Raw genomic sequence first — 56510 nt, 5'->3', positions numbered from 1 at the left:
ATGCTCACCTTCCTGCACCGCAATGAGCCCTACAAGCAGGAGATCGTGCGCGAGATTCCCGAGGGCGAGACCATTCGTCTCTACCATCACGAGGAATACACGGACATGTGCCGCGGGCCGCACGTGCCCAACACCCGGCACCTGAAGGCGTTCAAGCTGACCAAGCTGGCCGGCGCCTATTGGCGCGGCGATGCCACCAAGCCGATGCTGACCCGTATCTACGGCACCGCCTGGGGCGACAAGAAGGATCTCAAGGCCCACCTGCAGCGTCTCGAGGAAGCCGAGAAGCGCGACCATCGCAAGCTGGCCAAGCGCATGGACCTCTTCCATCTGCAGGAAGAGGCCCCGGGCATGGTGTTCTGGCACCCCAACGGCTGGACCCTGTACCAGGCGTTGGAGCAGTACATGCGCCGGATCCAGATCGAGCATGGCTATCAGGAAATCCGCACGCCCCAGGTAGTGGATCTCTCGCTGTGGAAGAAGTCCGGCCACTGGGGGCACTACAGCGATTTGATGTTCACCACCGAGTCGGAGAAGCGCGAGTACGCGGTCAAGCCGATGAACTGCCCTTGCCACGTGCAGGTGTTCAATCAGGGGCTCAAGAGCTATCGCGACCTGCCGCTGCGCCTGGCCGAGTTCGGCAGCTGCCACCGCAACGAGCCTTCCGGTTCGCTGCACGGCCTGATGCGGGTGCGTGGTTTCACTCAGGACGATGCTCACATCTTCTGTACCGAGAAGCAGATCCAGAGCGAAGCCGAGGCCTTCATCGCCCTGACGCTCAAGGTCTACAAGGAGCTGGGCTTCGACGACGTCGAGCTCAAGCTGTCGACCCGTCCCGACGACTTCATGGGCGAGGCGGCGCTGTGGGATCGCGCCGAGGCCGGTCTCGAGGCGGCGCTGAACGCCACTGGTCTGAAGTGGGAGCTGCAGCCGGGCGAGGGCGCCTTCTACGGGCCCAAGATCGAGTTCGCTCTGCGCGACTGCCTCAATCGCGTGTGGCAGTGTGGTACTCTGCAGCTCGATTTCAACTTGCCGGGCCGCCTGGGCGCCCAGTACGTCGACGAGGACGGCGAGCGCAAGACGCCGGTGATGTTGCATCGCGCCATCCTCGGCTCCTTCGAGCGCTTCATCGGCATCCTCATCGAGCACTACGCCGGGGCCATGCCGCTGTGGCTGGCGCCGGAGCAGGCGGTGGTCATGACCATCACCGACGCGCAGCGCGATTATGCGCTGGAACTCGAGCGGCGCCTGCAAAAAATTGGCCTTCGCGTCAAGGCGGACTTGAGGAACGAGAAGATCGGCTTTAAAATCCGCGAACATACGTTGCAGAAGGTTCCCTATCTCCTGGTAGTGGGGGATAAGGAAGTCGAAGCCGACTCGGTTGCCGTGCGTACGCGCACCGGTGAAAACCTGGGCACCATGACCGTCGATGCCTTCATCGAGCAAGTGCAGGCGGAAGGCCTGTAAGCCCGGGTGGGGAAAGACAGGTCGGCAGCGACATCGTCAATTACCGGAACGGAGACGGAACGATCAAGCGAAGCAGCCAGCGCGGACGTCCTCAGGACAAGCGCCCCCCAATGAACGAGCGGATAACCGAGGATCAGGTGCGCCTGATCGACAGCGACGGCGAGCAGCTGGGCGTTGTACCTACCAGCGAAGCGCTTGAGCGAGCTGAAGCGGCCGGTCTTGACCTCGTCCAGATTTCCAATGCCGATCCGATCGTCTGCAAGATCATGGATTACGGCAAGTTCGTCTTCGAGCAGAAGAAGCAGAAGGCAGCTCAGAAGAAGAAGACGAAGCAGATTCAGGTCAAGGAAGTCAAATTCCGGCCTGGCACCGACGAGGGGGATTACCAGATCAAGTTGCGTAACTTGATCCGCTTCCTCGAAGGTGGCGACAAGGGCAAGGTCACGCTGCGGTTTCGCGGCCGTGAAATGGCGCATCAGGACATCGGCCGCAGGCTGATGGAGCGGATCGCTGCGGATCTCGAGGAGATCGGGACCGTGGAGTCCTTCCCCAAGATGGAAGGGCGCCAGATGATCATGATCATTGCCCCCAAGAAGAAGTGATCCGAAGGCCAGTCAGACGGACGGTCGGCAACAGCCGGCCGTCGGCCCCGGGTTTTCTGAAAAATCTCGAGCGGAGTTAGTCTCATGCCGAAAATCAAGAGCAACAGCGGCGCTGCCAAGCGCTTCAAGAAGACGGCCAACGGCTTCAAGCACAAGCAGTCGTTTCGTAGCCACATCCTGACCAAGAAGTCGACCAAGCGGAAGCGTCAACTGCGCGGTATGAAGCAGGTTCACGACGCCGACAAGGCACTGATTCAGCGCATGCTGCCGAATCTCTGAGCCTCTGGTTGCCCTACTTTAACGTCAGGAGAAAGTCATGACTCGTGTCAAGCGTGGTGTCGTCGCACGTCGTCGTCACAAGAAGGTTCTCAAGCTGGCCAAGGGTTACTACGGTGCCCGTTCGCGCGTTTTCCGCGTGGCCAAGCAGGCTGTCATCAAGGCCGGTCAGTACGCCTACCGTGACCGTCGCCAGCGCAAGCGTCAGTTCCGCGCGCTGTGGATCCAGCGTATCAACGCCGGTGCCCGTCAGCACGGCCTGTCCTACAGCCGCTTCATCGGCGGTCTGAAGAAGGCCGGTATCGAGATCGACCGCAAGGTGCTGGCCGATCTGGCCGTTCACGAGAAGGCTGCCTTTGCTGCCATCGTCGAGAAGGCCAAGGCTGCCCAGTAAGTGACATTGTCTCGGGTGTCGGGCCGGTTGCGGCCGGCCCGGCCGATGCCAGACCGTCGCAGGGGAAGAGCAGCCGCTCTTCCCCTGTTTTTTTACGACGCACACTGACGCGTCAACAGCACGATAACGACTTCGGAGCTCAACGGATGGACCATCTACCAACACTGGTCACCGAGGCCCGTCAAGCCATTCAGGCCGCCGACAGCATCGCGGCGCTCGAGGAGCTGCGGGTACGCTACCTTGGCAAGAAAGGCGAGATCACCGCTCAGCTCAAGGGGCTCGGCAAGCTGCCGGCGGATGAGCGTCCGGCAGCGGGGGAGCGCATCAATCAGGCCAAGCTGGCCTTGACCGAGGAGCTCGATGCCCGCCGCGAGGCGCTGGCCAAGGCGGCGCTGGAAGCCCAACTGGCCGCCGAGCGCGTCGACGTGACGCTGCCGGGGCGCGGCCAGACCAACGGCGGCCTGCATCCGGTCACCCTGACCCTGGAGCGCATCGAAGGGCTGTTCAGCCGCATCGGCTATGACGTCGCCGTGGGGCCTGAGGTCGAGGACGACTATCACAACTTCGAGGCGCTCAACATCCCGGCCCACCACCCGGCCCGAGGCATGGCGGACACCTTCTATTTCGACGCCACGCGTCTGCTGCGCACGCATACCTCTCCGGTTCAGGTGCGCACGATGAAGAATCAGGCCCCGCCGATCCGTATCGTCTGCCCGGGGCGGGTCTACCGCAGCGACTCCGACCTGACCCATACGCCGATGTTCCATCAGGTCGAGGGGCTGCTGGTCGACGAGGACGTGAGCTTTGCCGATCTGAAGGGCACCATCGAGGATTTCCTGCACGCTTTCTTCGAGCGCGACGACCTGTCGGTGCGCTTTCGTCCCTCCTACTTCCCCTTCACCGAGCCCTCCGCCGAGGTCGATATCCAGTGCGTGATGTGCTCCGGTGACGGCTGCCGTGTCTGCTCCCACAGCGGCTGGCTCGAAGTGATGGGCTGCGGCATGGTGCATCCGGAAGTGTTCCGCCATTCGGGCATCGACTCGGAGCGCTACAAGGGCTTCGCCTTCGGCATGGGCGCCGAGCGACTCGCCATGCTGCGTTACGGCGTCAACGATCTGCGCATGTTCTTCGACAACGACCTGCGCTTCCTGCGCCAGTTCGCCTGATTGGGCGTCGAGCCCAGGCGGACATGAACTTCGGCCGAATACAGGATTGACCATGAAATTTTCCGAACAGTGGCTGCGTGAGTGGGTGTCGCCGCAGCTGGGCGTACAAGGGCTGGCCGACCAGATCACCATGGCCGGTCTGGAAGTGGATGCCGTCGAGCCCGTTGCCGCCGCCTTCAGTGGTGTGGTGGTGGCCGAGGTAGTGGACAAGCGGCAGCATCCGGATGCCGACAAGCTCAACGTGTGCCAGGTGCTCGATGGCAGCGGCGAGCCGGTGCAGGTGGTGTGCGGTGCCGCCAACGTGGCGGTCGGTCAGAAGGTGCCGTTTGCCCGTGTCGGGGCAGTGTTGCCGGGCGACTTCAAGATCAAACAGGCCAAGCTGCGCGGTGTGGAATCCCGCGGCATGATCTGTTCCGCCTCTGAGCTGGGTCTTGCCGAGGAGACCTCGGCGGGCATTCTCGAGCTGCCTGCCGATGCCCCTGCCGGCGAGGATTTTCGCGCCTGGATGGGGCTCGACGACCATACCGTCGAGGTGGATCTGACCCCGAACCGCGGCGACTGTCTGAGCCTGAAAGGGCTGGCGCGCGAAGTCGGCGTGCTCAACCGGCTGGCGGTCACCGAGCCCGACGTCGAGCCGGTCGCTGCCAGCCACGATGAGACCTTTCCGGTGCGGGTCGAGGATGCCGAGCGCTGTCCGCGTTACATCGGCCGCTTGATCAAGGGAGTGAACGTCACCGCCGCCACCCCGCTGTGGATGGTCGAGCGTCTGCGCCGCAGCGGCGTGCGCTCCATCGATCCGGTAGTCGACGTGACCAACTATGTCATGCTCGAACTGGGACAGCCGCTGCACGCCTTCGACCGTGAGAATCTGCACGGCGCGGTGGTCGTGCGTCTGGCGCGGGAAGGGGAGCAGCTGGTACTGCTCGACGGCCAGGAGATCACGCTCGGTGCCTCGACCCTGGTCATCGCCGACGAGCGCGGGCCGCTGGCCATCGCCGGCGTGATGGGCGGGGAGCACTCCGGGGTCGGCCCGACGACCCGCGACATCTTCCTCGAATCCGCCTTCTTCTCGCCGCTGGCGATTGCCGGACAGGCGCGCTCCTACGGGCTGCACACCGATGCCTCGCATCGCTTCGAGCGTGGGGTCGATCCGCGCCTTACTCGTGACGCGGTAGAGCGTGCCACGGCGCTGCTGCTCGAGATCACCGGCGGCGAGCCGGGGCCGCTGGTGGAAGACATCAGCGATGCCCACATGCCGGCCGAGCGTGAGGTCACGCTGCGTGCCGCGCGGCTCGAGCAGGCGCTGTGCAAGGCACTGCCCTCGGCCGAGGTGAAGGAGATCCTCGAGCGGCTGGGTATGGCAGTTACCGTGACCGAGGCGGGATGGCAGGCGAAGGTGCCGAGCTGGCGCTTCGATATCGCCATCGAGGAGGACCTGATCGAGGAGGTGGCGCGAATTCACGGCTACAACCTGCTGCCGGTGCGCCGTCCTGCGGCCCGTCTGGCGCTGCGTCCCGACAACGAGGCGCGCACGCCCCTCGCCAGGCTGCGGCGTCAACTGGTGGCGCGGGGCTATCAGGAGGCGGTCACCTACAGCTTCGTGGCTCCCGAGCTGCAGCAGGCGCTGCTGCCGGATGCGGTCTCTCCGCGGCTGGCCAACCCCATCTCCAGCGATCTGGCCGTGATGCGGGCGAGCCTGTTCCCGGGGCTGATCCGTGCGCTGGAGTACAATCTCAACCGTCAGCAGACCCGTGTGCGCCTGTTCGAAACGGGGCTCGTGTTCCGCGGCGATCTGGACGAGTTGGACCAGACGCCCATGGTCGGCGCGCTGGTCTGCGGCGAGCGCCTTCCCGAAGGGTGGGCCGGCAGCCGGGACAAGGTCGACTTCTTCGATCTGAAAGGCGACCTGGAGAGCCTCATCGCCCTGGGCGGCGAGGAGCATGCCTGGCGCTTCGAGCCGGGCGAGCACTCGGCGCTGCATCCCGGCCAGTGTGCGCGGGTGGTGTTCCGTGGCGAACCGGTGGGCTGGATCGGCGCGCTGCATCCTGCCGTCAAGGCCGAGCTTGGCCTGAAGGCCGAGGTGTATCTGTTCGAAGTACGTCAGGATGCGCTCACCCATGGCAGCCTGCCTGCCTTCGAGCCGCTGTCGCGCTATCCGGAAGTGCGCCGTGACCTGGCCTTCCTGCTTGACGAGGGGCGACCCGTGCAGGCGCTGCTCGATTGCGTACGCCAGCGCGCAGGACAATGGTTACAGGAGTTGCGTCTGTTCGACGTCTATCAGGGCAAAGGGGTGCCCGAAGGGAGCAAGAGTGTTGCCTTGGGCTTGACCTGGCAGCATCCTTCGCGCACGCTGAATGACGAGGAAATCAATCAGTTGGTCGATGCCATCGTCGCCGAATCGCATCAGCATCTGGGAGCCGAGCTGCGCGGGTGAGTGCTCGAACGAACCGGAGGCCATGACGGCGGCGGGCTGGACCGCCACTCTGAGGAGATGACATGGGAGCGTTGACCAAGGCGGAACTGGCCGAACATCTCAATGCCGAGCTGGGGCTGACCAAACGTGAAGCCAAGGCCATGGTAGAGGCTTTCTTCGAAGAGATCCGGGCCTGCCTGCGCGAGAACGAGCAGGTCAAGCTGTCGGGATTCGGTAACTTCGATTTGCGCGACAAACGCGAGCGCCCGGGGCGCAATCCGAAAACGGGAGAGGAGATCCCCATCTCGGCGCGTCGTGTCGTAACCTTCCGGCCCGGCCAGAAGCTCAAGAGTCAGGTCGAGCGCTACGAAGGTCCGGCCCCCAGTTGATGAAACGCCATCGCCAAGATGCCACCCCGAGGGGTGGCATCTTGGTATTGGATACTTAGGGTATTGGATGCTTGGGGTATTGGATGCTTTCCGGTCAGCTCAAACCCCGCCGCCGCTCTCCATCAGCCAGGTGATGACCACCTTGAAGATGTAACCCATCATGCCTGCGCCGAGTACCACGAACAGCATGAGGGTGCCGAAGCGGCCGGCCTGGGACTGCTTGGCCAGGTCCCAGATGATGAAGCCCATGAACAGGATCAGGCCGCCGATCAACAGCGGGGTGACCCAGGCTTCGAACGTATGCGCTTCCAGCATGTCGCCTCCTCGAATCAGAGACCGAACATTATACGTGGCCAGCTTTCGAGCCGCCTGCGACAACCTGTCGCTTGGTGACGGTGGGCGGTGGCGTTCGGCGCCAACTCGCCGACACGTGGTAAACTCGTGTCGAACGTATCGGTTGAATGAATCAGGTCTATTTCCGACATGCCAATGCTGAAGATTTTCGTAGGAACCATGTATGGCGGCGCCCTCGATGTCGCCGAACAAGTCGCTCCGCTGTTCAAGGATGCCGGCTACGAAACCGCGGTTCTCGAGCAGCCCACGCTCGAGGACTTGATCGAAGAGCGGCCCGACCTGGTGCTGTTCTGCGTTTCCACCACCGGCAGCGGCGATTTCCCGGGCAATTTCGTACCCTTTGCCCGCGCCCTGGATGAGCGAAGCCCGTCGCTGGTGGGGGTGCGCTACGGCTTGATCGCCATGGGCGACAGCTCCTACGGCGACACCTTCTGCGGGGCAGGACGCCGGCTGGACGAAATGCTCGAAGGGCTTGGGGCCACCCGGCTGGGGGAACGGCTGGAGATCGATGCCATGGAGACCTTCATGGCCGACGATGCCGCGCTGCCCTGGGTCGAGGAGTGGATCGAAGACCAGCAGTTGCAGGTGGCTTGAGATGAATGCCGAGCCGACTGCCGAACGACTGAGCTTGATGGCGGGCTTGCTGATATTGATGCTCGCCACCGTGCCGCGATTCATCGCCGGCGATTACGGTAATCGCCTGTCGCTGATCTCGATCGCGCTGGCCGTGGTGGCCGTGGTGGCCTTTATGAACTGGCGCATGCTGGATGCCGACGAACGCCGCCGACTGCCGCAGTTGGGCAAGCGTCTGCTGTTGGCGCTGCTGGCAGGGCTGGCATTGATGGGCCTGTGGCATGCGCTGTTCACGGCCTGGATCAGCTGGCAGCTGCTGATCGCGCACGGCGCCACGCTTGGGCTGCTGTTGCATGCGGTGTTGCTGTGGTGGCGCCCTGCGCAGTAGCCGCCTCGAACCTGCATCCGTAACGGCGCCCTGGCGGGCGCCGTTGTTCTTTCTCTAGTGCTCTACTTCTGCTTCCACTTCTTGCCGGCCAAGTGTCATACCAGGCGATAGCAGGGCACGTACTCCTGGCCCGGCAGCTTCATGCGGCCCTGGGCGACGAAGGAGCCGAGCAGCTCGTCCAGACGGCGCATCAGTTCCGGCTCGGCATGCAGCTGGAAGGGGCCGTGGGCCTCGATGGCGCGCAGGCCGTGCTCCTTGACGTTGCCGGCCACGATACCCGAGAAGGCCCGGCGCAGGTTGGCGGCCAGATCGTGCACCGGCTGGCTGCGGTGCAGTGCCAGGCCGGCCATCGCCTCGTGGGTGGGCACGAAGGTTTCCTGAAATTCCCGGGCGATGGTGAGCCGCCAGTTGTAGTGAAAAGCGTCCTGGTGGGCGCGGCGGAACTCGGTGACGCTGTCGATGCCCTTGCGCATGGCGCGGGCGACCTCGACGGGGTCGTCGACGATGATGCGGTATTTGCTGCGCGCCGCCTCGCCCAGGGTGTAGACGAGAAACTCGTCGATACGCTGGAAATAGTCAGCGGAGTTGGCCGGGCCGGTGAAGATGAGCGGGAGGGCCATGTCGCTGTTGTCAGGGTGAAGCAGAATGCCCAGCAGGTAGAGGATCTCTTCCGCCGTGCCCACGCCGCCGGGAAACACCACGATACCGTGCCCCAGACGCACGAAGGCCTCCAGACGCTTCTCGATATCGGGCATCACCACCAGCTCGTTGACCAGCGGGTTGGGTGCCTCCGCGGCAATGATGCCGGGTTCGGAGATGCCCAGATAGCGACCGTCGGGTATGCGTTGCTTGGCGTGGGCCAGGTTGGCACCCTTCATCGGTCCCTTCATGGCGCCGGGGCCGCAGCCGGTGCAGATGTCGAGTTCGCGCAGGCCCAGGTGGTAGCCCACGTCCTTGGTGTACTCGTACTCCTCGCGAGTGATCGAGTGGCCGCCCCAGCACACCACGATGCCGGGGTCGCGTCCTGGCTTGAGCGTGCCGGCCTTGCGCAGGATATGGAACACCGCGTTGGTGGTCCCTTCGCCGGTGGTGAGGTCGAAGCGACGATGCTGTTGGATCTCGTTGTAGACATAGACGATGTCGCGCAGCACCGACGAGAGATGCTCGCGTATGCCGCGAATCATCTTGCCGTCGACGAAGGCCTGGGCGGGGGCGTTGGTCAGCTTGAGGCGTATGCCGCGGTCCTGCTGGATCACTTCGATGTCGAAGTCGTGATAGGTCTCCATCAGCACCAGGCTGTCGTCGGTCATGCTGCCGGAGCTGAGCACGGCGAGTGAGCAGCGCCGCAGCAGGTCGTGCAAACCGGCCTTGGAGGTGTCGCGCAGGCGATTGACCTCATGCTGCGAGAGCACTTCCAGACTGCGCAGCGGTGAAACGATGGTGGAGATGGTGTCTGGCATGAAACGATCCTTGTGGTGTCGGCTTGCTGCCTGTCATCGAGTCGTCATTCGATGCTATCACGCTGCCCGCAGTGGCGCAGCGCTGCGTGGCTGGGCCAGGGGTGGTAGGATGAGGGTTTCCGGCCTTGGTCCCTGCAAGCGATCGCCATGTTCAATGCACAGTACTTTCGCACCTTCATCACCCTGGTCGAAACGGGCAGCTTCACGCGTACTGCGCGCCATCTCGAGATGACCCAGCCCGGGGTCAGCCAGCACGTGCGCAAGTTGGAGCAGTATCTCGACAAGCCCTTGCTGGAGCGGCAGGGCCGGCGCTTCACGCTGACCGAGGCCGGGCGCAGGGCCTACGACTACGGCCTGCGGCTGTTCGCCGAACACGAGCAGTTTCGCCACTCCCTGGACGACGATGCGCTGGACACCGGCGAGTGCCGCATCGCCTCGCCGGGCAGCGTAGGGCTGATGTTCTACCCCTACATTCTCGGCCAGCAGCAGATGTCGCCGGGGCTGACTGTCAGCTACAGCTTCGCCTTCAGCCACGAGATCGTCTCGGACGTGCTGGCCGGGCGTCACGACCTGGGCATCGTCACCGAGCCGATTCGCCACCCGGAGCTGAACTGCAGCCTGTGGCACCAGGAGCCGCTGTGCCTGGTGGTACCGGCGGACTTTGCCGGTACCTCGCTCACCGAGCTGATGGGCATCGGCTTCATCAACTACTCCGACGGGGTCAATCACGCCGGCGCGCTGCTGCGCAGCAACTTTCCCGACGAGTTTCGCTCCATGAGCCAGTTTCGCCGCCAGGGCTTCACCAACGAGGTGGGCATGGTGCTCGACGCCGTGGCGCGAGGTCTTGGCTTCACCGTGGTTTCGCGGCTGGTGCTGGAAACCTCGCCCTGGCAGCGCCAGGTCAAGGAACTCGATCTGCCGGTGATCGAGCACGAAACCCTGCATCTGGTCAGCCGCACCGGAACCAAGATTCCCCGCCGCTACGCGCGCCTGCTCGAAGGGTTCCGCGAGCAGCGCATGCGCGAGCGCTTCGGTCACGGGGATATCGCCTCGCTGCCTTGACCCGGCGCGGAAGCAGGCAACGAAACGGCCCGCCATTGGCGGGCCGTTTGCGTGGTGCTTTACGACAATGTATCAGTCGCGGTATTCATCGATGCTGGGGCAGGAGCAGATCAGCTGCCGGTCGCCGAAGACGTTGTCGACGCGGTTGACCGCGGGCCAGTACTTGGCTGCCTTGACCGCTTCCGAGGGGAAGGCGGCGACCTCGCGGGAGTAGGCGCGCTCCCAGGCCGGATCCATCAGGTCGGCCATGGTGTGCGGTGCATTCACCAGCGGGTTGTCGTCGGCCGGCCACTCGCCGCGCTCGACCCGGGCGATCTCCTCGCGAATGGCGATCATGGCATCGCAGAAGCGGTCGATCTCGTAGCGCGACTCCGACTCGGTGGGCTCCACCATCAGCGTGCCGGGCACCGGGAAGGACATGGTCGGGGCATGGAAGCCGTAGTCCATCAGGCGCTTGGCGATGTCTTCCTCGCTGATGCCCGAGGCGCTCTTGAGCGGGCGAATGTCGATGATGCACTCGTGGGCCACGGTGCCGTTGACGCCGCGATAGAGCACCGGGTAGTGCGCCTCGAGGCGTCTGGCGATGTAGTTGGCGTTGAGGATGGCCAGCTCGGTGGCCTGGCGCAGGCCGCGCGCGCCCATCATCTTGATGTAGGCCCAGGAGATCGGCAGGATCGAGGCGCTGCCGAAGGCCGCCGCGGAGACCGCGCCGCAGTTCTCGTTGACGCCGGCGATGGGCGTCACCACGTGGTTGGAGACGTAGGGCGCCAGGTGCGCCTTGACCCCGATCGGGCCCATGCCGGGGCCACCGCCGCCGTGGGGGATGCAGAAGGTCTTGTGCAGGTTGAGGTGGCTGACGTCGCCGCCGAAGTCGCCGGGACGGGAGAGGCCGACCTGGGCGTTCATGTTGGCGCCGTCGATGTAGACCTGGCCGCCATGACGGTGAACGATGGCGCACGCTTCGCGAATCCCTTCCTCGAACACGCCGTGCGTGGAGGGGTAGGTGAGCATGATCGCCGACAGCGCCTCGCTGTGCTTCTCGGCCTTGGCACGCAGGTCGTCGAGGTCGATGTTGCCGTTGCTGTCGCACTCCACCACCACCACTTTCATCTGCGCCATGGCGGCGGAGGCGGGGTTGGTGCCGTGGGCGGAGCTGGGGATCAGGCAAACGTCGCGGTGCCCTTCGCCCTGGGCCGCCTGGTAGCGGCGAATGGCGACCAGGCCGGCGTACTCGCCCTGGGCGCCGGAGTTGGGCTGCATCGAGATGTGGTCGTAGCCGGTGATCTCGACCAGGAAGGCCGCCAGCTCGTCGATCATCTGCTTGTAGCCGACGGCCTGTTCCTGGGGCACGAAGGGGTGCAGCTGGCCGAACTCGGGCCAGGTGATCGGGATCATCTCGCTGGTGGCGTTGAGCTTCATGGTGCATGAGCCCAGCGGGATCATGGCGTGAGTGAGCGAGAGGTCCTTGTTCTCCAGGCGCTTGAGGTAGCGCAGCATCTCGGTCTCGCTGCGGAAGCGCTTGAAGTTGGGGTGGGTCAGGAAAGCCGACTCGCGGCGGCTGGCAGCGGGTATGCCGCTGATGCCCTCGGCGGCGATGCGCTCGTCCAGCGCCGCGATCGACAGCCCGTGCTCCTCGCCCAGCAGCACGTCGAACAGCACGTCGAGATCGTGAGCGGTGGTGGTCTCGTCGAGGCTGACGCCGATGTCGCCGCCTTCGAAATAGCGCAGATTGATCTCGTGGGTCAGCGCGCGACCGTGGATCTTGCCCGCATCGACACCGGTCAACCGCAGGGTGTCGAACCAGCTGTCATGCGCCAGGCGTACGCCTTTCTCCTTCAGTCCAACGGCCAGGACGGTGGTCAGACGATGGATGCGGGTGGCGATGGTGGTGAGACCCTCGGCGCCATGATAGACGGCGTAGAACCCGGCGATGTTGGCCAGCAGGGCCTGGGCGGTACAGATGTTGGAGGTGGCCTTCTCGCGGCGGATGTGCTGCTCGCGGGTCTGCATCGCCATGCGCAGGGCGGTGTTGCCGCGGGCATCGCGGGAGACGCCGATGATGCGTCCGGGAATGGAGCGCTTGAGCGAGTCGGTGGTGGCGAAGTAGGCGGCATGCGGGCCGCCGTAGCCCATGGGAACGCCGAAACGCTGGGTGTTGCCGACCACGATGTCGGCGCCCAGCGCTCCCGGCTCCTTGAGCAGCACCAGGCTCATGATGTCGGCTGCCACGCAGGTCATCACGTTGCGCTCGCGGGCGGTGGCCAGCAGCGGGGCGAGATCGTGAACGCGGCCGCTTTCGCCGGGGTACTGCAGCAGGGCGCCGAACACGTCGTGCTCGGCTAGACTCTCGGCCGGGCCGACGATCAGTTCGAAGCCGAAGTAGTAGGCGCGGGTGCGCACCACGTCGAGGGTTTGCGGCAGCACGTCGTCGGCGACGAAGAAGGCGTTGCTCTTCGACTTCTTGTTGGCCCGCTGGCACAGCGCCATGGCTTCGGCAGCAGCGGTGGCCTCATCGAGCAGTGAGGCGTTGGCCAGCTCCATGCCGGTGAGATCCATGACCATCTGCTGGAAGTTGAGCAGGCCCTCCAGGCGGCCCTGGGCGATCTCGGGCTGATAGGGGGTATAGGCGGTGTACCAGCCGGGGTTCTCCAGTACGTTGCGCTGAATCACGGCCGGCACGTGGGTGTTGTAGTAGCCTTGGCCGATGTAGGTCTTGAACACCTTGTTCTGACGCGCCAGGCGCTTGAGGTAGTCCAGCGCCTCGGCTTCGCTGCGCGGCGGGTCGAGGTCGAGTTCGCGGCCCAGGCGAATGTCTGCCGGTACCGTGCGCTCGATCAGCGTTTCGAGGCTCTCCATGTCGAGCGCCGCCAGCATGGCGGCAACATCTTCGGTTCCGGGGCCGTTGTGGCGACGGATGAAGGCGTCATGATCGGCCAGTTCGGCCAGGCGGCGGTTATCGTAAGCCATGGAAAAACCCGTACGTTGAATGGAAGTGCAGGCGCTGGGAAAAACCCGGCCGCAGGGCCGGGAAGCATCGGTGCGTTGCTATCAGGCTTCGCTGTCGACCACGGCCTGGTAGCCTTCGGCGTCGAGCAGGGCCTCTACGGCTGCTGCGTCCTCGACGCGGACCTTCATGATCCAGCCACCTTCATAGGGAGCTTCATTGACGGTCTCGGGAGCATCCTCGAGCGCTTCGTTGACGGCGACGATCTCGCCGGCGAGCGGCGCATAGAGATCGGAAGCGGCCTTGACCGACTCGATCACGCCGAACTCTTCACCCTTTTCCAGCGTGCGTCCAACCTCGGGCAGTTCCACGAACACCACGTCGCCGAGGGCTTCCTGAGCGTGATCGGTGATGCCGATGGTGACGGTGCCGTCGCCATTGTCCAGCACCCATTCGTGACTGTCGTTGTAGCGCAGATTGGCAGGAATCGAGCTCATGATGATTTCCTATAAGAAAAAGGTTTTCTGGCTGGGTGAATGCTAACGCCATTGTTGGCATTTTGCGAGTCTGAAAATGCCGCTCGACGCCGCTGTCAGGGCAGCGTGCATGGATAGCGTGGCGCCTGCAGCCGCGAACGTCCAGTCCCACCGAGGCGTACGGATGGGCAGCCAGGCAGTGACGCCGTTCGACAGCGGCGGTGTGGCTCACTACGCTATAGCAGGCGTTTGCCGAGCAGCGGCGAGGGCAGGAGGTCACCGAGGTGACGGATCGTGCCCGGTCGTTGTTTCCGATACGAAACAAGCGTTAATCTAGTATCCAACAAGCGTTGACGGCCAGAATGCAGCCGCCATTCCGGTGAGCTGGTGCATTCCTGGCGATTTCCGCTATGGTACGCCGTCTCACTGCAGGATCCTTCGGGGAAACGCCTTGAAGATGGTGAGATGCCTTATAACACTCCATACAACAGAGGGAAGCGTTCGTGGAAACATTGACAACCATATTCGAGGCCATCAACGGCGTGGTCTGGGGACCGTTGATGCTGATACTGCTGCTGGGGGTGGGCCTCTACCTGCAGCTCGGATTGAAACTGATGCCCATCCGCAAGTTGGGTACCGGCTTCAAGCTGATGTGGCAGGGGCGAGATGCCAAGCCGGCAGCGGGCGAGGTAAAGAAGGCGGAAGCCGAAGGGGAGATCTCGCCCTTCAACGCTCTGATGACGGCACTCTCCGCCACCATCGGCACCGGTAACATCGCCGGTGTGGCGACGGCCATTGCCTTGGGTGGCCCCGGCGCGGTGTTCTGGATGTGGATCACCGCCCTGGTGGGCATGGCGACGAAGTTTGCCGAAGCCGTGCTGGCGGTGCGCTATCGTGAGACCGACAGCACCGGCTACCATGTCGGCGGGCCGATGTTCTACATCAAGAACGGCCTGGGCAAGAAGTGGCTGTGGCTGGGTGGCGCCTTCGCCTTCTTCGGCGCGGTGGCGGCCTTCGGGATCGGCAATACCGTGCAGTCCAATTCCGTTGCCGATGCGCTCGACTCGACCTTCGGGATTCCGCACTGGCTGACCGGCGTTGCCATCATGGTGCTGGCGGGGGCCGTGATTCTAGGCGGCATCAAGCGTATCGCCAAGGTGGCCGGCAAGCTGGTGCCGTTCATGGGCATCGCCTATGTCGCGGCCGGCCTGGTGGTGCTGGTGGTCAACGCCGGTCAGTTGGGCGAGGCCTTCAGCATGATCTTCTACTACGCCTTCAATCCGCATGCGGCGGTGGGTGGCTTCGCCGGGGCTGCCGTGATGGCCGCCATTCGCTTCGGGGTGGCACGCGGTATCTTCTCCAACGAGGCGGGCCTGGGCAGCGCGCCGATCGCCCACGCGGCGGCCAAGACCCGCAACCCGGTACGCCAGGGCATGATCGCCATGCTCGGAACCTTCATCGACACCATCATCGTCTGTACCATCACCGCGCTGGTGATCCTGACCTCCACGGTGTGGATCGAGGGTGAAGCGGGGGCTTCGCTGACGGCGCTCTCCTTCGATGCGGCACTGCCTGGCTGGGGCAATCAGATCGTCTCGCTGGCCCTGGCGGTGTTCGCCTTCACCACGATCCTGGGCTGGTCGTTCTACGGTGAGAAGTGCTTCCAGTTCCTGTTCGGCACCCGCTCGATCATGCTCTATCGCGTGCTGTTCGTGCTAGCCATCCCGCTGGGGGCCATGGCGCAGCTCGGTTTCATCTGGCTCATGGCGGACACCTTCAACGCCCTGATGGCCATTCCCAACCTGATCGCTCTGGCCCTGTTGTCACCGGTGGTGTTCAAGGTCACGCGCGATTACTTCGACGGCAAGGAGGTGTTGCCGGGCGAGGATCTCGATCACGACAAGGCGTGATGGTCCTGCGGTCGACGAGGCGCTGCTGGCGCCTCGTTTCGCCTGGCCAAGCCTGTCTCCCAATGTCACGAGGAAACCCCATGAGCGATCTCAAGCGCACACCGTTGTATGACCTGCATCTCGAACTGGGCGGCAAGATGGTGCCCTTTGCCGGCTATGAGATGCCGGTGCAGTTTCCGCTCGGTGTGAAGAAGGAGCATGAGCACACGCGCAATGCCTGCGGATTGTTCGATGTCTCCCATATGGGACAGCTTCTTCTGCATGGCCCCAATCCCGCCGAGGCACTGGAAACGCTGGTTTGTGCCGATATCGTCGGGCTGCCCCAGGGCATGCAGCGCTATGCGCTTTTCACCGCTCAGGAAGGTGGGATCCTGGATGACCTGATGGTGGCCAACCCGGGGGATCACCTCTATCTGGTGGTCAATGCCGCGTGCAAGGATCAGGACATTGCCCTGCTCGACATGGGGCTCGACGACGAGCACCGGGTCGAGGTGCTCGACCGCGCGCTGCTGGCGCTGCAGGGGCCCAAAGCGGCGGACGTCATGCGGCGTCACTGCCCGCAGGCCTGCGAGCTGGTGTTCATGCAGCATGGCCGTTTCGAGCTGGCGGGCGTGCCCGTGTGGGTCAGCCGCAGTGGCTATACCGGTGAGGACGGCTTCGAGATTTCGGTGCCGGCCGAGGAGGCGGAAGCGCTGGCGCGCAGGCTGCTGGCGGAGGAGGAGGTCGAGGCGATTGGCCTGGGGGCGCGTGATTCGCTGCGTCTCGAGGCCGGTCTGTGCCTCTACGGCCACGACATCGACACCGAGACCACGCCGGTGGAAGCGGGATTGGTCTGGGCGATTGGCAAGGCGCGTCGTCATGGCGGTGAAAGGCCCGCCGGATTCCCGGGGGCGGATGTGATCCTGCATCAGGTCGATGCCAAGGATCACCGCCGCAAGCGTGTCGGTCTGCTGGGCGAAGGCCGCGCTCCGGTGCGTGAAGGCGCCGATCTATACGACGAGAATGGCCACCACATCGGCAGGGTGACCTCGGGCGGCTTCGGTCCAAGCGTGGGCATGCCGGTGGCCATGGGGTACGTCGATGTCGAGCATGCCGAGATCGGCACCACCGTTCATGCTGAGGTGCGTGGCAAGCGCCTGCCGATGGTAGTGAGCAAGATGCCCTTCGTGGCACCGGGCTACTACCGCGGCTGACGCCTTCGTATTTATACCGTTATCTTGCCAAGGGCCACCGCAGTCGATGCGGTGGCCCTTGTCGTTCCGAGCCCCCAAGGTCTCGTAGATTTCGAAGATCGCGTCGAGGCCTTGGGGGAGGCAGTCAATCCGGGCTCGTGGCGAGCTCAGCGCATCAGTTCGGCGTGTTCCTCCCAGTAGCGTCCCATGCTGCGCTCCCCGGTCAGGTCGAACAGCGATTGACGCCGTGCCAGCTGGGCGCCGCCATCCCGCGTGAGTGGTCGCCAGGCGATCTGGGCCCGCTGACGGGTGGAGCGTACGAAGAAGGCATCCAACGGCAGCGAGAGATAGACCCCCTTGTCGAAGCTGCCTTCGCCGAAGTCGCTGCCGGCATCGGTGAAGGTGGCCCAGCCGCCCAGGCGAATACCGGAGTCGAACTCCCGGGAGACGTCGAAGGTGACGCCGAGATCGCCCGCCAGGTAGCGCCCGACGCTGACCTTGGCCAGCACGTCTTCGAAATCCGTCTGCCAGTACCCCGTGAGGTGGCCGGTCCAGGTGCTGTAGTCGCGCATGCCGAAACGCTGGTCGAACTCCCGCTGCTTGACCCAGTTCACGTCGAGGCCCAGCGCCACGTCACTGTTGAAGGGGCGGTAGAGCAACTCACCCCCGGCGCCGGCGAACATGGTCTCGAGCAGACCGCCATAGCCCATGGCGTACCAGTCGTTGCCGAGCTGGGCAGTATGGGTGTACTGCAGGTTGGTGATGCCGATGTCGGTCTCGGCCAGATAGTCGCCGATATGGGTCCTGACCCGCGGCAGGTCCGAGGGGCCGATGTAGTGGTACTTGTCTAGATTGTCGTCCACCGTGTAGGTCAGCGTGGCCGACAGCCAGTCGTTGCGCCCCAGCCGATACTCGCTGTCGAAGCTGGCCGAGAGGCGGTAGAGGTAGCCGTCGGGGCCGCCGAAGTTCTGCTCCAGCTGTGGCTCGATGCTGTAGGAGAAGCCCTGCGGGGTGGTGTCGTGCATCAGCTCACCCTGGACCGGTTCATGACCGGCATGCGCATAGAGGCCGTGCCGGTAGCCAACGGTTTCGGCGCTGGAAACGGCGGCGGCAGCGAGGGCGTGACGGTCGTGAACGCTTTCGCGCAGGAGCATTCCGCGCTCGTGCCAGCGGAAGCGCAGGGTGTCGATGTCGTCGCCGAGATGGTTGTGCAACAGGCGCCCGGCGCGGTACTCGCTTTCCGCGAGCGAGGGGTAGCGGGTGGGCTCGCCCTCGATGACGACACTGTTGTCGGCCTGGTAGATGCGGTAGACGCCGATACCGGCGTTGGTGTCCAGCTCGCTGCTGAGTCCGCTCCAATCGCTGCTGTTGGCGGCAGGCGGTTCGCCGATTTCCGCCGGGAGCGGGTCGCGCTTGAGCTGGGAAACGCCGGCAAGATTGGTGCTCACGCTGATACCGAGCATGGCGGTGTTGCCGCGTTGCCAGCCGGCTTTGAGTTCGACGTTGTCGCTGAGCTGCAGGCGAGCGCCCAGATTGACCCGTGAATCCTGCTCCTGATGGTTGCGCTGGGGTTCGCGCTGGTAGTCGTTGCCTTCGACCTCGAGCTGCAGCACCAATGGGCGCCACGGCGTTTGATACTCGATGCCGCCGAACAGAGCGCTGCGGCCGCTGAACAGGCTACCCAGGTTCACGCTGCCGCCGTCGCCGCCCGAAGTGAACCCGGAGCGTCGCTCGAAACGGTCGTCGATTCGGCTCAGGGGGTTGGTGAAATCCTCCTGATTGCCGAGGTAGCCCCAGCCGATGCCCAGCGTGAAGTCGAAGTCGTGCCAGCGCTTGCTGGCGACGAGGTACTCGCCAGCAAACAGGCCGGTGCCGCCGATGTCGCGAGCGCCGACCGCAATCTGCGGCCAGTATCGATCCTCTTCGCGCAGACGCAGCTTGACGTCGACGCCCTTGTCCAGGTTGTTGCGGTCGCCGCGGGCGGCCAGGTAGCGGCGATTCTCCACCTCGACGTAGCGAAATCCCGCTTCGAGCCACTCGGTAGGCTGGAAGAACAGGCTGTAACGGCGGTAAGGCGCGGTGCGCGACATCGAGAAGGCAAAGCCACCCAAGGGCGCCATGCGGGCCGTCGGTGTCTGCATGATCCCCACGCCGCCGAAATCGCCTTGGCCCGTGCCCAGGCGTGGCTGGGTCGAGTCGGCGACGGCAGCGGCGGGCAGCGTTGTCGCCATGATGGCCAGAGCAAGTGAGGTGAGACGCAGCGGATGCGCAGTGGGGCGCTTCATTTGGCGGCGTCTCCCGCTGTGGCTTGCTGAGCCGTGGTTCGCTCAGTCGAGGTGTGCCCGGCAGACGGCAGCGTGAGGGGGCGGCAGGCATCGCTGGGCAGCCGTGTGGCCAGGTAGTTGGGCAGGGTGCGATTGACCCAGGCGGCTTCCTGAACGGGGTCGGGAAATAGCAGCACCACTCGGCTACCGGCCGCCAAGGGCAGGTTGCCGGCGTTCCACGCCGCCACGCCAACCCGGCGAGGGGCTCCTTGAGGCGGGATCACCCACGTCTCGTCGGCTGCGGACCAGTGGCGCCGGGGGCGCTCGTGCAACAGGTCGCGCAGGTCCATGCCGGGCTGCCAGCGTTGACGAGTGATGCCGTCGAAATGCCAGAACTCGACCCAGTCGGGCAGGGCGCAGGTGCCCGCGGCGGCAAGCGAGTCCAGCGCGGGGTCGTGACGCGGCGAAGCCAGCAAGGCGGCCAGATCGGCTCGAGCCGGTGTGCGACTGGGATGTGCCTGCAGCGCTTCGATGCGGGCCCGCCATTCGCGCAGCCCTCGCGCGACTTCCGCATGGCCTGCCAGGGCATGCCAGTCGGCCAATGTGGTCAGCTCTTCCCCAAGCCGTAGGCCCTGATGCCGCTGTGCTTCACGGTCGACGCGAAGCAGGTAGTAGGCAAGGGCAGACGCCTCGGGCTGCGTCGGTTGCTCGAGCCACAGGTGTGAAAGTGTCGGCGTGTCGGCCTTGGCGGCCAGGGACAAGGTCAGTACCAGCAGTGTGCCCAGGCTGGTGATGCGCCAGTGGCTGGCGCGGGTGTGGTGACGTCGGGTCATGCGCGTTCTCTTCGTCACGGCGATGCATCGTCGTCGAGCAGGGTCACCTGCTCGGCTTCGCTCGCAGTGTTCTCGGCATCGCTCCACCAGGGCCGTGCTACCTGCCACTGTAGCCGTTGTCCCTTGGGCCAGAGCGTCATGTCACCCCCCCAGATCCACCGGGTTCCCGGCTGGCGCCAGAACACCCCGCGGCTATTCGTGTTGCTGCCCTGCCAGTCGAGTCGCTCCGTGCAGCGCTCGAGTGTGAGTCGAATCAACGGCATCTCGACAAGCTCGGGCGGCTCACAGTCGAGCGTTGCCTGTGCCATGTCCTGCCACTCCCGGCCGTCGCGGTCTTGCCAGTGAGCGTGCACCCGGTAACGCTGTGGGTCATCGCCGGCGGAATGCCAGCGCCCCAGCAGCACCTCCTCGAAGCCAGCCGTGCTGACGGGCAAGCCGTCACGCAAATGCAGCGTGGCGCGGTCGCCCGCCTGCCAGTAGGTGTCCCGTCCGTGCTCGCCGGTGCGGTGCGCCATGATCAACAGCGCCCGATTGCCTTGCTGTTTCGCTATCAGCGACGCATAGGGCAGGGTTTCCGCGCGCGCCTCCAGGTCCCGGGCCGGCTGGTTGCCCAGCAGCGTCTCTCCCAGCGGTGAGAGCTGGCCTTGAGCGCAGGCCGTCAGGCTCATCAGCATACCTACCCACAGCGAGTATCGAAGCAGGACCGCCTGGCGGCGGTCCTGGTTCGGCACACGAGAGTCTCGGTACCGTCTGTGTCGGCCCATCAGCGCGTCCCGGTAGCCGTTCCGGTTCCGGTACCTGTGCCGGCGGCAATCACCACGCCGATGCCGGCGGCACCGCGATTCACGGCGCCGGCAAGCGCCTGGCCGGAATTGCCCGGGGCAGCCCCGGCCGCACCGCGACCTGTCGCGAGTCCGCCGCTGGCAACGGCGCCCGGTGCCGGCGTGTTGGCCGAGTTGCCAGGAGCCCCCTGGGTGCCTTGCGGCAATGTGGCCTGCTGCGCCAGCGCCAAGGGCGCAAGGGCGAGCAAGGCCACGCCCGCCAGGGCGGCGGCATGATGCCTGGCCATCTTCAGTGAGTGCATAGGGTTCTTTCTCCTTTGTTGCGCCGGACTCTTCCGGCGGGACGAATGGCCGGAGAGTGCACCCGTGAATAAATCGGGATGGACTGCCCGGCCTGCCTGCGAGGGCAGGCAATGCAAAAGACTTAATGATAATTAGCCGGCGAGTCCTGGCTATGCTGGACGTTAAGGATATAGTGAGAAACAAATAACGCAATACCTTGGGTGTTTGAAGAAACCAAGGTTTGTCATCCGTTTCTGAACATGTGGCATTTGTAAAAAAATGTATAAAATGGCTTGAGGGTGATGACAAGTCAAAAAAAAGCGGTATTCTAGCCTCACTCGAGTGGCGTCTTACATGGATGAGAAGACCCCACCCCTCATCCTGACTTCTTGAGTTGCCATTGCGTTGCGGTTCTGTGCCGTAGGCGTTCTTTTGCTTGAAAATCAATGAACTGAAATGGCTTCGGAGATTGTCATTCAACTTCGTGGCGGTAGCGTGCCTGTAGATGCATGGAAGGGTTTGGTTCTTCAGTTAGGCAAAATATAGTTTGTCGAAGGCAAATAAGATGCCGGCTTGTAGGGTATTGGCGACAAAGTTGGGAGGCTGTTGTCGCCAAAATTAGACATGCGGCGTCGTTATGGGTTGTCACATTTAGGCGATGTGGCCGAATGTTTGTAACCGATGTGTCATTCGCCGTGTCACTAAATGGAGACGTAGTGTGAATAAAATAAGAGACATGCAGAGGCGCATTAAAGAGACAACTTCGAGTCCGCTGAGAATAAATTTGGCAGGGGCGAATTAATTGGCCATGCGAGTGAACAGTCAATGAAGCATTATTCCTTGCGTACGCGAATGAGCCGTGTGCTCTTGTCATGTAGCGTGTTGCTCATGGGTGGGTGCGCCTTTGCCCCCGGTGGCCACATCGACTACCGCACGGACGCAGCGCCCATCGATGACCTGGTCGATATCGAGCCGATCACCTTTGGCCTGGTGCGTGCCCTGCGGCAGGAGCGTCAGCAAGTCGAAGACTTCACCAGGGTCAGCGAGACGCTGCAGCAGGACATCGATGGTTACGACTACTACATCGGCAAGGGCGATGTGCTCACCGTCATCGTCTATGGCCATCCGGAGCTGACCATTCCTGCCGGTGGGGAGCGCAGCGCTGCCGAGTCGGGCAACACCGTGCACAGCGACGGCACCATCTTCTACCCCTTCATCGGCCGGATCCCCGTGGAGGGACGCACAGTGCGGGAGGTGCGTGACGTCATCGCCCGCGGCCTCGAGCCCTATGTGGCCATGCCGCAGGTCGAGGTGCAGGTCGCCCAGTACAACTCGCAGCGGGTCAACGTGACCGGTGCGGTCGCCGACCCCGGCCCGCTGCCGATCCGCAACGTGCCGCTGACCGTGCTCGATGCCATCAGTCAGTCCGGCGGTCTGGCGGACCACGCCAACTGGCATGACGTGCTGCTGACCCGGGATGGTGAGGAGATCCGCCTTTCGCTGCATGACATGCTCAACCGTGGCCGGCTCGACCGCAACCTGCTGCTGCGGGCCGGTGACGTGCTCCACGTTCCCGACAACAGCGATCAAAAGGTCTATGTCATGGGCGAGGTGCGCGAGCCGCGAAGCCTGGCCATGGGGGCGAACCGCTTGACGCTGACCGATGCGTTGTCCGAAGCCGGCGGCATCAACGAGGGCAATGCCAACGCCTCGGGGATCTTCGTCATCCGCCGGGCGCCGGAGGAGAGCGACAAGCTGGCCACGGTGTATCAGCTCGACGCCCGTAATGCCACGGCCCTGATGCTGGGCGCCGAGTTCGCCCTCGAGCCCACCGACGTGATCTACGTGACGACGACACCGCTGGGCCGCTGGAACCGCGTGGTGCGCCAGATCCTGCCCACCGTCAGCAGTATCTACCAGACCACCCGCACCGGGCGTGAGCTGGAACGGATCGGCGAGTAGGAGCAAGCAATGTTTCAGGACCTTCTGGTGGTGTGTACCGGCAATATTTGCCGCAGTCCGGTGGGGGCGGCGCTGCTCGATCAGGCATTGCCCGGGCACCGGGTCGCTTCCGCTGGCCTGGGGGCGCTGGTTGGTCACCCGGCGGATGCCACTGCTGCACGGCTGGCCGAGGCCGATGGGCTCGATCTCTCCGCGCACCGCGCACGTCAGATCGATGCCGAGATGGCCAGGCAGGCCGACTTGATTCTGGTGATGAGCGAGGGCCAGCGCATGGCTGTCGCAGAGCGCTTTCCCTTTGCCACCGGCAAGACCATGCGCTTCGGGCGCTGGCTGCCCGGCGTGGCGGGTGACGGGGATGACATCCCCGACCCTTATCGCAGGAACGAAGAGGTCTTCGTGCGCGTACATCGTCAGCTGACCGAGGCGGCGCGTCTGTGGCAGGCCCGTCTGGCTAGTCCGGCTGGCTAGTCCGTCTGGTCTGGCTAGTCGGTCTGGTCTGGCTAGTCGGTCTGGTCTGGCTAGCCTCGCGAGGCTGACGCGAACGACCACCTTCACACCAGGGATTCCATGATGGTGAAAGAGAGCAAGACGGGCTCGCGCCCGGGCTATGACGATATCGATCTGGGCAGGCTGCTTGGTGTCCTGCTCGACAACAAGTGGCTGATCATGCTGGTGACGGCGCTGTTCGCCGTGGCCGCCGTGATCCACGTACAGCTGGCTACGCCGATCTATCGTGCCGATGCCCTCGTTCAGGTGGAGGGCAAGACCGGGCTCAGCAACCCGCTGGCCGAGGTGCGCTCGTTCCTCGGCGACGAGCCGAAAACCGATGCCGAACTCGAGATCCTGCGTTCTCGTATGGTGCTGGGGCAGGCCGTCGATCAGGAGCGACTCGACATTTCCGTGACACCCAGTCGTTTCCCGTTCGTCGGCGACTTTCTGGTACGCCGCGGCATGGAGCGGCCCGGATTCTCCCGGAGCAGCGTGTGGGCCGGCGAGTATCTCAATGTCGGTGAGTTGCGAGTCGATGACGAGTGGCTGGGTCGGGCGCTGCGCCTGGTGGCGGGCGAAAGCGGCAGCTATCGCCTGTACCACGGCGACACGCAGCTTGGCGAGGGCCGGGTCGGCACGACGGAGCACTTCGCAGACGGCGGTATCGAGCTGCGAGTGGCGGAGCTGGAGGCCGCCGAAGGGGCCGAGTTCACCGTGGTGCGGCGTACCCGTCTGGCTGCCATCAATCAACTGCGCGGACGCTTCAGCGTCACCCAACGCGGTCGCGACAGCGGCGTGTTCAACATGACGCTGCTCGACGAGAACCCTCGCCGCGCCGAGCGTACCCTGAGCGTGATCGGCCAGATCTATCTGACCCAGAACGTCGAGCGGCAGAGTGCCGAGGCGGAGCAGAGCCTGATCTTCCTCGAAGAGCAGGTGCCGGAGGTGCGTACCGAGCTGGCGCGGGCCGAGGATGCCCTCAACGCCTTCCGCATGGAGCACGAGAGCGTCGATCTCAACATCGAGACGCGCTCGGTGCTGGACCGGGTGGTGGACCTCGATTCGCGACTCAGCGAGCTGGAGATGGAGCAGGCAGAGCTGAGTCGGCGCTACAACTCCTCGCACCCGCTGTATGCGGCGATGATGGAAAAGCGCAACAACCTGGAGCGCGACCGCGAGCGCCTCAACGAGCGCATTCATGCGCTGCCGGAAACCCAGCAGCAGATCCTGCGCATGTCGCGGGACGTGGAGGTCACCCAGCAGGTCTACGTGCAGCTGCTCAACAAGATCCAGGAGATGAGCATCACCAAGGCCAGTACGGTGGGCAACGTGCGTATTCTCGACGACGCCGTGGCTCAGCCTGGGCCGGTGGAGCCGCGCAAGCCGGTGACGGTGGTGATGATCACCCTGGTGGGCGGCTTCCTGGCGGTGGCTTTCGTGATCGTGCGCAGCATCCTCAATCGCGGCGTGGAGAGCGCCGATCAGCTCGAGGATCTGGGCCTGCCGGTGTACGCCACCGTACCGCTGTCCGACGATCAGCAGAAGCTGGTGCGTAGGGTCAAGCGTAACAACCGGCGGCGGGGGCGCAGCGTGGCCTGTGGGGTGCTGGCGCAGAACGCTCCCGACGACACTGCCGTCGAGGCCCTGCGTGGCCTGCGTACCTCGCTGCATTTCGCCATGCTCGAGGCTACCGACAACCGGCTCATGATCACCGGGCCTAGCCCCAACATCGGCAAGAGCTTCATCAGCATCAACCTGGGCGCAGTCGTTGCCCAGGGAGGTCAGCGTGTCGTCGTGCTCGACGCCGACATGCGCAAGGGCCATGTACATACCGCCTTCGACGCCGACAGCAAGGGCGGGCTCTCCGAGGTGCTGGCCGCCAAGGCCGAGCTCGACGAGGTGATACGCCAGTCGCCGATCAACGGCCTGAGCTACGTGGCTCGCGGCAAGGCACCGCCCAACCCCGCCGAGCTGTTGATGAGCGAGCGTTTCGGCCAACTGCTGGATGCTCTGAGCGAGCGCTTCGACCTGGTGATCGTGGACACGCCGCCCATTCTCGCCGTGACCGATGCCGCCATTATCGGCCATCGCTGTGGCACCAGCCTGATGGTGGCGCGCTTCGGCCTCAACCCACCGCGTGAAGTCGATGTCGCCATTCGGCGTCTCGAGAGCAGCGGCGTCACGGTCAAGGGCGGCATTCTCAACGCCATCGAACGCAAGGCTGCCACCAGCTACGGCTATGGCTATTACCACTACGCCTACAAGACCACCCAGACCTGAGCGCCGGCTGCGTGCGGGTCTCTGTCCGGGCCCGCGGCGGCGGGCCGTTCCCTGGCGTAAGGCCGAGGTGCCGCGACGTTCGCGCGGCCGGCACGAGCGCCGATCACTACCACTCGAAAATCATGGAAGCGTCATGACCACTATCAAAGATCGTCTGATTGGCCGGCTCGAGAGCAAGGATGCCGTGATCGGGATCGTCGGGCTCGGCTATGTGGGGCTCCCCCTGATGTTGCGCTACAACGAGATCGGCTACCGGGTGCTGGGCATCGACATCGATGCGAGCAAGGTCGAGAAGCTCAACGCCGGGCGCAGCTACATCGAACACATTGCCAGCGAGCGGATCGCCCAGGCCCGGGATACCGGCTTCGAAGCTACGGCGGACTTCTCCCGCGTGGCTGAGGCCGACGCCGTGATTCTGTGCGTGCCGACACCGCTCAACAAGTACCGCGAGCCCGACATCAGCTTCGTGATCAACACCGTCGATGCGCTCAAGGCGCACCTGCGTGAAGGCCAGGTGATCTCGCTGGAGAGCACCACCTATCCCGGCACCACCGAAGAGGAGCTGCTGCCCCGCGTCGAAGAGGGCGAGCTCAAGGTCGGCGAGTCGCTGTTTCTCGTCTACTCACCGGAGCGCGAGGACCCGGGCAACCCCGACTTCGAGACCCGCACCATCCCCAAGGTGGTGGGCGGGCATACCCCGGCCTGTCGTGAGGTGGGGGTGGCACTCTACCGTGCTGCCATCGACCAGGTGGTGCCGCTGAGCTCCACCCGGGCCGCCGAGATGACCAAGCTGCTCGAGAACATCCATCGCGCGGTGAACATCGGCCTGGTCAACGAGATGAAGATCGTCGCCGACCGCATGGGCATCGACATCTTCGAAGTGGTGGATGCCGCCGCCACCAAGCCGTTCGGTTTCACGCCCTATTATCCCGGGCCGGGGCTGGGTGGGCACTGCATTCCCATCGATCCTTTCTATCTGACCTGGAAGGCGCGTGAGTACGGCCTGCACACGCGTTTCATCGAACTGTCGGGCGAGATCAACCAGGCCATGCCCGAATACGTGGTGAACAAGCTGATCGAGGGGCTCAATCAGCGTGGCAAGGCGCTGAAGGGCAGCCGCGTGCTGGTACTCGGCATCGCCTACAAGAAGAACGTCGACGACATGCGCGAGTCGCCGTCGGTTTTCATCATGGAGCGCATCCGCGACCGTGGCGCCGAGGTGGCCTACAGCGACCCTCACGTGCCCTCCTTCCCGCCCATGCGCGAGCACCACTTCGATCTCGAGAGCGTACCGCTGTCGCCGGCCGCCCTGGCCGAGTACGACGCCGTGATCCTCGCCACCGACCATGATCGCTTCGACTACGACATGATCCGTGCCCATGCCCCTCTGATCATCGACACCCGCGGCATCTATCGCGGCGAGAACGATGAGCGGGTGATCAAGGCCTGATCCATGTCCAACTCACAGGTAAACGCCATGAAATACTTCGCTCTGATCGGTGCTGCCGGCTACATCGCCCCGCGCCACATGAAGGCCATCAAGGAGACCGGCAACCATCTGGCCATGGCCTACGACGTCAACGACTCCGTAGGCATCATCGATTCGATCTCGCCGGAGAGTGAGTTCTTCACCGAGTTCGAACGCTTCCTCGAGAGTGCCTGGCAGCGCAAGCGCGATCCCTACACGGCGCTCGACTACGTGTCGGTGTGCTCGCCCAACCACCTGCACCATGCTCACATCGCCGCCGGCCTGCGGCTGGGGTGCAACGTGATCTGCGAGAAGCCGCTGGTACCCACGCCGGCGCTGCTCGACGAGCTGGAGAAGGTGGAGAAGGAGACCGGACGGCGCGTGTTCAACATTCTGCAGCTGCGCCACCATCCGGCCATTCTCGAACTCAGGGAGCGTGTGGCTGCCATGCCCCGTGACGACAAGTACGACGTCGAGCTCACCTACATCACCTCACGTGGCAAGTGGTACCACGAAAGCTGGAAGGGCGATCCGCGCAAGTCCTTCGGCGTGGCGACCAACATCGGCGTGCACTTCTTCGACATGCTGCATTACGTGTTCGGCGATCTCGAGCGCAACGTGGTGCACTACCTGGACGAGCAGCGTGCCGCCGGCTTCCTGGAATACCGCAAGGCACGGGTGCGCTGGTTCCTCTCGATCGACAGCAACGACCTGCCGAGCAGCGTTCAGGGCGAGCAGCGCACCTACCGTTCGATCCTGTGCGAAGGGCGTGAGATCGAGTTCTCGGGCGGCTTCACCGATCTCCATACCGTTTCTTACCAGGAGATCCTGGCCGGTCGCGGCTTCGGCCTCGACAGCGCCCGTCACTGCATCGAAACCGTCGATACCATTCGCAACGCGGCGCCGGAAATGCCAGTGCGCGGCGAAGCGCACCCCTGCCTCAAGCGCCATCTGATGTGAGGTGTGCCATGCAGACTCAAGCGCAAGAGAACCGCTACCCAGGCGTGCAGATTCACCCCAGCGCCATCGTCGACGCAGGTGCCGAAATCGGTGAGTCGACCTATGTCTGGCACTTCGTCCACGTATGCGGTGGGGCCCGCATCGGCCGCGGCGTATCGCTGGGGCAGAACGTCTTCGTCGGCAATCGCGTGGTCATCGGCGACGGCTGCCGGGTGCAGAACAACGTTTCGGTGTACGACAACGTCACGCTCGAGGCGGGCGTCTTCTGCGGCCCCAGCATGGTCTTCACCAACGTCTACAACCCGCGCTCCACGGTCGACCGCAAGAACGAGTATCGCGACACCCTGGTGCGTGAAGGAGCGACCCTGGGCGCCAACTGCACCATCGTGTGCGGTGTCACCATCGGCCGTTATGCCTTCGTCGGAGCGGGGGCGGTGGTCAACCGCGACGTGCCCGACTTCGCTCTGATGCTGGGTGTGCCGGCCCGTCAGCAGGGCTGGATGAGCCGCCATGGCGAACGCCTGGAGCTGCCGCTGGAAGGCGAGGGTGAAGCGGTGTGCCCGCACACCGGCGACCGCTACCGGCTGAAAGGCGGCACGCTCACCTGTCACCCGGCGCAGCAGGATGCTCCACCTACCGTTAAGGACAACGGACGCGTGAAGGACAACGGACGCATGGAATTCATCGACCTCAAGGCCCAGCAGGTGCGTATTCGCGAGCGCATCAACGCCGGCATCCGCAACGTGCTCGAGCATGGCAAGTACATTCTCGGCCCGGAGGTGGACGAGCTGGAAGCGCGGCTGGCCGATTACGTCGGCGTGCGCCACTGCATCACCTGCGCCAACGGCACCGACGCGCTGCAGATCGCGCAGATGGCGCTGGGCATCGCGCCCGGCGACGAGGTGATCACCCCCGGGTTCACCTACATTGCCACCGCCGAAACGGTCGCGCTGCTGGGCGCACGCCCGGTCTACGTCGATGTCGACCCGCGCACCTACCTGCTCGATCCGGACAAGCTGGAGGCGGCGATCACGCCTCGCACCCGCGCGATCGTACCGGTCTCGCTCTATGGCCAGTGCGCCGACATGGACGCCATCAACGAGATCGCCGCGCGCCATGGCATCCCGGTGATCGAGGACGGTGCCCAGAGCTTCGGTGCCACCTATCGCGGGCGGCGTTCCTGCAGCCTGTCGAGCATTGCCACCACCTCGTTCTTCCCCAGCAAGCCGCTGGGCTGCTACGGCGACGGTGGCGCGCTCTTCACCGACGACGACGAGCTGGTCAAGGTGCTGCGCCAGATCGCACGACACGGCCAGGGGCGGCGCTATTACCACGTCAGGATCGGCATCAACAGCCGGCTGGATACGCTGCAGGCCGCCATTCTGCTGCCCAAGCTCGACATCCTCGACGAGGAGCTGCTGCTCAGGGAGCAGGTGGCCGAGCGCTATGGCCGTCTGCTGCAGCGCCATGGTTTCACGGTGCCGCATGTGGCGCCCTACAACACCAGTGCCTACGCCCAGTACACGGTGGAAGTCGACGATCGCGAAGTGGTGATCGCACGCCTGGCCGAGGCCGGCATACCTACCGCCGTGCACTATCCGATTCCGCTCAACAAGCAGCCGGCGGTGGCCGACCCGGGCGTCGACCTGCCGATCGGCAATCGGGCCTCGCGCCGGGTGATCAGCCTGCCGATGCATCCGTACCTCACGGCCGAGGATCAGCAGCGCATCGTCGCGGCGTTGGCAGAGGCGGTGGCATGAGCCGTCGGTCAGGGAGAGCGAACACGTGCTGAATCGGCTCGTCGTACCGGCAAGGAAGCTGCTGCCGACCCATGCCTTCGCCCGTGGCGTCAGCGTGCTGGTAGGGGGCACGGCAGGGGCGCAGCTGTTGACGCTGCTGGCCGCGCCGCTGTTGACCCGCCTCTACGCGCCGGAGGATTTCGGCCTGTTGGCGGTATACGGCGGGCTGCTGGCGCTCTTTACCGTCGTTGCCAGCGGTCGCTACCAACTGGCGATTCCACTGCCCGAAACCGAGCGCGAGGCATCGGCGGTGCTGGCGCTCAGCCTGCTGGTCGTCTCTTTCACCACCCTGGCGGCGCTACTGCTGGTGGCGTTGGGTGGCAGGGGGCTGGCCGAACTGTTGGGCGTGCCTGCGCTGGCGCCGTGGCTGTGGCTGCTGCCGCTCGGTGTGGCCTTTGCCGGCGGCTATCAGGCCGTCAGCCACTGGGCGGTGCGGACCCGCGCCTTCTCAGCCATTGCCGCGACCCGCATCAAGCAGTCCCTGGCGCTGCTGACCATTCAGCTCCTTGCCAGCCCCCTGGGCGGGGCCGGGCTGCTGCTCGGTCATGCCGCCGGCCAGGGGGCCGGCACGCTGACGTTGGCGCGTCCGGCGCTGCGTGCGGTCGGCCAGCACGGTGTCACGCCGGCCGAGGTGTGGGCGGTGGCGCGGCGCTACTGCAAGTTTCCGCTGTTCTCCACCTGGTCGGGCCTGTTCAACACCTTGGGCAAGCAGTTGCCGCCGTTGCTGTTCGCGGCCCTGTTCAGTCCGGTGGCGGCAGGGCTCTACGCCCTGGCTCACCGTGTGCTGGCCATGCCCATGACGTTGATCGGTGAGGCCGTGGGCAAGGTGTTCTTTGCCAGTGCCGCCGAGGCGCATCGCCGCGGCGAACTGGGTGCGCTGGTCGCCAGGGTGCACGGCGTGCTGGCCCAGCTTGCCATGCCGCCGGCCATCGTGCTGGTGCTGAGCGGGCCGGAGCTGTTCGCGCTGGTATTCGGCGAGCGCTGGCGTGAGGCCGGCGAGTTCGCCCGCTGGATGGCGCCCTGGCTCTATCTGGTGTTCGTCACCTCGCCATTGAGCCATTTGTTCACGGTGCTCGAGCGACAGGGACAGGGGTTGATCTTCCAGACCGTGCTGCTCGTCGTGCGCTTGGCGGCCATTGCGATTGGCGCGGCGGCAGACGACCTGATGCTGACGGTGGCGCTGTTCTCGCTGGGCAGTGCCCTGTGCTGGATCGGCTTCCTCGCCTGGATTGCCCGACTGACCGGCAACCGGCCGGGCAGCCTGGCGCTGTCCACGCTGACGGCGCTGGCGATGAGCCTGGCCCTGCTGATGCCGTTGATCGTCGTCGCGACGCTGGCGCCGACATGGCTGCCCTGGGGCGCCGCGCTGCTGCTAAGCGCCGCTCTGGTGGGCATCCGTTATCTCCTTCTGTTCCGTAAGGCGTATCAATGAGTTCGATACAGTGTCACTTCACTTCCCCTCGCTGGCAGGAGTGCGAGATCTCGGGCGGCCGCGGTTTCGTGCGGGGGGCCGTCTGGCTGAACGGGCACTGCCTGTCACCGGCGGGTGCGGTCAAGCAGCTCGATCAGATAGATGGTGTGACGGCCTGGCGCAAGCGCATGAGCGACATGAGCGGCTTCTACGCCATGGTGCGCCAGGTCGGCAATCACCTGGTGGCGGCCGTGGATCGGGTGCGCTCGATTCCGCTGTTCTATGGCGTCGACGCCGGTAACGTCTTCCTCAGCGACGATGCCGATTGGGTCCGCCAACAGGTTGGGGAAGAGCGCATCGATGCGGACGCCAGGGCCGATTTCGAGCTGGCCGGCTTCGTCACCGGCGGTGACACGCTGTATCGCCGGGTCAAGCAGCTGCGTGCCGGCGAGGCGCTGATCGTCAACGACTCCGACCTCGGCCTGACGCTCTCGCTGGAGCGCTATTTCCGCTTTCAGTACTACGGCATGTCGGACCGCGACGACAACCGGCGTTTGATCCGGCTCGAGGAGGTGGTGGAAGAGGCCTGCGAGCAAATGGTCAGGATGGCAGCCGGGCGCACCATCGTGGTACCGCTCAGCGGCGGCTACGACTCACGGCTCATCGCCACGTTGCTGGCACGCTGCGAGTACCCCAAGGTGCTCACCTATGCCTACGGCCATCGCGACAATCGCGAAGCCAAGGTGAGCCGCGAGGTGGCACGCAGCCTGGGCCTGCCCTGGACCTTCGTCGAGTACAGCCAGTCGGCCTGGAGCGGTGTGGCCGACAGCGAGGAGTACTGGCGCTATCAGCAGTGGGCTTCGGGCTGGAACGGTATCGCCAACATGCAGGACTGGCTGGCCGTGAAGCTGCTGACCGAGCAGGGCAAGGTCGAGCCGGGATCGCTGTTCGTGCCCGGCCACTGCTGCGTGACGGGCTTCCTGCTGTCGAGCGTGTTCGAGGCCAAGCGCGCAGGACGGCTGATGGAAGCAGGCGAGCTGAGCGAAGCGATTCGCCAGCGGCACTTCCTGCTCAACGCGAGCGAGGAGGGCAAGGCGCTCTTCGAGGAGCGAGTACGGCCCCGCCTGGCGCAGGACTACACCCTGGACGAGGCGCTGGACCCCGACGAGTTCATTCGTCAGTTCATCCTGTTCGGCTGGCAGGAACGTCAGGCCAAATTCATCATCAACTCGGTGCGCTGCTTCGAGTTCTACGGTCACGACTGGTGGATGCCACTCTACGAGCGGGACTTCATGGCCTTCTGGCAGGCGGTGCCGCGGCACTGGCTGGAGCGCCGCTCCGGCTATGTCACCTTCGTCGAGAACCTCTTCGCCGAGGTCAGTGGACAAAAGGCGCCGCTGGGCAACGCGGCGCAGCAGTCGCGCCAGAGCATGCGCGCCCGGCTGAGCCGGCTGGATGCCTTCCGTCGCGGCCCCGGAAGGCACATGAAGCGTCTGCTCAAGCGGATGATTCCCGGCCTGTCCCAGGGCAACACGCTGGCCTCCACCGGGCGCTTTCCGCCCGAGACCTTGGAGCGTCTGCGCTCGGAGGGCTACTCCCACAACGGGGTGGCGGCCCAGATGTTCCTCGAGAGGTTCGGCTGAGCCATGGCATTCAACGCATTGACTCGATCCCTGCGTGTCGGTCTGGCCGCCGCTGGCTTGCTCGGGCGCAATCTCATCCAGGTTCGCGGTTACCGCGCCGTTCCTCTGCGCTGCCACGGCGCCTACCGGCTCTGCGGCATGAAGCGGATGTATCTGGACGAAGCGCTGGCGCTGTATGCCGAGCTGCATGACGGCAAGCCTCTCGATCTACCGCGGCGCTGGCTCTATCGGCTGGCGGGCGACCGTCTCGGCGTGGTGGCTCTGGACATCGAAGGGCATGTGGTCGGGGCGGCCTTCTATGGCTTCTCGCCACGTGACCTGGCCGAGGGCAGGGTGCACTCGAGCTTCAGCGGGGTGCATCCGGCCCACCGTGGCCGCGGGCTGGCCACCGAGCTGCGACGCAGCGCCATCCTGCATTTCCGCGATCACGGCGTGCGCGGTTACTCCTCGCGTATCAGTGCCGACAACATCGCGTCACTCAAACCAAGCCTGCGTCTCGGTTTTCGTATCGTCGAGCGCTATCACGATACGGCAACGGGCGAGCAGCGCTTCTACCTGGTCTGCGACTTCGACGACGACTATCGCGAAGCCGCGGCACCTGCCGCATCGCTCGAGACAGGGCCTTAGGCTGAGTACGAAAAGGAAAGCCGTACATGCGCAACGATCCTTTGTTTCATCCCGGATGGATCCGCTTCAACGAACAGCGCTGGGAGCTGAGCGCCGAGCCCTTGGTGCTCACGCCCGAGAAGGGCGACGCCTGGCGCCTCGAGACGGTGCTCTATCGCAATCGCCAGGGGCGTCTGGTGACGCCGCCGCGCAACCCGCATCTGCCGATCGATTTTCACTGCGCCAGCGAGCGGCCTGCCTCGCGCAACCGACGCAAGCGGCTGGCGCTGACCCGCCTGGCGGACCATCTGCAGCAGTGCGAGTTCGGCGGCAGCCTGTCGCTCTCCTCGGTGGCGGACGACGTGCGTCCGTTCGAGTGGGCCAACATGGCGGCGCGACCCCGCTACACCTATCACCTCGACATCGCCAGCCGGGATGAAGCCATCGACCCCAGCGCGCGCAAGAAGGCGCGCAAGTGCCGCCGGCTCGGCTATCGCTGCGAGACCACCGAGGATTACGCCGCCGTGGCCGCATGCCTGGCCGGGCCGGAATCCCGCAAGGGCTTCGATTACCGCCTCGATGCCGAGGAGCTGGCACGTCTGGCCGAATTGATGGGACCCGAGCATTTCGTCTGCTTCCTGGCGCGCAACGCCGAGGGCGAGGCGATGGGTACTCGGGTCTGTCTGTTCCAGCCGGGCGGCCACGCCCTGGCCTGGTCGGCAGGCATGAAGACCGAGGCCATGAAGGATGGGGTCAACAACCTGGTGGCCGAGGAGGCGCTGGAGTTCTTCGACCGCCAGGGCTGCAGCGTCTTCGATTTCATCGGTGCCAACATCGCGCCGGTGGCGGAGATGAAGGAAGCCTGGGGCGGGCGACTGGTGTGCCACTACTCGATCAGTCGGCGAGGGATCCGTCAGTTGGCCCGTGAGGCGTACGTCACGGCCCGCACAATGATGAAGAGGGAATCCAAGTGAACGAGATGACCGCACTCTACGACCGGAATTCCCGGGCCCGGCAGGAGGCGACGCTGGAAGCCGCGCGCCTGCCGGAAGATTCGTCTGCTGCATCCACCGCCGGCGAGCCGGTGCTGGCCTGGCTGGAGCAGGTACTGCACGAGCGCTTCGGCGTACCGCTGCGGCTCGAGCGCGACGGCCCCGAGCGGCTCTATCTGCGTCACGCAGGCGAGGCAGGCCACGTGCTGTTCGACCGCCTGCAGCCGGGCTTCTATCTGAGCGGCATCGAGCTGCCCCATACCCAGTGGGATGCGACGAGCGAAGGCTTCAGTGCGCCGCTGGACATGCCGCTGCCGGCACCGGGTGCGGCTAGCCTGCCGCGGCCTCTGGTCGAGCCGGTGACGGGCGGCCTGGCGGTGCACTACGACATTCTCGGCCTGACCTTCTGGATGCTGTCACGCCAGGAGGAAGTCGATGCTCAGGTGCTCGACCGTCACTGCCGTTTTCCCGCCAGCGCCTCCCATGCCGGCCGCCACGGCTACATCGATCGGCCCGTGGTCGACGAATGGCTGGCCGTGCTGGGCCAGGTGATTCGCTGTCAGTGGCCCCGGGCGGTGCTGCGCCAGCACCGCTTCACTCAACGCCCGACCCACGACGTCGACCGTCCCAGTCGCTACGGCTTCGCCCATGACGTGCGTCTGGCACGCGTCATCGCCGGCGACGTATTGCGCAACCGCCGGCCCCAGGCGCTGCTGGTGGCGCCGTGGGTACGCCTGCGAACCCGGCGTCGGCTGCACCCGCTGGACCCGCTCAATACCTTCGACTGGCTGATGAATGTCTCCGAGCGTCACGGCCTGACCAGTGCCTTCTATTTCATCTGCGGGCGTACCGATCCGCGCAAGGATGCCGACTACGAGCCGGAGCATCCGGCCATGCGTCACTTGATGCGGCAGATACACGAGCGCGGTCACGAGGTCGGCCTGCATCCCAGCTATCACACCTTCCGCAACCCCAAGGAGCTGGCCAACGAAGCCGAGCGCCTGCGCCGGGTGTGTGCCGAGGAGGGCATCGAGCAGGAGCAGTGGGGCGGCCGCATGCACTATCTGCGTTGGCAGATGCCGCTGACGCTGCAGGGCTACGTTCAGGCGGGGCTGGATTACGACACCACGCTGGGCTATGCCGAAGCGCCCGGATTCCGCTGCGGTACCTGCTTCGAGTATCCCGCTTTCGATCCGGTCAAGGGCGAGCCGCTGCCGCTGCGTATCCGCCCGCTCATCGCCATGGAGGCCTCGGTGATCTCGCCGCTCTACCTGGGGCTCGGCGTGGGCGAGGAGGCCTTCGAGTGCTTCAGCCGGCTCAAGGCCCGCTGCCGCGCGGTGGGGGGCACCTTCACCCTGCTGTGGCACAACTCGGAGTTGACCACTTCGGCTCAGCGGGCGCTCTACCAGCGCGTGCTGGATGCCTGAGTGGCCGGGGTAGCGCTCATGGTCCTTTCCGGTGATGCCCTGACCAAGCGCGCTTCGGCGCTTGGCTTCTTCGTGCTCTTTCCCGGTTTCATCCTCTATCACACCCTGGTGGCGATGGGGATGATCCCGGCGCTGCTGGGCGGCCTGTTCGGCGTGGTGTCGGTGATGCTGTTCGTCGTCTACTGTGCGCTGCTGTCCTCCCAGCTCCACGTGCTGCTGAGCGCGACCCGCGGCTATGCACTGCTGACCTTCGCTTTCTTCGCCTATGTGTTGCTGTGGGCGGTGGCCAACTATGGCCTGGTGGGCGGCGGCATCATGCGTGCGGCACTGATCCAGACCATCGAGACGCTGGTGCTGTGGCTGGTGCTGTTCATCATGGGATACCGCGTGCCGCTGGACTCCCCACGGCTGGCACGCGCCTTCTGGCTGGCCTTTGCGCTGATCGCCGGCTACCTGCTGTTCCATGTGGCGACCACCGGCCAGTGGATGTTCTTTGCCCGGCGCATGGTCGAGGAGGGCGGCGAGAACGTCTCCACCTATCAGGGTTATGCGCGCAGCGCTCTGGTGCTGCTGGTGTTCCTGATCGCGATCAGCGAGCGCGCCGTGGTACGGGCCGGGCTGATCGTGCTAGGGGCCTTCGTCATGTTCGTGCTGGGCGCGCGCTCGGAGCTGTACGCCTTCCTTGCACTGACGCTGGTACTGCTGCTGCTGTGGGCGGGCATGAGCGTCAAGTACATGCTGACCTTGCTGGCGGTCATCGCCGCCCTGATCGCCGTGGTGGTCAGTCAGTTCGAGGCGCTGGCCGGGAGTCGCCAACTGCAGGTGCTCGACCTGTCGGGCACCAGCTCCTGGCTGGCGCGGCAGAACCTGGGCCAGCGTGCCACCGAGCAGATACTGGCCAATCCGCTGCTGGGTCGCTTCGGCGGTCACATCAGTTCGGCCGAGCTGACCGGCGGCTATGCCCACAGCATGCTCTCGGCCTGGGTCAACTACGGCCTGTTGGGCTTCGTGCTCTACCTCGGCCTCACCGTCAGCGCCTTCGTCGGCTCGACCTATCGCCTGCTTTTCGTCGGAGCGCGGGATGCCCGGTGGGTGTTCGCCTTCTCCATCAACTTCGTCTGCCTGTTGCTGATCGTGCTGGCCAAGCCGGTGTTCTGGCCATTGCCCGCGCTGGGTTGGGGCGCCTTCGCCAATGCCCTGGTCGCTTCGCGTCAGCCACAGAGCAGTGATGCCACGCAGCAGGCCGGGCCAGCCGGTACTCGTCGTGGCGCACCGGGGCAGCATGACGCTGCCAGGGATTCACAAGGATGCAACGACAATGAAAGTGGTACATCTGACCTCCGCCCATCCGCGCTTTGATACCCGCATCTTTCACAAGCAGTGCCGCTCGCTGGCCGCAGCCGGCTATTCGGTGACGCTGGTGGTGGCCGACGGTGAGGGAGACGAGGAGCGCGATGGCGTCGCCATCGTCGACGTGGGCAGACTGCCCGGACGCCTCAAGCGCGTAATGAAGACCACGCAGCGCGTCCATGAGCAGGCCAGGCAACTGGATGCCGACGTCTATCATCTGCACGATCCCGAGCTGATGCCGGTGGGGCGTCGCCTCAAACGGCAGGGCAAGTGCGTGGTCTACGACGCCCACGAAGACCTGCCGCGTCAGATGCTGGCCAAGCACTACCTGAACAAGTTCGTACGGCGAGTGCTGTCCCGCGGTGTCGAGACCTACCAGCGCCGGGTCTGCCGGCACTTCGATGCGGTGGTGGCGGCGACCCCTTACATTCGCGACCGCTTCGAGGAGTTCCATCCCCGGGTCGTCGACATCAACAACTTTCCCATGCAGGGCGAACTCGACGGGGCGCCCGATGCCCGTCTGACCGCCGCTGTCGGTGAGGCGCTGTCCGTCTGCTACGTCGGCGGTATCGCCGAGGTGCGCGGCATACGCGAGCTCGTGCGCGCCATGGAGAGAGTCGAGCACGAGTGTCGCCTGCAGCTCGCCGGCGATTTCAAGCAGCTCTCGCTCGAGCAGGAGGTCATGACCTATGCCGGCTGGGCGCGGGTGGAGGCGCACGGCTACGTTGATCGCGCCGGCGTACGCCAGGTCATGGCCGGCTCCATCGCCGGTCTGGTGACGCTGCACCCGATCATCAACTATCTCGATGCCTTGCCGGTGAAGATGTTCGAGTACATGAGCGCCGGCCTGCCGGTGATCGCTTCCGACTTTCCCCTGTGGCGGGAGATCGTCGAGGGCAGCGACTGCGGCATCTGCGTCGATCCGCTCGATCCCGACGCGATCGCCGAGGCCATCGACTTCATCGTGAGCCACCCCGAGCGCGCCCGGGAGATGGGGCGCAACGGCCAGCGGGCCGTCGCCGAGCGCTACAACTGGCAGCAGGAGGAACGCAAGCTGCTGGACACCTACCGCACCCTTTCCCGCTGATCTCTTTCCCGCTAACTGAGGATGGCATGAGACACGTCTGGATCCTGAATCACTATGCCAAGCATCCCGGTGCGGCCGGCGGCGCCCGGCACTATCAGCTGGCCCGTCACCTGCCGGCCCAGGGCTGGCACGCCACGCTGATCGCCTCGAGCGTCGATCACCCCAGCGGCGAACAGCGTCTCCAGGAGGGTGAGCGCTGGCGGCTGGAAACCTGCGGTGAAGTGCGTTTCCTGTGGCTGCGTACTTCCAGCTACCGCGGCAACGGCGGTGGGCGCATGAAGAACATGCTGGAGTACGCCTGGCAGGCGATACGGCCTTCGCGCCTGGCGGAGCTGGAGCGCCCCGATCTGATCATCGGCTCCAGCGTGCACCCTTTCGCCGCCCTGGCGGGCTGGTGGCTGGCTCGTCGCCACCGCGTGCCGTTCGTGTTCGAGGTGCGCGATCTGTGGCCGCAGACGCTGATCGACATGGGCCGCCTGCGCGAAGGGGCGCTGCTGACCCGGGCACTGCGCGCGCTGGAGATCTTCCTCTATCGACGCGCCCGACGCGTGCTGACGTTGCTGCCTCGGGCAGTGGACTACATCGCTCCGCTGGGCGTGCCGAAGGAGCGCGTGGAGTGGCTCTCCAACGGGGTCGACCTGGCCGACTTTCCCGATCCCGGCCCGCCGCTTCCGCGGCCGCGTGAGATGCCCCTGACGCTGATGTATTTCGGCAGCCACGGCGAGGCCAACGGACTCTCGCACCTGCTGGAGGCAATGGCGATCGTCAAGCGGGACGCGAACGGCGACGCCGTGCCGGTGCGACTGCGCCTGATCGGCGAGGGACCGGCCAAGCAGGCGCTGATCCGCCAGGCCGGTGCGCTCGGACTGGACGGGCGCTGGGTGAGCTTCGAGCCGCCGGTGGCCAAGCGCGAGATTCCGGCCCTGGCCGGCGAGGCCGACGCCTTCGTCATCACCGTGCGCGACCTGCCCAGGCTGTATCGCTTCGGTATCAGCATGAACAAGCTGTTCGACTACATGGCCGCCTCCCGCCCGGTGATCATCGCCTCGGCGGCGGTCAACGACCCGGTGGCCGACGCCGGTGCAGGCATCACGGTGCCGCCGGAGGACCCGCTGGTGCTGGCCGAAGCGATCAAGCGCCTGGCGGCGCTGCCGGCCGAGGAGCGGGCCCGTATGGGGCGGGCGGGGCGGGCGCACATGGAAGCCGTCTACGACTACCGGATCCTGGCCGAGCGTCTGGCCGACATCATGAACGACGTCATGGATGAAAAACGATGAAGCGACTGTTCGATATCGTGGTTTCTCTACTGGCTCTGATCCTGCTTTCCCCGGTCATGCTCGTGGTGGCACTGCTGGTGCGGCTCAAGCTCGGTGCCCCGGTGCTGTTCCGGCAGACCCGACCGGGACTCCACGGACGACCTTTCGAGATGGTCAAGTTCCGCACCATGCTCGACGCCGTGGACAGCAACGGTCAGCCGCTGCCCAACGCCCAGCGCATGACGAAGTTGGGCAGCGTGCTGCGCGCCACCAGCCTCGACGAGCTGCCGGAGCTGTGGAACGTGCTCAAAGGCGACATGAGCCTGGTCGGCCCGCGCCCGCTGCTGATGGAGTATCTGCCGCTCTATACGCCGCGCCAGGCTCGCCGTCATGAGGTGCGTCCGGGCGTGACCGGCTGGGCTCAGGTCAATGGCCGCAATGCGCTCAGTTGGGAGCAGAAGTTCGAACTCGACGTGTGGTACGTCGACAACCGCTCGCTGTGGCTCGACCTGCGCATCCTGCTGCTGACCGTGAAGAAGGTGCTGGTGCGTGAGGGCATTGCCCACGACGGCGATGTCGCCATGCCGAGATTCCGTGGAGGGAGCCACCATGAGTAACCGTCGTCGCCTGGCCATCCTTGGCGCCAGCGGGCATGGCAAGGTCGTGGCCGACATTGCCATCCAGAGCGGCTGGCAGGATCTGACCTTCTACGACGATGCCTGGCCGCGCATGACCCGGCACGAGCACTGGGAGGTGCGTGGCACCCTGCCCATGCTGCTGCACGATCTGCCCGGTTTCGATGGGGTGATCGTGGCCATCGGCCACAACGGCATCCGCGAGGCCAAGCTCGAGGCACTGCTGGCCCATGGCGCCCGGGTAGTCACACTGGTGCATCCGCGCGCCACGATCAGCCCGCTGGCCAGGTTGGGAGCCGGCTGTGTGGTGGTGGCAGGTGCCGTCATCAACGCCTTTGCCGAGCTTGGCGAGGGCTGCATCGTCAACACCTGTGCCAGCGTGGGTCATGACTGCCGGCTGGGGGCCTGTGTGCATGTCGCCCCGGGGGCCAACGTGGCCGGCGACGCCGAGATCGGACGCACCAGCTGGATCGGCGCCGGCGCCGCAGTGCGCCAGGGCATGACCATCGGCGAGGGTGCGATGGTGGGTGCCGGTGCGGCAGTGGTCGCCAACGTCGGTGACCGCCAAGTGGTCGGCGGGGTGCCGGCGCGTCCGCTGTCGTCATCCCCTGCGGATGCCGTCGACGATCCGCTCGCCGACGATCCGCTTGCCGACGCCTCGAACGTGCTTCGCCTGAACCTGCCTTCACCTCAAGGAAGATCGTAATGCTCAATGGACCCTTTTCCCCCTGGCCGGCCTTTTCCCAGGAGGAGGCCGATGCGGTGGCCCGCGTGCTGCTTTCCAACCGGGTCAACTACTGGACCGGCAGCGAATGCCGCGATTTCGAGCGTGAGTTTCGGCGTTTCGCCGACAGCGAATACGCCATCGCCGTGGCCAACGGTACCGTGGCGCTCGACCTCGCCCTGTACGGGCTCGGTATCGGCGAGAACCCGGATGACGAAGTGATCGTCACCTCGCGCACCTTCCTGGCGTCGGTCTCGAGCATCGTCATGGCAGGGGCCCGGCCGGTATTCGCCGACGTCGATCGCGATTCGCAGAACGTCACCGCTGCCAGCGTGGCCGAGAAGATCACGCCGCGTACCCGAGCCATCGTTGCCGTGCACCTGGCCGGCTGGCCCTGCGAAATGGATGAGTTGATGGCGCTGGCGAAGGCGCACGACCTCTACGTGATCGAGGACTGCGCCCAAGCCCACGGCGCGCGCTATCGCGGGCGCAGCGTGGGCAGCATCGGCCACGTGGGCTGCTGGTCGTTCTGCCAGGACAAGATCATGACCACCGGCGGCGAGGGCGGCATGGTCACCACCAGCGATGCCGAGCTGTGGCAGCGCATGTGGGCCTTCAAGGATCACGGCAAGAGCTGGGAGGCGGTCTACGAGCGGGAGCATCCCCCCGGCTTTCGCTGGCTGCACGAGAGCTTCGGCACCAACTGGCGGCTGACCGAGATGCAGGCCGCCATCGGCCGCATTCAACTGGAGCGCATGCCCCGCTGGAAGGCGGCACGACAGGCTAACGCCGGGCGTATCTGGCAGGCCGCGGCCAGCTGCAAGGCGCTGCGCGTGCCCGCGCTTCCCGCCCACTGCGAGCATGCGGCCTACAAGTGTTATGTCTTCGTCGAACCGCAGCGGCTGGCGCCGGGCTGGGACCGCGACCGCATCATGGCGGAGATCGTTGCCGCCGGGGTGCCGTGCTTTTCCGGCTCCTGCTCCGAGGTGTATCGCGAGAAGGCCTTCGACGGTACCGGCTGGCGACCCGAGCGGCCGCTTGCCGTGGCGCGTGAACTTGGCGAGACCAGCCTGATGTTCCTCTGTCACCCGACCCTGACGGAGGCGGAGATCGCGCGCACCTGTGCAGTGCTGGAAGACGTGATGGCCAGGGCAACCGCCTGAGGCATCGCAATCAAGCGGGCGTGCCCAATGCCCGCGGTCATGGAGAGACGTCATGCGAAACCTGCTGCAATCCCTGTTCCGCCTGCCGCGGCGTCAGAAGCGCACCATCCAGTTGATGGTGGACTGCGTACTGATCGCGGCGAGCTTTCTGCTGGCCATGCTGCTGCGCCTGGAGAGCTGGACGCCTCTCTCCGAAGCGAGCACCTGGCTGGCGCTGTTGGTGCTGATTCCGCTGAGCCTGGCGATCTACGTCCGGCTGGGCTTCTACCGCGCGGTGATTCGCTACCTCGGCCCCAAGGCGATTCGTGCGGTGGTGGTCGGGGTGGTGGTCTCGGCGCTGTCGCTGCCGCTGGTCAGCTACCTGTTCGCGCTGGGCATACCGCGCAGCGTGCCGTTCATCTACGCCATGCTGGCGCTGCTCACCATCGGCGGGGTGCGTTTCGGCCTGCGTGCCATCTACCTGCGCAGCCAGATTCGCCACAAGCCGCGGGTGGTGATCTACGGCGCCGGCTCGGCCGGGCGCCAGCTGGCGGCCTCGCTCACCCACGGCCAGGAGTACCTGCCGATCGCCTTCGTCGACGATGCGCTGAGCCTGCAGAACACCTACATCGAAGGGCTCAAGGTCTATCCGCCGCGCCAGCTCGGCTACCTGGCCGACACCTACGGCGCCGAGCGCGTGCTGCTCGCCGTGCCCAGCGCCAGCCGGGCGCGCCGCCGCGAGATCCTGGCCGAACTCGAACCTCAGGGCTTTCCGGTGCAGACGATCCCCGGCGTGGTCGACATGGTCACGGGACGCGCGCGCATCAGCGAAGTGCGCGACGTAGCGGTGGAGGACCTGCTGGGACGCGACCCGGTGCCACCCAATCCCACCCTGATGGACGCTAACATTCGCGGCAAGGTGGTGCTGGTGACCGGCGCGGGTGGTTCCATCGGCTCCGAGCTGTGTCGTCAGATCCTGCGTCACGGCCCGGGACGCCTGCTGCTGCTCGACCTCTCCGAGTTCGCGCTCTATCGCATCGAGCAGGATCTGCTTCGTATCGCGGCGGAAGAGGGGCTCGAGGTGCGCGTCGAGGCCCTGATGGGCTCGGTGCAGCACCGTCAGCGCCTGACCACCGTGATGAAGGCCTACGAGGTGCAGACGGTCTATCACGCAGCGGCCTACAAGCACGTGCCGATGGTGGAGCACAACGTGGTCGAGGGGGTGCAGAACAATGTCTTCGGCACCCTCTCGGCAGCGCGCTCGGCGATCGATGCCGGCGTCGAGACCTTCGTGCTGGTTTCCACCGACAAGGCGGTGCGGCCGACCAACGTGATGGGCACCACCAAGCGCCTGGCCGAGCTGGTCTGCCAGGCCTTCGCCCGGCAGCAGAGCGCCACTCGCTTCTGCATGGTGCGCTTCGGCAACGTGCTGGGCTCCAGCGGCTCGGTGGTGCCGCTGTTTCGCCAGCAGATCCAGGCCGGCGGGCCGATCACCGTGACCCATCCGGACATCACGCGTTTCTTCATGACCATCCCCGAAGCGGCTCAGCTGGTCATCCAGGCCGGCGCCATGGCCCGTGGCGGCGATGTGTTCGTGCTCGACATGGGCGAGCCGGTACGCATCGCCGACCTGGCGCGGCAGATGGTCCGCCTGTCGGGGCTCAAGGTGCGTGACGAACGCAATCCCGACGGCGACATCGCCATCGCCTACAGCGGACTGCGTCCGGGAGAGAAGCTCTACGAGGAGCTGCTGGTGGGCGACGACGTCGCCGCCACCTCGCATCCGCGCATCATGACCGCTCAGGAAGTGTTCTGGGAGTGGCCGCGCCTCGAGAATTTCCTCGACCGGCTGTTCGAGGCATGCCGCAACTTCCATCACGACGGCATTCGTCGGCTGCTGCTAGAAGCGCCCACGGCCTACCGTCCGGAGGGTGGCATCGTCGACCTGGTGTGGCTGGAGAAGCGTCGCCGCGAGGCGCTGGAGCCGGTCTCGAGTGCGGCGGTGACGCCGCTGCGCCCGGTGCTCGAGCGTCACAAATAGACGTTGCCTGCGTCCGTCGGACCGGGACGTCCGGCGGCTGGCCCTCATCGCAGCCGCTGCATCGCAGCGCGAAGTCATTGCCCGTAGTCATCGTTCGCGGCCGCAGGTCGCGGCGCCTTCATGGAGAAGAGAACATGTGTGGCATCGTAGCTGCCGTGGGTTCGGACAACGTCCTGCCCATACTGATGGAAGGACTCAAGCGCCTCGAATATCGAGGTTACGATTCGGCCGGCGTGGCCCTGGTGGAAGCGCCCGGAAAGCTGGGCCGAGCCCGTGAGGTGGGCAAGGTAGCGGCCCTGGAGCGGCTGCTCGCGACCTCGCCGCTGACCGGCATCGCCGGCGTGGCCCACACCCGCTGGGCGACCCATGGCGAGCCGAGTCAGGACAACGCACACCCTCATGTCTCGGGGCGTGTCGCCGTGGTGCACAACGGCATCATCGAGAATCATCAGACGCTCAAGGCCGAGCTGATGGCCGACGGCTACGTCTTCACTTCCGCCACCGATACCGAGGTGGTGGCGCACCTGGTCGAGCGCGAGCTGAAGGCCCGGGGAGAGCTGCTGGCCGCGGTCGATGCGGTGGTCGCCCGCCTCGAAGGTGCTTACGCGCTGGGCGTGATCGATGCCGACAGGCCCGACCGCGTCGTCGGCGCGCGGCATGGCAGCCCCCTGGTGGTCGGCATCGCCGAGCAGGGCTGCTACCTGGGCTCCGACCCTCTGGCGCTGCTCACGGTGACCGATCGCTTCATCTACCTGGAGGATGGCGACTTGGTGGAGGTCACCCGCGCCGGCTGCGTCGTGCACGAGCTCGACGCAGCCGGCCGGCGCCAGCCGGTAGTGCGGGAAGTGCTGCGCTACGAACACGACGACATGGTGGCAGGCAAGGGCGAGTTCGAGCACTACATGCTCAAGGAGATTCATGAGCAGCCGGTGGCCGTGGCCAACGCGTTGGAAGGGCGGCTGGGCAGCGACCGGGTGCTGGTGGAAGCCTTCGGGCCCCGCACGCGTGCGCTGCTGGGCGAAGCCCGCCAGATCCACCTGGTGGCCTGCGGCACCAGCTACCACGCCGCCATGGTGGCGCGCTACTGGATCGAATCCCTGGCCGGGGTTCCCTGTCAGGTGGAGATCGCCTCGGAGTATCGCTATCGCGACGTGGCGACTCCCCCCGGGACCCTGCTGCTGACGCTCTCCCAGTCGGGCGAGACCGCCGATACCCTGGCCGCGCTGCGTCATGCGCGCAAGCAGCGCCCGGATCGCTACATCGGGGCACTGTCGATCTGCAACGTCCCGGGCAGCTCGCTGGTGCGCGAGTCCGACCTCAGCCTGATGACCCATGCCGGACCCGAGATCGGCGTGGCATCGACCAAGGCCTTCACCACCCAGCTGACGGCGTTGATGCTGGTGGCGCTGGGCTTGCGCCAGCTGCGCGGCGGCGATGAGGAGCTGACCGCGAGAGTCGTTCATCACCTGCGCTATCTGCCCACGCTGCTCGGCGATACGCTCAAGCTCGAGGGCGAGATCGCCAGCCTGGCCAAGCGCTTCTGCGACTACCGCCATACCCTGTTCCTCGGGCGTGGCGCGCAGATGCCCATCGCCATGGAGGGGGCACTGAAGCTCAAGGAGATCTCCTACATCCACGCCGAGGCCTATGCGGCGGGGGAGCTGAAGCACGGTCCGCTGGCGTTGATCGATGCCAGCATGCCGGTGGTGGCGCTGGCGCCCAAGGACGAGCTGCTCGAGAAGCTCAAGTCCAACCTGGCGGAGGTGCGCGCCCGCGGCGGCCAACTGCTGGTGTTTGCCGATCCGGAAAGCGGCTTGGAGCAGGGCGATGGCATGACGGTGGTGAAGGTACCCGGCTGCTGTCGTTTCCTGGCCCCGATCGCCTATACCGTGCCGCTGCAGCTTCTGGCCTATCATGTAGCGGTGGCGCGTGGTACCGACGTGGACCAACCCCGTAACCTGGCGAAATCCGTCACCGTGGAGTAAGCGATGCCAAGGGGCGCCACTCTCTATTCAACGAGGTGACGTATTCTATGAGGTGACGTGGTGAGTGGCGCCGGGTAAGCCAGGAGGGCGTAACCCCGGCGTCGCTGACGGCAGTGCATCCACGGACGAGATTTTGCCATGATCGAAAACGACTCCTGTCGACCGCTGTCCGGTTCCTTGCCGCGACAGACGAAAATGCAATGCCAGGCCTGGCTTGGAGCCGCGGCCATGCTGCTGCTGGGGGCCGGGCTGCTGGTGCTGCCCTGGGTGACCCTGATCGGCGTGCCGCTGCTGTTGCTGGCAGCGGCCTGGCTGGCAAGCGAAAGCCAGGTCGAAGCCTTCCCGCAACGGGAGGATCTGCTGCTGGTCTTGGCGCTGAGCGCTCAGGGGCTGGTCTGGATCGGCATGCTGCTGGTGCATGGCGAGGGCGGCGAGGGGCTGGCCGATGCCTGGCCCTTTGCGCTTGGCCTGATCGCGCTGGTGGCCTTCGCCCGGGTGCGGGTGGCGGCCACCTGGCTGTGGGGCGGCCTGGCGCTGGGCAGTCTGGCGGCCGGCAGCTGGGCGATGTGGCAGCGTATCATCGAGCGCACCCACCGGGCCGACGGGCATGAGCCGTTGCATGCCATTCTGTTCGGCAACCTGGGCTTGTTGATGGGGCTGCTGTGTCTGGCAGGGCTGAGCTGGTCGTTTGCCCGCCGCGAGCGTTGGCCCTGGTCTTTGCTGCTGATCGCCGGCGGCCTGGCGGGGTTGATCACCTCGGCCCTGTCCGGTTCCCGTGGCGGTTGGATCGGCCTGCCGTTGGCCATCTGGGTGCTCTACCGTGGGCATGGCCGGCGCCTGCCGCTGAGCTGGCGCATGACGCTGATGGCGGCGTTGGTGACCCTGCTGGGCAGCCTCTACGTGATGCCGCAGACCGGTGTCGCCAAGCGGGTCGACAATGCCGTCACCAGCCTGCGCCACTATGTGGCGGGCGATGACGACATGAATTCGGTCAGCGCCCGGTTGGAAATGTGGCGGGGGTCGTCGCAGTTGATTCTCGAGCGGCCACTGCTGGGCTGGGGTGCCAGCGGCTACCAGGCCGCCATGCGTGAGCGGGGCGCCGAAGGGGTGCAGCATCCCTCGCTGGCGCGCCACTGGCACGCCCACAACGAGGTGCTGGATGCCTGGGTCAAGCGCGGCGTGCCCGGACTCCTGGCCCTGCTGGGCCTCTACTTCACTCCCCTGTGGCTGTTCGCTCGCGGGGTGGGGGCCGGCTCGGGGGAACGCCGCGCCCTGGCCGTGGCGGGCACGCTGGTGCCGGTGGCCTTCATCGACTTCGGCCTGACCTACTGCTTTCTGGCGTATCCCGCCGGTAGCCTGATCTACGCGCTGTTGATCCCCACGCTGTGGGGGCTTTACCGACAGGCGCGCTGATCGTCGGCTGAAGAATCTCCGCCCGGCACCAGGACCTGGCGGAAGGTCAGGCTGATGCGCAGGCCGGGTATGCGCCGGGGCAGCAGCGCATGCTGCAGCTGGGCCTGACAGCCGGGGCCCATGACCAGCAGGCTGTCGTGGGGCAGCCAGACGTTGAAGGGCTCGCCTTCACCCCGCTTCCAGCGGAAGCGCAGCGGCCTCTCGGCGCCCAGCGAGAGGGCGGCAATGACGGGGTTGCGTCCCAGCTCCGGCTCGTCGTCGCTGTGCCAGCCCATGCGCTCGTTACCGTCCTCGTAGCGGTTCAACAGCACGCTGTTGAAGCGTGCCCGCAATCCCAGCTCCTCCAGCAGAGAGACGACCCTGTTGCGCAGCGCCGCAACCGTGGGGTGCCAGGGCTCGGGCTGGAAATCTCGCCCGGAATAGCGGTAGTGGGCTTCGTCATCGCCCATCCATACCTGAGTGCGCGGTATCGGGTGCTCGCGACCGTACAGTTTCAGGGCAGGGCGCTGCCAGGCCAGCTCGGCGTTCAATGTCGCGAGCGCCCGGTCAGCTTCGGATTCGCCGAGCACACCCTGGCAACGGTACAAGGCGGGTGATGCCGTGAGCCGTTGCCATTCCGCCATCGCCATCTCTCCTAGCGCAGTACCCGCCGGGGGTCGATGGGCTTGCCGCCGAGGCGCATGTCGAACAGCAGGTCGAAACGCTCCGTGGCATTGCTGAACCCGACATCGCACAGCGGGGTGCCCCGGGTGACGCGAGCGCCGTCCGTCACCAGCACGTTGTCGCACAGCGCGTAGACGCTCTGCAGATTGTCGGCGTGGTGCACGATCACCACACGGCCGAGCTGGCGCATGCTGCCGGCGAAGCGCACGTCGCCGTCCGCCACCGCCTTGGCCTGCGCGCCGCGGTTGGTGGCCAACAGCATCGGCTGCAGGGTGCCGTGATTGTCGGCGCCATAGGAGCGCACGATGCGATAGTCATCCAGCGGCCACGGCCAGTTGCGTGCCGAAGAGGGAATGTTGCCGGTAGCGGGTGGCGGCGGTGTGGAACTCCCCGCCGGGGCGCTGGCGCTGCTCGGACGGCTTGCCGCCGCACCCGATGAGCTCGCCGTAGCCGCGGCGCCGCCGCGCAGGGGCACCTGAATGATCTGGCCCACCCGCAGCCGCGTCGGTTCCACCCCCGGGTTGGCGGCCTGGATACGCGCCGGCGTGGTGCCGAAGCGTCGGGCTACGGCCGAATAGGTGTCGCCGGGACGAATCTGATAGCGGTAGGGGCCGCCCGAGGGCGCGCGCTCCTGCTGGGTGGGAATCAGCAGGCGCTGACCGACCGCCAGGCGGTTGGGATTGACGTCGGGATTGAAGCGTTGCAAGCGGGCCAACGGCACGTCGGCGCGTGCCGCAATGCTGCCCAGGGTATCGCCGCGCTGAACCACGACCCAACCGCCAGAGATGCCTGGAGCGTCGCTGCGTTGAGGGTCGCTGCTGCGCTGAACGCTACCGCTGGGCGAGGCGCAGCCGGTCAGGAGCAATGACAGAGTGCAAAGCAGTGTCAGCGCGAGTCGAGCGCCTGGTCTTTTTCCTGCCACAGGGCGTTCAGCCATGTATGGAAGCGTTCCTTGTAGTGCGGGTCGTCATGGTAACGGCTGTCGAGCATCCATTCGGGGACGTCGAGACGTCGGGCATCGAGCGTAATCCGGCCTTCGCGGCCGCACAGGAAGCCCCAGAAGGTCGGCTGGGGATTCTCGTAGTGCAGCGTGACGTCGAGGATGCCGTCTAGCTGTTCGCCCAGGTGGCTCAGCACCTGGGCGACACCGCCGGCCTTGGGCCGAAGCAGGTGGCGGAATGGGCTATTCTGCGCGTCGCGCTTGGCCGGGGTAAATCGGGTGCCTTCAACGAAGTTGAAGATCGCCAACGGCATCTCTCGGGCCCGCTCGCACATCAGCTCGGTGGCCTTGCGGTCGACGTCGGCGAGCTGGGGGCGACGTGCGATCTGCTCGCGACTGTAGCGGCGCATGAAAGGGTACTCTAGCGCCCACCAGGCAAGGCCGACGATGGGAATCCAGATGAGCTGCTGCTTGAGGAAGAAGCGTGGCATGGGAATACGCCGGTGCAGCACCATCAGCAGCATGAAGATGTCGGTCCAGCTGCGGTGGTTGGAGATCACCAGCCAGTGCTGCCCGGGCGACAGTCCCTCGGGCAGTGTGGCATCGAGCCGCGGCTTCAGCCAATGGCGCATCCACCACAGGTTGCAGCCGATCCAGTTCAGTGCCACGCCGTTCAGGCCGCGCAGCACGATTAGGCGCAGCGGGCGAGTCGGGGTGATCAGCTTGAGCAGGGTCAACAGAATCAGGGGGATCGACCAGAACAGGGTGTTGATCACCAGTAGCAGTACGCTGATGAGCCCTTTCAGGGGCGCCATACCTGACTCCTTGACCTTGGGAAATTCTGTACAAGTGCCTACGCGAGCGAATCGCTGCGGTACGCGGCGCTCGGGTGTGTGACGGTTAGGCGCACATGCTAATGGATAGTGCTCATGCTGCCCAGCGCTACATTATGTGGGTGGCGACTCGCAGAGCGTCGTCTGCAGCACTTCGTGCAGCGCCCGTGCGGCGATGGAGAGTTCCTGGCCGGCGCCCAGCACGATGCCCACGGTGCGCCTGATCTGCGGCTCGAACAGCGGCACGCAGCGAGCGCCGAGCTCATGCATCTGTTCGCGACACAGCGAGGGTACGGCGCTGACGCCGAGCCCGCTGGCCACCATGCGGCCCACCGTGGCCAGCTGATGGCTCTCGAACGCCACCGGCAGCTCCGACTGCTGTCTGGCCAGGGCCTGCTCCAGCAGGATGCGTACCATGGAAGGGCGCTGCAGCGTGATGAAGTCGTGGGCCAGCAGTGCCTTCCAGTCGACCGACTCGGCCTCTGCCAGGGGCGAATCCGGCGGCAGGACCGCGACGAAGGTGTCGTCGAATAGCGGCAGGAAGTCGATGCCTTCGCGGGTTTCCGGCTCGAAGGCGATGCCGAGCTCGACCTGGCGTTGGCGCACCATGTCGATTACCTGCTCGTTGATCACGTCATGCACGGTGACGTTGACCCGGGGAAAGCGCAGGCGAAAACGGCGCAATGCACGCGGCAACCGATTGCAGGCGATGGAGGGCATGGCGGCCAGTGCCACCCGACCGAGCTGCAGCGTGAAGCGTTGGCGCAGCAGCTCTTCGGCATTGTCCCAGTCGGCCAGCAGGCGCTTGGCCAGTGGCAGCAGGGTCTCGCCTTCGGGAGTCAGCCGTACGCTGCGGGTGCTGCGAATCAGCAGCGGCCCACCCAGGGTCTCCTCGAGCCCCTTGATGGCCAGGCTCAGGGCCGGCTGTGACAGATGCAGCCGTTCGCAGGCCTGGGTGAAACTGAGCGTTTGCGCCACGGCCAGGAAGGCGCGTAGCTGCTTGATGGTCATGTTGTGTCGCCCGTTTTATAAGTTGTTCAAATCAATTGATAAGAAAAACAAACTTAACAAATATATTGGCGGGGTCAACACTGGTCAGGTACTTTCATTTGACCACTTCACAACAAGACGAGGCTTTGCGATGTCAGGTTTCGACAAGCGCGTGTATTCCTACGAAGAAGCGATGGACGGCATCGAAAGCGGCATGACCCTGGTAGCCGGCGGCTTCGGCCTGTGCGGGATCCCGGAGAACCTGATTGCCGAGGTCAAGCGTCGCGGCGTCAAGGATCTGACCGTCATCTCCAACAACTGCGGCGTCGACGGATTCGGCCTGGGCCTGCTGCTGGAAGACAAGCAGATCAAGCGCTTCTACGCCTCCTACGTAGGTGAGAATGCCCTGTTCGAGCAGCAGATGCTCAACGAAGAGATCGAAGTCATCCTGACCCCGCAGGGCACCCTGGCCGAGAAGATGCGCGCCGGCGGCGCCGGCATTCCCGCCTTCTATACGGCGACCGGCTACGGCACGCCGATCGGCGAGGGCAAGGAGGTGCGCGAGTTCAACGGTCGCCATTACATCCTCGAGGAAGCGTTCCACGCCGATTTCGCCATCGTCAAGGGCTGGAAGGCCGACCGCTACGGCAACGTGGTGTATCGCGACACGGCGCAGAACTTCAACCCGCTGGCCGCCACCTGCGGCAAGATCACCGTGGTGGAGGTCGAGGAGATCGTCGAGCCGGGCGAGCTGCGCCCCGACCAGATCCATACGCCGGGTATCTACGTCGACCGCATCATCCAGGGCACCTTCGAGAAGCGTATCGAGAAGCGCACGGTGCGCGAAGGCTGAGCCGCCGGCACCGCCGCAGCCGGCAGTGACCGGCATCGATCGTATCGCTTCTCCACCGAACACAAGAGGCAAACAAGATGGCACTGACTCGCGAACAGATGGCACAGCGCGTGGCGCAAGAGCTCAAGGACGGTTTCTACGTCAACCTGGGGATCGGCATTCCCACACTGGTGGCCAATTACGTACCGGAAGGCATCGACGTGATGCTGCAATCGGAAAACGGCCTGCTCGGCATGGGGCGCTTCCCCACCGAGGACGAGGTCGATCCGGACATGATCAATGCCGGCAAGCAGACTGTGACGGCCCGCCCCGGAGCGGCCATCTTCAATTCTGCGGAATCCTTCGCCATGATCCGTGGCGGCCATGTCGACCTGACCGTGCTCGGCGCCTTCGAGGTGGACCAGGAGGGCAACATCGCCTCGTGGATGGTGCCCGGCAAGCTGATCAAGGGCATGGGCGGCGCCATGGATCTGGTGGCGGGTGCTGAGAACATCATCTGCACCATGACCCATGCCTCCAAGCACGGCGAATCCAAACTGCTCGAGAAGTGCACGCTGCCGCTGACCGGCGCCGGCTGCATCAACCGCGTGCTCACCGATCTCGCTTACCTGGAGATCGAGAACGGCGCCTTCGTCCTCAAGGAGCGCGCCCCGGGTGTGAGCGTGGAGGAGATCGTCGAGAATACCGCCGGCAAGCTGATCGTGCCCGACCACGTGCCGGAAATGACCTTCGACTGACGCGCCAGCAGCCCAGCAACGTGCTCGAACCGATCGGCGATGCCGGTCGGTTCGGCTGCGCTACCAGGCTCGAGTCCTCATTCAGGGCTCGGGCCTTTTCATTGCTGGGGGGTGATGAATTTATGACCAGCTCAAGCAAAGCGCGCCGCTATCGGAATGTTGCCGCTTGTCACGCTGTCTTGCACAGCGTTATCCACAATTTCTGTGGATAACGCAGGCGAGCCCTCAGGTGATCTCGCAGCGGGTGTGGTGGGGCAGCAGGAGCTCCACGGCACGCTCGTGGTCGCTGCTCAGGCGCTTCTGCATCAGGGCCAGGCCGCCCAGGCAGATCCGGTGCTCGTCTCCTTCGGCGAAGGCCAGACGCTGCGAACAGGTCGGATAGAAGCGGTACTCGAGCAGTGGCGATACCGGGAAGATGCCGTGCTGGCGCTCTTCGCTGCCTTCGAGTCCGGCAGCCGCAAGAGCATCGTCGAGCAGCTCGAAGCGGCTGCCCAGTCGTTCGCAGTCGAAACCGGCGTGATGCACACTGGGCCCCATCACGGCAATCCAGGCCGCCAGCGGGTGGGCATCGTGGAGCGTGAGGTAGTCGTTCCAGTTGGGCATGGCCCAGGGACGCCCGCGGCACAGCAGGTTCTTGCCGCGGGTGTCCTGGGGATGGGTCCGACTCACCAGCTCGGTCAGCCTTTCCCGCGGTTCCCGCGACAGCGTGCCGAGCTGGAGTTCTGCCAGCACCAGCCAGGTGCCGTCTTCCGGCGGTGCCAGCAGGCACACCAGCAAGCCGCGATCGGCCATGGCATAGCGGTGCACGGGGCGGTAGCCGAGGTGGCCCAGCGTCGGCAGCAGGTCCTGCGTGCTGAAGGGAGGCTGGCTGAGCGTGAGCAGGGTCAGGTATTCGACCGGTGCATCCGTCGGCCACAGGCGAAGCATTCCCACATCGGGATGATGGTGAATGTAATCGAGCCAGAGTTGCTGCAGGAATTCTTCCCGTTGCATCGTGCGGTTCCTTTGTCCGGATGCGCCTCGTATTGGACTTCAGTATAGGGGCTGGCCAGGAACGGCTTTCAACGCGGGGGGAACGTTAAACGGGAATTGAACGCTAGCGCCGGGCCGGTATCGCACCGGCGCCGGCGTTCGGCAGGCTCATGCCATCAGGGCATTGTCGCGCACGTACTGGTCGAATTCGGTGAAGCCGCCGACATGGTTCTGGTCGATGAAGATCTGGGGTACGGTCGACACCGGTTTGCCGATGGTCTTCTCCAGGTCGGCCTTGCTGATGCCTTCGGCCCAGATGTCCACGTAGCGGTGTCCTTCGATCACGTTGGCGCTTTCCAGGCGCTGGGCGAGGTCCTGGGCACGCACGCAGAAGGGGCAGCCGGGACGACCGAAGATGACCACGAACATAGAAGATGTCTCCTGAAGGTGTTTTGTCTGGCGACATTGTGACGGATGAGAGCTGTCGGGGCCAATAGGGCGCTGCTAGCGACACGATTGGGACGTGCTATTGCCGCGGCAACGCCAAGTTCAGTCATAGCGGAGTTCGTTGGCGTCGGCGGCGCGCAGCAGATCCCCCAACTCGGCGTGAATCTCGGGTGCGCTGACCAGTATGTTCTCGCCGTAGAGATCTTCCGGAATGCCCTTGGGGCAGGGGTAGAGATGGCCGGTACGGGCCCCGGCCTCGCGGGCGATCAGCACGCCGGCGGCGAAGTCCCAGGGCGAAACGCTCTCGTAGTAGGCATCCAGACGGCCGCAGGCCACGTCGCACAGATCGAGGGCGGCGGAGCCGTTGCGGCGCACGTCCTGACAGTGCTCCAGCACGGCCATCAGGCGGCGCATCAGCGGCGGGCGGCTGTCGCGCCGGTAGGGGAAGCCGGTGGCGACCAGGCAACGCTGCAGGTTGCCCGTGCGGCTGGCATGAATCGGCTTGCCGTTGCACCAGGCGCCCTGGCCGTAGAGGGCGGTATAGGTTTCGCCGAGAAATGGCGCATGCACCACGCCGAGGCGCGTCTTGCCTTCGCTGACCCAGGCGATGGAAACGGCCACGTGACGCAGGCCGTGCGCGAAGTTGACGGTACCGTCGATGGGATCGATGACCCACAGCGACTCGGCCGTGCTCATCACTTCGCGGTCGGGTGTCAGCTCTTCGCTCAGCCGCTGTTCGCCGGGCAGGCTGGCCTCCAGGCGCTCGCTGATCAGGGTATCCACGGCCACGTCCACGTCGGTGACCAGCTCCTGGCCGTTCTTGAGACGCTGATTGAAGGCCTGGCCGTGCCTGGCCGCCACGATTTTCTCGCCGGCTTCCCGGGCGATGTCGATGGCAAGTTCGAGACGCTGCTGGGGGAGCATGGGCATTCCTCGTCGCGCATGGACCTGCCAGAATAGCAGCGATGAGGCGTTCTGCCGAACGGGGCGCCTGCCTTCACCTGCCCGTATCCACCTACCTGGAAAGGAGCATGCCATGCTGGCCCCGACGCCCGAGCAGTACCGGCGCCTGAACGAGATGGCCGAGGCCTGGCGGCGACGACAGGGTGCCGCACTCGAAGCGACACCGACCGCCAATCCGCTGCTGGATGTCGATGCGCTGTGCTTTCAGGCCAGCCCCGATCACGGCGAGGCGTCCGTCGGGCGCGACTACCTGGTGGGGGCCCTGGTCAGCCCCGTCTCGCTGTCGCTGGTGCTGTTTCCCGCCTTCTCCAGTGCGCGGGCGCCCGCCGAGGGCGAGCGGCGGGCCTTCGATCTGCCCTCGGGCCGCTATCCCTTCGTTGCCGAAGTGCTGGAGGCGGATCTCTGGCTGTGGCGCTGCGAGCTGCTCGACGACCTGAGCGACCTGGAATCCCGTGAGGAAGGCAGCCGTCTGGCTCAGCGGCTGATGGAAAAGGTCATGACCCCCACTGGCAAAGCGTAAGACTTCCGGTGGGCTGGTCGTGGCCGCGACCCCCGGCTTATGCTGGGGATCAGGTCTTCCATCGTCATGTAGAAGGATTTACCCATGAGCAATGCAACCGCTACCGTGCCACGCGTCGCCTTGGTAACGGGAACCGCCAGCGGCATCGGTGAGGCCGTGGTGCACCAGTTTCGCGAGCTCGGTCACCAGGTGCTGGCCGTGGATTTCAACGAGCAGGCCAGGGCCAAGGCCGATGCCGTGGGTGCGGCGTTCTTCCAGGCCGATCTCAGCGACGGCGAGGCGTGCAAGGCGGCCGTGGCGGAGGCGATCAAGCGTTTCGGCAAGGTCGACATCCTGGTCAACAACGCCGGAATTCAGCACGTCTCGCCCATCGAGGACTTTCCCGAGGCCAAGTGGCGCCAGATCATCGATCTGATGCTGACGGCGCCTTTCCTGCTGACCCAGGCCGTATGGCCGTCCATGCGTGAGAACGGCTGGGGGCGTATCGTCAATATCGCCTCGGTGCATGCCCAGGTCGCCTCGCCGGGCAAGTCGGCCTACATCAGTGCCAAGCACGGCATGATCGGGCTGACCAAGACGGCGGCGCTGGAGGGCGGCCCCCAGGGCATCACCGCCAACGCCATCTGCCCGGCCTACGTAAAGACACCGCTGGTGGAGAACCAGATCGCCGATCAGGCCCGGCTGCACAACATGGACGAGCAGGACGTGGTCGAGC

The 56510-nt window shown here is 65.3% G+C and carries 51 protein-coding genes and 1 pseudogene (2 of these 52 only partly in view); 37 read left to right on the top strand and 15 right to left on the bottom strand.

The features are described from left to right. The 7 genes from thrS to C4S71_RS02085 form a co-directional block, all read left to right on the top strand. Nucleotides 1-1467 carry the 3' portion of a threonine--tRNA ligase gene (thrS, locus tag C4S71_RS02115; RefSeq protein WP_103968041.1) on the top strand. It extends 432 nt beyond the left edge of the window, so 1467 of the gene's 1899 nt are visible here — the last part of the coding sequence; its start codon lies beyond the left edge, outside the window; it ends in the stop codon at nucleotides 1465-1467. 32 nt (nucleotides 1468-1499) lie between these two features. After that, entirely contained in the window at nucleotides 1500-2069 is a 570-nt protein-coding gene (gene infC / locus C4S71_RS02110) for a translation initiation factor IF-3 (protein WP_479688555.1), read from the top strand. Nucleotides 2070-2153: 84 nt separating this feature from the next. Next, nucleotides 2154-2348: a 50S ribosomal protein L35 gene (gene rpmI, locus C4S71_RS02105; RefSeq protein ID WP_075879422.1), complete on the top strand. Its 195-nt coding sequence runs from the start codon at nucleotides 2154-2156 to the stop codon at nucleotides 2346-2348. Between the two features lie 37 nt (nucleotides 2349-2385). Next, nucleotides 2386-2739, top strand: coding sequence for a 50S ribosomal protein L20 (gene rplT / locus C4S71_RS02100; protein WP_010628691.1), 354 nt, complete (start codon nucleotides 2386-2388; stop codon nucleotides 2737-2739). Nucleotides 2740-2885: 146 nt separating this feature from the next. Then, nucleotides 2886-3905, top strand: a complete 1020-nt coding sequence (gene pheS, locus C4S71_RS02095; RefSeq protein WP_103968039.1) for a phenylalanine--tRNA ligase subunit alpha — start codon at nucleotides 2886-2888, stop codon at nucleotides 3903-3905. A gap of 52 nt (nucleotides 3906-3957) precedes the next feature. Continuing rightward, nucleotides 3958-6339 carry a phenylalanine--tRNA ligase subunit beta gene (gene pheT / locus C4S71_RS02090; RefSeq protein ID WP_103968038.1) on the top strand — a complete coding sequence of 794 codons (2382 nt, stop codon included), beginning with the start codon at nucleotides 3958-3960 and terminating at the stop codon, nucleotides 6337-6339. 62 nt (nucleotides 6340-6401) lie between these two features. Further along, nucleotides 6402-6707: an integration host factor subunit alpha gene (locus C4S71_RS02085; RefSeq protein WP_010628688.1), complete on the top strand. Its 306-nt coding sequence runs from the start codon at nucleotides 6402-6404 to the stop codon at nucleotides 6705-6707. A gap of 99 nt (nucleotides 6708-6806) precedes the next feature. Here the strand turns inward: C4S71_RS02085 and C4S71_RS02080 are convergent, their stop codons facing one another. Further along, nucleotides 6807-7022, bottom strand: coding sequence for a DUF2788 domain-containing protein (locus C4S71_RS02080; RefSeq protein WP_010628687.1), 216 nt, complete (start codon nucleotides 7020-7022; stop codon nucleotides 6807-6809). Nucleotides 7023-7190: 168 nt separating this feature from the next. Here C4S71_RS02080 and C4S71_RS02075 point away from each other — a divergent pair, with 168 nt between their 5' ends. Together C4S71_RS02075 and C4S71_RS02070 are read left to right on the top strand one after the other, a co-directional pair. Continuing rightward, entirely contained in the window at nucleotides 7191-7655 is a 465-nt protein-coding gene (locus C4S71_RS02075) for a flavodoxin domain-containing protein (RefSeq protein WP_103968037.1), read from the top strand. A 1-nt stretch (nucleotide 7656) separates the two neighbouring features. Beyond that, complete coding sequence (locus tag C4S71_RS02070) at nucleotides 7657-8022, top strand: hypothetical protein (protein ID WP_103968036.1); 366 nt, start codon at nucleotides 7657-7659, stop codon at nucleotides 8020-8022. A gap of 95 nt (nucleotides 8023-8117) precedes the next feature. Here C4S71_RS02070 and ppnN read toward each other — a convergent pair whose 3' ends face one another. Next, the gene (ppnN, locus tag C4S71_RS02065; RefSeq protein ID WP_086511410.1) at nucleotides 8118-9482 is read right to left on the bottom strand and encodes a nucleotide 5'-monophosphate nucleosidase PpnN; all 1365 of its coding nucleotides are present in this window, start codon (nucleotides 9480-9482) and stop codon (nucleotides 8118-8120) included. Between the two features lie 147 nt (nucleotides 9483-9629). Here ppnN and C4S71_RS02060 point away from each other — a divergent pair, with 147 nt between their 5' ends. Then, on the top strand, nucleotides 9630-10544 hold the full coding sequence (locus tag C4S71_RS02060; protein WP_086511409.1) for a LysR family transcriptional regulator: 915 nt from the start codon (nucleotides 9630-9632) through the stop codon (nucleotides 10542-10544). Between the two features lie 72 nt (nucleotides 10545-10616). On the opposite strand, the gene gcvP is transcribed toward C4S71_RS02060, so the two are convergent. Then, entirely contained in the window at nucleotides 10617-13511 is a 2895-nt protein-coding gene (gene gcvP, locus C4S71_RS02055) for an aminomethyl-transferring glycine dehydrogenase (RefSeq protein ID WP_103968035.1), read from the bottom strand. An 81-nt stretch (nucleotides 13512-13592) separates the two neighbouring features. Continuing rightward, nucleotides 13593-13985 carry a glycine cleavage system protein GcvH gene (gene gcvH, locus C4S71_RS02050; RefSeq protein ID WP_086511407.1) on the bottom strand — a complete coding sequence of 131 codons (393 nt, stop codon included), beginning with the start codon at nucleotides 13983-13985 and terminating at the stop codon, nucleotides 13593-13595. 482 nt (nucleotides 13986-14467) lie between these two features. Here gcvH and C4S71_RS02045 point away from each other — a divergent pair, with 482 nt between their 5' ends. Further along, entirely contained in the window at nucleotides 14468-15874 is a 1407-nt protein-coding gene (locus tag C4S71_RS02045; protein WP_103968034.1) for an alanine/glycine:cation symporter family protein, read from the top strand. Between the two features lie 80 nt (nucleotides 15875-15954). Beyond that, the gene (gene gcvT / locus C4S71_RS02040) at nucleotides 15955-17067 is read left to right on the top strand and encodes a glycine cleavage system aminomethyltransferase GcvT (RefSeq protein WP_086511405.1); all 1113 of its coding nucleotides are present in this window, start codon (nucleotides 15955-15957) and stop codon (nucleotides 17065-17067) included. 146 nt (nucleotides 17068-17213) lie between these two features. On the opposite strand, the gene C4S71_RS02035 is transcribed toward gcvT, so the two are convergent. The 4 genes from C4S71_RS02035 to C4S71_RS02020 all read right to left on the bottom strand — a co-directional run bounded on the left by C4S71_RS02035 (nucleotide 17214) and on the right by C4S71_RS02020 (nucleotide 21227). Continuing rightward, nucleotides 17214-19331, bottom strand: coding sequence for a YjbH domain-containing protein (locus C4S71_RS02035; protein ID WP_103968033.1), 2118 nt, complete (start codon nucleotides 19329-19331; stop codon nucleotides 17214-17216). Beyond that, nucleotides 19328-20143 carry a capsule biosynthesis GfcC family protein gene (locus C4S71_RS02030; protein WP_103968032.1) on the bottom strand — a complete coding sequence of 272 codons (816 nt, stop codon included), beginning with the start codon at nucleotides 20141-20143 and terminating at the stop codon, nucleotides 19328-19330. The genes C4S71_RS02035 and C4S71_RS02030 overlap by 4 nt, the downstream gene beginning before the upstream one ends. A gap of 14 nt (nucleotides 20144-20157) precedes the next feature. Continuing rightward, nucleotides 20158-20811: a YjbF family lipoprotein gene (locus C4S71_RS02025; protein ID WP_160113345.1), complete on the bottom strand. Its 654-nt coding sequence runs from the start codon at nucleotides 20809-20811 to the stop codon at nucleotides 20158-20160. A 95-nt stretch (nucleotides 20812-20906) separates the two neighbouring features. Next, a complete protein-coding gene (locus tag C4S71_RS02020) occupies nucleotides 20907-21227 on the bottom strand; it encodes a hypothetical protein (protein WP_086511401.1) in 321 nt (106 codons plus the stop codon). An 805-nt stretch (nucleotides 21228-22032) separates the two neighbouring features. Between C4S71_RS02020 and C4S71_RS02015 the strand changes: the two genes are divergently transcribed. From C4S71_RS02015 to C4S71_RS01920, 21 genes and pseudogenes are all read left to right on the top strand, one after another. Beyond that, nucleotides 22033-23169, top strand: coding sequence for a polysaccharide export protein (locus C4S71_RS02015; protein WP_235014137.1), 1137 nt, complete (start codon nucleotides 22033-22035; stop codon nucleotides 23167-23169). Nucleotides 23170-23178: 9 nt separating this feature from the next. Then, nucleotides 23179-23637, top strand: coding sequence for a low molecular weight protein-tyrosine-phosphatase (locus C4S71_RS02010; protein ID WP_103968029.1), 459 nt, complete (start codon nucleotides 23179-23181; stop codon nucleotides 23635-23637). Nucleotides 23638-23739: 102 nt separating this feature from the next. Beyond that, complete coding sequence (locus tag C4S71_RS02005) at nucleotides 23740-25938, top strand: polysaccharide biosynthesis tyrosine autokinase (RefSeq protein ID WP_103968028.1); 2199 nt, start codon at nucleotides 23740-23742, stop codon at nucleotides 25936-25938. Between the two features lie 133 nt (nucleotides 25939-26071). Continuing rightward, on the top strand, nucleotides 26072-27388 hold the full coding sequence (locus C4S71_RS02000; protein ID WP_103968027.1) for a nucleotide sugar dehydrogenase: 1317 nt from the start codon (nucleotides 26072-26074) through the stop codon (nucleotides 27386-27388). A gap of 27 nt (nucleotides 27389-27415) precedes the next feature. Next, nucleotides 27416-28366: a Gfo/Idh/MocA family oxidoreductase gene (locus C4S71_RS01995; RefSeq protein WP_103968026.1), complete on the top strand. Its 951-nt coding sequence runs from the start codon at nucleotides 27416-27418 to the stop codon at nucleotides 28364-28366. An 8-nt stretch (nucleotides 28367-28374) separates the two neighbouring features. Continuing rightward, nucleotides 28375-28971 (top strand): annotated as a pseudogene (locus tag C4S71_RS22565) (acyltransferase); the annotation flags it as partial. 69 nt (nucleotides 28972-29040) lie between these two features. Next, complete coding sequence (locus C4S71_RS22560) at nucleotides 29041-30126, top strand: DegT/DnrJ/EryC1/StrS family aminotransferase (protein ID WP_200825215.1); 1086 nt, start codon at nucleotides 29041-29043, stop codon at nucleotides 30124-30126. A gap of 25 nt (nucleotides 30127-30151) precedes the next feature. Next, nucleotides 30152-31597 (top strand): lipopolysaccharide biosynthesis protein, encoded by a 1446-nt coding sequence (locus tag C4S71_RS01985; RefSeq protein ID WP_103968024.1) that lies wholly within the window; start codon nucleotides 30152-30154, stop codon nucleotides 31595-31597. Continuing rightward, complete coding sequence (locus C4S71_RS01980) at nucleotides 31594-33219, top strand: asparagine synthase-related protein (protein WP_103968023.1); 1626 nt, start codon at nucleotides 31594-31596, stop codon at nucleotides 33217-33219. Before C4S71_RS01985 ends, C4S71_RS01980 begins: the two co-directional genes overlap by 4 nt. 3 nt (nucleotides 33220-33222) lie before the next feature. Beyond that, nucleotides 33223-33846, top strand: a complete 624-nt coding sequence (locus C4S71_RS01975) for a GNAT family N-acetyltransferase (protein WP_103968022.1) — start codon at nucleotides 33223-33225, stop codon at nucleotides 33844-33846. Nucleotides 33847-33872: 26 nt separating this feature from the next. Beyond that, entirely contained in the window at nucleotides 33873-34799 is a 927-nt protein-coding gene (locus tag C4S71_RS01970) for a GNAT family N-acetyltransferase (RefSeq protein ID WP_103968021.1), read from the top strand. A 5-nt stretch (nucleotides 34800-34804) separates the two neighbouring features. Beyond that, nucleotides 34805-36244 (top strand): polysaccharide deacetylase family protein, encoded by a 1440-nt coding sequence (locus C4S71_RS01965; RefSeq protein WP_235014148.1) that lies wholly within the window; start codon nucleotides 34805-34807, stop codon nucleotides 36242-36244. Nucleotides 36245-36262: 18 nt separating this feature from the next. Continuing rightward, nucleotides 36263-37603 (top strand): hypothetical protein, encoded by a 1341-nt coding sequence (locus C4S71_RS01960; RefSeq protein WP_146064578.1) that lies wholly within the window; start codon nucleotides 36263-36265, stop codon nucleotides 37601-37603. After that, nucleotides 37563-38681 carry a glycosyltransferase family 4 protein gene (locus C4S71_RS01955; RefSeq protein WP_103968018.1) on the top strand — a complete coding sequence of 373 codons (1119 nt, stop codon included), beginning with the start codon at nucleotides 37563-37565 and terminating at the stop codon, nucleotides 38679-38681. Before C4S71_RS01960 ends, C4S71_RS01955 begins: the two co-directional genes overlap by 41 nt. Nucleotides 38682-38707: 26 nt before the next feature. Further along, entirely contained in the window at nucleotides 38708-39958 is a 1251-nt protein-coding gene (locus tag C4S71_RS01950; protein ID WP_103968017.1) for a glycosyltransferase family 4 protein, read from the top strand. Then, nucleotides 39955-40554 carry a sugar transferase gene (locus C4S71_RS01945; protein WP_086511386.1) on the top strand — a complete coding sequence of 200 codons (600 nt, stop codon included), beginning with the start codon at nucleotides 39955-39957 and terminating at the stop codon, nucleotides 40552-40554. Before C4S71_RS01950 ends, C4S71_RS01945 begins: the two co-directional genes overlap by 4 nt. Continuing rightward, nucleotides 40547-41278 (top strand): acetyltransferase, encoded by a 732-nt coding sequence (locus tag C4S71_RS01940; protein ID WP_103968016.1) that lies wholly within the window; start codon nucleotides 40547-40549, stop codon nucleotides 41276-41278. The genes C4S71_RS01945 and C4S71_RS01940 overlap by 8 nt, the downstream gene beginning before the upstream one ends. Further along, nucleotides 41278-42459, top strand: coding sequence for a DegT/DnrJ/EryC1/StrS family aminotransferase (locus C4S71_RS01935; protein ID WP_103968015.1), 1182 nt, complete (start codon nucleotides 41278-41280; stop codon nucleotides 42457-42459). Before C4S71_RS01940 ends, C4S71_RS01935 begins: the two co-directional genes overlap by 1 nt. A gap of 52 nt (nucleotides 42460-42511) precedes the next feature. After that, entirely contained in the window at nucleotides 42512-44479 is a 1968-nt protein-coding gene (locus C4S71_RS01930) for a polysaccharide biosynthesis protein (RefSeq protein ID WP_103968014.1), read from the top strand. Between the two features lie 134 nt (nucleotides 44480-44613). Then, nucleotides 44614-46464, top strand: a complete 1851-nt coding sequence (glmS, locus tag C4S71_RS01925) for a glutamine--fructose-6-phosphate transaminase (isomerizing) (RefSeq protein WP_103968013.1) — start codon at nucleotides 44614-44616, stop codon at nucleotides 46462-46464. A gap of 228 nt (nucleotides 46465-46692) precedes the next feature. Then, the gene (locus tag C4S71_RS01920) at nucleotides 46693-47877 is read left to right on the top strand and encodes an O-antigen ligase family protein (RefSeq protein ID WP_160113344.1); all 1185 of its coding nucleotides are present in this window, start codon (nucleotides 46693-46695) and stop codon (nucleotides 47875-47877) included. Here C4S71_RS01920 and C4S71_RS01915 read toward each other — a convergent pair. The 4 genes from C4S71_RS01915 to C4S71_RS01900 form a co-directional block, all read right to left on the bottom strand. Further along, entirely contained in the window at nucleotides 47859-48500 is a 642-nt protein-coding gene (locus C4S71_RS01915) for an alpha-ketoglutarate-dependent dioxygenase AlkB family protein (protein WP_235014129.1), read from the bottom strand. The genes C4S71_RS01920 and C4S71_RS01915 overlap by 19 nt on opposite strands. 11 nt (nucleotides 48501-48511) lie before the next feature. Then, the gene (locus C4S71_RS01910) at nucleotides 48512-49405 is read right to left on the bottom strand and encodes a LysM peptidoglycan-binding domain-containing protein (protein ID WP_103968010.1); all 894 of its coding nucleotides are present in this window, start codon (nucleotides 49403-49405) and stop codon (nucleotides 48512-48514) included. 20 nt (nucleotides 49406-49425) lie between these two features. Continuing rightward, nucleotides 49426-50295 carry an acyltransferase gene (locus C4S71_RS01905; protein WP_103968009.1) on the bottom strand — a complete coding sequence of 290 codons (870 nt, stop codon included), beginning with the start codon at nucleotides 50293-50295 and terminating at the stop codon, nucleotides 49426-49428. Nucleotides 50296-50427: 132 nt separating this feature from the next. Continuing rightward, nucleotides 50428-51324, bottom strand: a complete 897-nt coding sequence (locus tag C4S71_RS01900; protein WP_103968008.1) for a LysR family transcriptional regulator — start codon at nucleotides 51322-51324, stop codon at nucleotides 50428-50430. A gap of 130 nt (nucleotides 51325-51454) precedes the next feature. On the opposite strand from C4S71_RS01900, the gene C4S71_RS01895 reads away from it, so the two are divergent. Both C4S71_RS01895 and C4S71_RS01890 read left to right on the top strand, forming a co-directional pair. Continuing rightward, nucleotides 51455-52156: a CoA transferase subunit A gene (locus C4S71_RS01895; protein ID WP_103968007.1), complete on the top strand. Its 702-nt coding sequence runs from the start codon at nucleotides 51455-51457 to the stop codon at nucleotides 52154-52156. Between the two features lie 77 nt (nucleotides 52157-52233). Next, on the top strand, nucleotides 52234-52893 hold the full coding sequence (locus tag C4S71_RS01890; protein ID WP_103968006.1) for a CoA transferase subunit B: 660 nt from the start codon (nucleotides 52234-52236) through the stop codon (nucleotides 52891-52893). 225 nt (nucleotides 52894-53118) lie between these two features. On the opposite strand, the gene C4S71_RS01885 is transcribed toward C4S71_RS01890, so the two are convergent. From C4S71_RS01885 to C4S71_RS01875, 3 genes are all read right to left on the bottom strand, one after another. Then, entirely contained in the window at nucleotides 53119-53886 is a 768-nt protein-coding gene (locus tag C4S71_RS01885; protein WP_086511372.1) for a VOC family protein, read from the bottom strand. 147 nt (nucleotides 53887-54033) lie between these two features. After that, a complete protein-coding gene (locus tag C4S71_RS01880) occupies nucleotides 54034-54294 on the bottom strand; it encodes a GrxA family glutaredoxin (protein WP_086511371.1) in 261 nt (86 codons plus the stop codon). A 120-nt stretch (nucleotides 54295-54414) separates the two neighbouring features. Further along, the gene (locus tag C4S71_RS01875; RefSeq protein WP_086511370.1) at nucleotides 54415-55236 is read right to left on the bottom strand and encodes an inositol monophosphatase family protein; all 822 of its coding nucleotides are present in this window, start codon (nucleotides 55234-55236) and stop codon (nucleotides 54415-54417) included. 112 nt (nucleotides 55237-55348) lie between these two features. Here C4S71_RS01875 and hybE point away from each other — a divergent pair, with 112 nt between their 5' ends. Both hybE and C4S71_RS01865 read left to right on the top strand, forming a co-directional pair. Further along, nucleotides 55349-55795 (top strand): [NiFe]-hydrogenase assembly chaperone HybE, encoded by a 447-nt coding sequence (hybE, locus tag C4S71_RS01870; RefSeq protein ID WP_160113343.1) that lies wholly within the window; start codon nucleotides 55349-55351, stop codon nucleotides 55793-55795. A gap of 84 nt (nucleotides 55796-55879) precedes the next feature. Beyond that, nucleotides 55880-56510, top strand: the 5' portion of a protein-coding gene (locus C4S71_RS01865) for a 3-hydroxybutyrate dehydrogenase (RefSeq protein ID WP_086511368.1). Its footprint extends 143 nt past the window's final position; the window shows 631 of its 774 coding nt (coding positions 1-631); it begins with the start codon at nucleotides 55880-55882; its stop codon lies off the right edge, out of view.

Origin of the sequence: Billgrantia desiderata (genome assembly GCF_900108215.1) — a bacterium.
Classification (GTDB): domain Bacteria; phylum Pseudomonadota; class Gammaproteobacteria; order Pseudomonadales; family Halomonadaceae; genus Halomonas; species Halomonas desiderata.
This window is presented reverse-complemented; position numbering and strand designations above follow the sequence as displayed.

Coding starts and splice junctions, on each gene's coding strand:
- C4S71_RS01970 (WP_103968021.1), top strand. CDS start 33,873: ATGCGCAACGATCCTTTGTTTCATCCCGGATGGATCCGCTTCAACGAA.
- C4S71_RS02060 (WP_086511409.1), top strand. CDS start 9,630: ATGTTCAATGCACAGTACTTTCGCACCTTCATCACCCTGGTCGAAACG.
- C4S71_RS01945 (WP_086511386.1), top strand. CDS start 39,955: ATGAAGCGACTGTTCGATATCGTGGTTTCTCTACTGGCTCTGATCCTG.
- C4S71_RS01880 (WP_086511371.1), bottom strand. CDS start 54,294: ATGTTCGTGGTCATCTTCGGTCGTCCCGGCTGCCCCTTCTGCGTGCGT.
- pheS (WP_103968039.1), top strand. CDS start 2,886: ATGGACCATCTACCAACACTGGTCACCGAGGCCCGTCAAGCCATTCAG.
- hybE (WP_160113343.1), top strand. CDS start 55,349: ATGCTGGCCCCGACGCCCGAGCAGTACCGGCGCCTGAACGAGATGGCC.
- C4S71_RS02070 (WP_103968036.1), top strand. CDS start 7,657: ATGAATGCCGAGCCGACTGCCGAACGACTGAGCTTGATGGCGGGCTTG.
- C4S71_RS01965 (WP_235014148.1), top strand. CDS start 34,805: ATGACCGCACTCTACGACCGGAATTCCCGGGCCCGGCAGGAGGCGACG.
- gcvT (WP_086511405.1), top strand. CDS start 15,955: ATGAGCGATCTCAAGCGCACACCGTTGTATGACCTGCATCTCGAACTG.
- pheT (WP_103968038.1), top strand. CDS start 3,958: ATGAAATTTTCCGAACAGTGGCTGCGTGAGTGGGTGTCGCCGCAGCTG.
- C4S71_RS01940 (WP_103968016.1), top strand. CDS start 40,547: ATGAGTAACCGTCGTCGCCTGGCCATCCTTGGCGCCAGCGGGCATGGC.
- C4S71_RS02005 (WP_103968028.1), top strand. CDS start 23,740: ATGGTGAAAGAGAGCAAGACGGGCTCGCGCCCGGGCTATGACGATATC.
- rpmI (WP_075879422.1), top strand. CDS start 2,154: ATGCCGAAAATCAAGAGCAACAGCGGCGCTGCCAAGCGCTTCAAGAAG.
- C4S71_RS01915 (WP_235014129.1), bottom strand. CDS start 48,500: ATGGCGGAATGGCAACGGCTCACGGCATCACCCGCCTTGTACCGTTGC.
- C4S71_RS01975 (WP_103968022.1), top strand. CDS start 33,223: ATGGCATTCAACGCATTGACTCGATCCCTGCGTGTCGGTCTGGCCGCC.
- C4S71_RS01895 (WP_103968007.1), top strand. CDS start 51,455: ATGTCAGGTTTCGACAAGCGCGTGTATTCCTACGAAGAAGCGATGGAC.
- C4S71_RS01980 (WP_103968023.1), top strand. CDS start 31,594: ATGAGTTCGATACAGTGTCACTTCACTTCCCCTCGCTGGCAGGAGTGC.
- C4S71_RS01955 (WP_103968018.1), top strand. CDS start 37,563: ATGAAAGTGGTACATCTGACCTCCGCCCATCCGCGCTTTGATACCCGC.
- C4S71_RS01905 (WP_103968009.1), bottom strand. CDS start 50,295: ATGGCGCCCCTGAAAGGGCTCATCAGCGTACTGCTACTGGTGATCAAC.
- rplT (WP_010628691.1), top strand. CDS start 2,386: ATGACTCGTGTCAAGCGTGGTGTCGTCGCACGTCGTCGTCACAAGAAG.
- C4S71_RS01900 (WP_103968008.1), bottom strand. CDS start 51,324: ATGACCATCAAGCAGCTACGCGCCTTCCTGGCCGTGGCGCAAACGCTC.
- C4S71_RS02000 (WP_103968027.1), top strand. CDS start 26,072: ATGACCACTATCAAAGATCGTCTGATTGGCCGGCTCGAGAGCAAGGAT.
- ppnN (WP_086511410.1), bottom strand. CDS start 9,482: ATGCCAGACACCATCTCCACCATCGTTTCACCGCTGCGCAGTCTGGAA.
- C4S71_RS02075 (WP_103968037.1), top strand. CDS start 7,191: ATGCCAATGCTGAAGATTTTCGTAGGAACCATGTATGGCGGCGCCCTC.
- C4S71_RS02025 (WP_160113345.1), bottom strand. CDS start 20,811: ATGAGCCTGACGGCCTGCGCTCAAGGCCAGCTCTCACCGCTGGGAGAG.
- C4S71_RS02030 (WP_103968032.1), bottom strand. CDS start 20,143: ATGACCCGACGTCACCACACCCGCGCCAGCCACTGGCGCATCACCAGC.
- C4S71_RS01875 (WP_086511370.1), bottom strand. CDS start 55,236: ATGCTCCCCCAGCAGCGTCTCGAACTTGCCATCGACATCGCCCGGGAA.
- C4S71_RS01885 (WP_086511372.1), bottom strand. CDS start 53,886: ATGCAACGGGAAGAATTCCTGCAGCAACTCTGGCTCGATTACATTCAC.
- C4S71_RS01935 (WP_103968015.1), top strand. CDS start 41,278: ATGCTCAATGGACCCTTTTCCCCCTGGCCGGCCTTTTCCCAGGAGGAG.
- C4S71_RS02015 (WP_235014137.1), top strand. CDS start 22,033: ATGAAGCATTATTCCTTGCGTACGCGAATGAGCCGTGTGCTCTTGTCA.
- C4S71_RS02020 (WP_086511401.1), bottom strand. CDS start 21,227: ATGCACTCACTGAAGATGGCCAGGCATCATGCCGCCGCCCTGGCGGGC.
- gcvP (WP_103968035.1), bottom strand. CDS start 13,511: ATGGCTTACGATAACCGCCGCCTGGCCGAACTGGCCGATCATGACGCC.
- C4S71_RS22560 (WP_200825215.1), top strand. CDS start 29,041: ATGGAATTCATCGACCTCAAGGCCCAGCAGGTGCGTATTCGCGAGCGC.
- C4S71_RS01960 (WP_146064578.1), top strand. CDS start 36,263: ATGGTCCTTTCCGGTGATGCCCTGACCAAGCGCGCTTCGGCGCTTGGC.
- C4S71_RS01920 (WP_160113344.1), top strand. CDS start 46,693: ATGCTGCTGCTGGGGGCCGGGCTGCTGGTGCTGCCCTGGGTGACCCTG.
- gcvH (WP_086511407.1), bottom strand. CDS start 13,985: ATGAGCTCGATTCCTGCCAATCTGCGCTACAACGACAGTCACGAATGG.
- C4S71_RS02035 (WP_103968033.1), bottom strand. CDS start 19,331: ATGAAGCGCCCCACTGCGCATCCGCTGCGTCTCACCTCACTTGCTCTG.
- C4S71_RS01950 (WP_103968017.1), top strand. CDS start 38,708: ATGAGACACGTCTGGATCCTGAATCACTATGCCAAGCATCCCGGTGCG.
- C4S71_RS01890 (WP_103968006.1), top strand. CDS start 52,234: ATGGCACTGACTCGCGAACAGATGGCACAGCGCGTGGCGCAAGAGCTC.
- glmS (WP_103968013.1), top strand. CDS start 44,614: ATGTGTGGCATCGTAGCTGCCGTGGGTTCGGACAACGTCCTGCCCATA.
- C4S71_RS02085 (WP_010628688.1), top strand. CDS start 6,402: ATGGGAGCGTTGACCAAGGCGGAACTGGCCGAACATCTCAATGCCGAG.
- C4S71_RS01995 (WP_103968026.1), top strand. CDS start 27,416: ATGAAATACTTCGCTCTGATCGGTGCTGCCGGCTACATCGCCCCGCGC.
- C4S71_RS02010 (WP_103968029.1), top strand. CDS start 23,179: ATGTTTCAGGACCTTCTGGTGGTGTGTACCGGCAATATTTGCCGCAGT.
- C4S71_RS01930 (WP_103968014.1), top strand. CDS start 42,512: ATGCGAAACCTGCTGCAATCCCTGTTCCGCCTGCCGCGGCGTCAGAAG.
- C4S71_RS02080 (WP_010628687.1), bottom strand. CDS start 7,022: ATGCTGGAAGCGCATACGTTCGAAGCCTGGGTCACCCCGCTGTTGATC.